39 protein-coding genes and 1 pseudogene (1 of these 40 cut by a window edge) are annotated in these 42,708 nt (G+C 69.5%); 25 read left to right on the plus strand and 15 right to left on the minus strand.

The genetic code is table 11. The annotated features are described in order from the left end of the window. From D7X74_RS00500 to aroF, 6 genes are all read right to left on the minus strand, one after another. Positions 1-840 carry the 5' portion of a 3-dehydroquinate synthase family protein gene (locus D7X74_RS00500; protein ID WP_120530906.1) on the minus strand. 231 nt of this gene lie to the left of the window's left edge, so the window shows 840 of its 1,071 coding nt (coding positions 1-840); its start codon is at positions 838-840; the stop codon falls past the left edge of the window. After that, positions 837-1,856, minus strand: coding sequence for a chorismate synthase (aroC, locus tag D7X74_RS00505; RefSeq protein ID WP_120530907.1), 1,020 nt, complete (start codon positions 1,854-1,856; stop codon positions 837-839). Before aroC ends, D7X74_RS00500 begins: the two co-directional genes overlap by 4 nt. Next, positions 1,853-3,103, minus strand: a complete 1,251-nt coding sequence (locus tag D7X74_RS00510) for a shikimate dehydrogenase (protein ID WP_120530908.1) — start codon at positions 3,101-3,103, stop codon at positions 1,853-1,855. Before D7X74_RS00510 ends, aroC begins: the two co-directional genes overlap by 4 nt. Continuing rightward, entirely contained in the window at positions 3,100-3,561 is a 462-nt protein-coding gene (locus D7X74_RS00515) for a shikimate kinase (RefSeq protein WP_233601909.1), read from the minus strand. Before D7X74_RS00515 ends, D7X74_RS00510 begins: the two co-directional genes overlap by 4 nt. Before the next feature lie 118 nt (positions 3,562-3,679). Next, positions 3,680-4,369 (minus strand): bifunctional demethylmenaquinone methyltransferase/2-methoxy-6-polyprenyl-1,4-benzoquinol methylase UbiE, encoded by a 690-nt coding sequence (gene ubiE, locus D7X74_RS00520; RefSeq protein WP_120530910.1) that lies wholly within the window; start codon positions 4,367-4,369, stop codon positions 3,680-3,682. Then, positions 4,366-5,262, minus strand: a complete 897-nt coding sequence (gene aroF / locus D7X74_RS00525) for a 3-deoxy-7-phosphoheptulonate synthase (protein WP_120530911.1) — start codon at positions 5,260-5,262, stop codon at positions 4,366-4,368. The genes ubiE and aroF overlap by 4 nt, the downstream gene beginning before the upstream one ends. Before the next feature lie 119 nt (positions 5,263-5,381). Here aroF and D7X74_RS00530 point away from each other — a divergent pair, with 119 nt between their 5' ends. From D7X74_RS00530 to D7X74_RS00560, 7 genes are all read left to right on the plus strand, one after another. Further along, positions 5,382-6,692, plus strand: coding sequence for an isochorismate synthase MenF (locus tag D7X74_RS00530; protein WP_120530912.1), 1,311 nt, complete (start codon positions 5,382-5,384; stop codon positions 6,690-6,692). Continuing rightward, positions 6,676-8,445, plus strand: coding sequence for a 2-succinyl-5-enolpyruvyl-6-hydroxy-3-cyclohexene-1-carboxylic-acid synthase (menD, locus tag D7X74_RS00535; protein WP_120530913.1), 1,770 nt, complete (start codon positions 6,676-6,678; stop codon positions 8,443-8,445). The genes D7X74_RS00530 and menD overlap by 17 nt, the downstream gene beginning before the upstream one ends. After that, positions 8,436-9,296: a 2-succinyl-6-hydroxy-2,4-cyclohexadiene-1-carboxylate synthase gene (gene menH / locus D7X74_RS00540; protein WP_120530914.1), complete on the plus strand. Its 861-nt coding sequence runs from the start codon at positions 8,436-8,438 to the stop codon at positions 9,294-9,296. The genes menD and menH overlap by 10 nt, the downstream gene beginning before the upstream one ends. After that, positions 9,293-10,213 (plus strand): 1,4-dihydroxy-2-naphthoate polyprenyltransferase, encoded by a 921-nt coding sequence (locus tag D7X74_RS00545; protein ID WP_120530915.1) that lies wholly within the window; start codon positions 9,293-9,295, stop codon positions 10,211-10,213. Before menH ends, D7X74_RS00545 begins: the two co-directional genes overlap by 4 nt. A 9-nt stretch (positions 10,214-10,222) precedes the next feature. Continuing rightward, positions 10,223-11,377 (plus strand): o-succinylbenzoate synthase, encoded by a 1,155-nt coding sequence (gene menC / locus D7X74_RS00550; protein WP_120530916.1) that lies wholly within the window; start codon positions 10,223-10,225, stop codon positions 11,375-11,377. A 178-nt stretch (positions 11,378-11,555) separates the two neighbouring features. After that, a complete protein-coding gene (gene menE, locus D7X74_RS00555; protein ID WP_120530917.1) occupies positions 11,556-13,031 on the plus strand; it encodes an o-succinylbenzoate--CoA ligase in 1,476 nt (491 codons plus the stop codon). Positions 13,032-13,226: 195 nt separating this feature from the next. After that, positions 13,227-14,465 (plus strand): cytochrome P450, encoded by a 1,239-nt coding sequence (locus D7X74_RS00560; protein ID WP_120530918.1) that lies wholly within the window; start codon positions 13,227-13,229, stop codon positions 14,463-14,465. Between the two features lie 60 nt (positions 14,466-14,525). On the opposite strand, the gene D7X74_RS00565 is transcribed toward D7X74_RS00560, so the two are convergent. Together D7X74_RS00565 and D7X74_RS00570 are read right to left on the minus strand one after the other, a co-directional pair. Further along, positions 14,526-14,726 carry a hypothetical protein gene (locus D7X74_RS00565; protein WP_120530919.1) on the minus strand — a complete coding sequence of 67 codons (201 nt, stop codon included), beginning with the start codon at positions 14,724-14,726 and terminating at the stop codon, positions 14,526-14,528. 107 nt (positions 14,727-14,833) lie between these two features. After that, on the minus strand, positions 14,834-15,628 hold the full coding sequence (locus D7X74_RS00570; protein WP_147444123.1) for a class I SAM-dependent methyltransferase: 795 nt from the start codon (positions 15,626-15,628) through the stop codon (positions 14,834-14,836). 463 nt (positions 15,629-16,091) lie between these two features. Here D7X74_RS00570 and D7X74_RS00575 point away from each other — a divergent pair, with 463 nt between their 5' ends. Then, positions 16,092-17,732 (plus strand): bifunctional 3-(3-hydroxy-phenyl)propionate/3-hydroxycinnamic acid hydroxylase, encoded by a 1,641-nt coding sequence (locus D7X74_RS00575; protein WP_120530921.1) that lies wholly within the window; start codon positions 16,092-16,094, stop codon positions 17,730-17,732. Between the two features lie 93 nt (positions 17,733-17,825). Here the strand turns inward: D7X74_RS00575 and D7X74_RS00580 are convergent, their stop codons facing one another. Together D7X74_RS00580 and D7X74_RS00585 are read right to left on the minus strand one after the other, a co-directional pair. Next, positions 17,826-18,572 carry an iron-containing redox enzyme family protein gene (locus tag D7X74_RS00580; protein ID WP_120530922.1) on the minus strand — a complete coding sequence of 249 codons (747 nt, stop codon included), beginning with the start codon at positions 18,570-18,572 and terminating at the stop codon, positions 17,826-17,828. Between the two features lie 14 nt (positions 18,573-18,586). Further along, positions 18,587-20,737, minus strand: a complete 2,151-nt coding sequence (locus tag D7X74_RS00585; protein ID WP_199732627.1) for a hypothetical protein — start codon at positions 20,735-20,737, stop codon at positions 18,587-18,589. A gap of 425 nt (positions 20,738-21,162) precedes the next feature. On the opposite strand from D7X74_RS00585, the gene D7X74_RS00590 reads away from it, so the two are divergent. The 17 genes from D7X74_RS00590 to rsmI all read left to right on the plus strand — a co-directional run bounded on the left by D7X74_RS00590 (position 21,163) and on the right by rsmI (position 37,621). Then, complete coding sequence (locus D7X74_RS00590) at positions 21,163-21,708, plus strand: ATP-binding protein (protein WP_120530924.1); 546 nt, start codon at positions 21,163-21,165, stop codon at positions 21,706-21,708. Positions 21,709-21,886: 178 nt separating this feature from the next. Continuing rightward, positions 21,887-23,182 carry an NADP-dependent isocitrate dehydrogenase gene (gene icd / locus D7X74_RS00595; RefSeq protein WP_120530925.1) on the plus strand — a complete coding sequence of 432 codons (1,296 nt, stop codon included), beginning with the start codon at positions 21,887-21,889 and terminating at the stop codon, positions 23,180-23,182. Positions 23,183-23,212: 30 nt separating this feature from the next. After that, positions 23,213-24,154 carry a malate dehydrogenase gene (gene mdh / locus D7X74_RS00600; protein WP_120530926.1) on the plus strand — a complete coding sequence of 314 codons (942 nt, stop codon included), beginning with the start codon at positions 23,213-23,215 and terminating at the stop codon, positions 24,152-24,154. 233 nt (positions 24,155-24,387) lie between these two features. After that, positions 24,388-26,265 (plus strand): succinate dehydrogenase flavoprotein subunit, encoded by a 1,878-nt coding sequence (gene sdhA / locus D7X74_RS00605; protein WP_120530927.1) that lies wholly within the window; start codon positions 24,388-24,390, stop codon positions 26,263-26,265. Between the two features lie 90 nt (positions 26,266-26,355). Beyond that, on the plus strand, positions 26,356-27,162 hold the full coding sequence (gene sdhB / locus D7X74_RS00610; RefSeq protein ID WP_120530928.1) for a succinate dehydrogenase iron-sulfur subunit: 807 nt from the start codon (positions 26,356-26,358) through the stop codon (positions 27,160-27,162). Positions 27,163-27,493: 331 nt separating this feature from the next. Further along, positions 27,494-28,654 carry an ADP-forming succinate--CoA ligase subunit beta gene (gene sucC / locus D7X74_RS00615; protein ID WP_120530929.1) on the plus strand — a complete coding sequence of 387 codons (1,161 nt, stop codon included), beginning with the start codon at positions 27,494-27,496 and terminating at the stop codon, positions 28,652-28,654. Between the two features lie 32 nt (positions 28,655-28,686). Continuing rightward, the gene (gene sucD, locus D7X74_RS00620; protein ID WP_120530930.1) at positions 28,687-29,586 is read left to right on the plus strand and encodes a succinate--CoA ligase subunit alpha; all 900 of its coding nucleotides are present in this window, start codon (positions 28,687-28,689) and stop codon (positions 29,584-29,586) included. Positions 29,587-29,624: 38 nt separating this feature from the next. Continuing rightward, complete coding sequence (ndk, locus tag D7X74_RS00625; protein ID WP_120530931.1) at positions 29,625-30,050, plus strand: nucleoside-diphosphate kinase; 426 nt, start codon at positions 29,625-29,627, stop codon at positions 30,048-30,050. 202 nt (positions 30,051-30,252) lie between these two features. Further along, entirely contained in the window at positions 30,253-31,068 is an 816-nt protein-coding gene (locus D7X74_RS00630; protein WP_120530932.1) for a siderophore-interacting protein, read from the plus strand. A gap of 89 nt (positions 31,069-31,157) precedes the next feature. Then, positions 31,158-32,288 carry a 23S rRNA (adenine(2503)-C(2))-methyltransferase RlmN gene (gene rlmN / locus D7X74_RS00635; RefSeq protein WP_120530933.1) on the plus strand — a complete coding sequence of 377 codons (1,131 nt, stop codon included), beginning with the start codon at positions 31,158-31,160 and terminating at the stop codon, positions 32,286-32,288. A 100-nt stretch (positions 32,289-32,388) separates the two neighbouring features. After that, positions 32,389-32,649 (plus strand): 30S ribosomal protein S16, encoded by a 261-nt coding sequence (gene rpsP, locus D7X74_RS00640; RefSeq protein WP_120530934.1) that lies wholly within the window; start codon positions 32,389-32,391, stop codon positions 32,647-32,649. 23 nt (positions 32,650-32,672) lie between these two features. Beyond that, the gene (locus D7X74_RS00645; RefSeq protein ID WP_120530935.1) at positions 32,673-32,957 is read left to right on the plus strand and encodes a KH domain-containing protein; all 285 of its coding nucleotides are present in this window, start codon (positions 32,673-32,675) and stop codon (positions 32,955-32,957) included. Beyond that, the gene (gene rimM / locus D7X74_RS00650; RefSeq protein ID WP_120530936.1) at positions 32,954-33,499 is read left to right on the plus strand and encodes a ribosome maturation factor RimM; all 546 of its coding nucleotides are present in this window, start codon (positions 32,954-32,956) and stop codon (positions 33,497-33,499) included. Before D7X74_RS00645 ends, rimM begins: the two co-directional genes overlap by 4 nt. After that, positions 33,496-34,233, plus strand: coding sequence for a tRNA (guanosine(37)-N1)-methyltransferase TrmD (gene trmD / locus D7X74_RS00655; protein ID WP_120530937.1), 738 nt, complete (start codon positions 33,496-33,498; stop codon positions 34,231-34,233). Before rimM ends, trmD begins: the two co-directional genes overlap by 4 nt. A 117-nt stretch (positions 34,234-34,350) precedes the next feature. Beyond that, entirely contained in the window at positions 34,351-34,755 is a 405-nt protein-coding gene (gene rplS, locus D7X74_RS00660; protein ID WP_120530938.1) for a 50S ribosomal protein L19, read from the plus strand. 1,700 nt (positions 34,756-36,455) lie between these two features. Then, positions 36,456-36,776, plus strand: a complete 321-nt coding sequence (locus D7X74_RS45165) for a YraN family protein (RefSeq protein ID WP_370450697.1) — start codon at positions 36,456-36,458, stop codon at positions 36,774-36,776. A gap of 11 nt (positions 36,777-36,787) precedes the next feature. Beyond that, complete coding sequence (rsmI, locus tag D7X74_RS00670; protein WP_120530939.1) at positions 36,788-37,621, plus strand: 16S rRNA (cytidine(1402)-2'-O)-methyltransferase; 834 nt, start codon at positions 36,788-36,790, stop codon at positions 37,619-37,621. A 34-nt stretch (positions 37,622-37,655) separates the two neighbouring features. Here the strand turns inward: rsmI and D7X74_RS00675 are convergent, their stop codons facing one another. The 5 genes and pseudogenes from D7X74_RS00675 to D7X74_RS00695 form a co-directional block, all read right to left on the minus strand. Then, positions 37,656-38,942 carry a hypothetical protein gene (locus D7X74_RS00675; RefSeq protein ID WP_120530940.1) on the minus strand — a complete coding sequence of 429 codons (1,287 nt, stop codon included), beginning with the start codon at positions 38,940-38,942 and terminating at the stop codon, positions 37,656-37,658. 80 nt (positions 38,943-39,022) lie between these two features. Next, positions 39,023-40,060, minus strand: coding sequence for a peptidoglycan DD-metalloendopeptidase family protein (locus D7X74_RS00680; protein ID WP_120530941.1), 1,038 nt, complete (start codon positions 40,058-40,060; stop codon positions 39,023-39,025). Positions 40,061-40,138: 78 nt separating this feature from the next. Continuing rightward, positions 40,139-41,563: a sigma-54 dependent transcriptional regulator gene (locus D7X74_RS00685; RefSeq protein WP_120530942.1), complete on the minus strand. Its 1,425-nt coding sequence runs from the start codon at positions 41,561-41,563 to the stop codon at positions 40,139-40,141. A gap of 20 nt (positions 41,564-41,583) precedes the next feature. Continuing rightward, complete coding sequence (gene encA, locus D7X74_RS00690) at positions 41,584-42,456, minus strand: encapsulin nanocompartment shell protein EncA (protein WP_120530943.1); 873 nt, start codon at positions 42,454-42,456, stop codon at positions 41,584-41,586. 58 nt (positions 42,457-42,514) lie between these two features. Next, positions 42,515-42,708: pseudogene (locus D7X74_RS00695) on the minus strand (ferritin); the annotation flags it as partial.

The following is a 42,708-nucleotide window of genomic DNA, read 5'->3' on the forward strand; positions in this document are numbered from 1 at the left end:
GCGTTCCACTTCGTGCGCCACCGGCTCCGGGGTGATGCCCAGGTGCCGGCCCACATCCAGCGCCCAGAGGATGCCCAGGCCCACCGCGTCGCCGTGCGACAGCTTGAAGCGCGACAGGCTCTCCAGCACGTGGCCGAAGGTGTGGCCGAAGTTGAGCACGCGGCGCAGGCCCTGGTGCTCGTAGGGGTCCTTCGCGCAGATGCCTTCCTTCAGGCCGCGCGCGTCCTTCACCAGCTTCTCCAGCGCGGGCGGCGTGCGCACGTAGCGCTTGAAGAGGCCCGCATCCAGCGAGGCAACCATCTTCCACGCCTCGATGGAGCCCTCGCGCACCTGTGCGTCGGACAGCGTGGCGTACAGCTCCGGGCACAGCCACGTCTCATCCGCGTAGTGGAAGACGCCAGCGGGGTTCTTCACCACGCGGCCGCGCACGGTGAGGTCCACCGCGCCCTTGCCACCCAGGCTGCTGTCCACCGCCGCGAGCAGCGTGGTGGGCACCTGCACCAGCCGCACGCCGCGCTTGAGCAGGTGCGCGGCCACCGTGGCCACGTCGCCCACGGTGCCACCGCCCACGGCGACGAGCGTGCCGGAGCGCGGCAGGTTCAGCCCGCCCGCGAGCACCTTCTCCAGGGAGGCCATGCTCTTGGCGCGCTCACCGCCGACCAGTTGGATGATGGCGCGCGGCGAGCGGGCCTCCAGCGTGGGGATGAGCGTGGGATGCAAGCGCGCGACCGTGCGGTCCACCACGGCCACGCTGCCCTCGGGCAGGCGGGAGGCGAGCTTCGTGAAGGAACCCCAGCGGTCAGCCGGGGGGCGATAGGCACCGGGAGGAAGGGAGCTCATGCGGAGTGGGGCCGGGCGTTGAGTTGCAGGACGAGGTCGGCGATGACGAGCGACACCATGGCTTCCAGCACCGGGACGGCGCGGGGCATGATGCACGGGTCGTGTCGGCCGCCCTTGGCGTGATCCGCGAGCGTCGCGGGGGGCTTGAAGAAGGCGCGCACCTGCATGGGCTCGCCGTTGGCGAGGCCACCCTGGATGCCGCCGTACGCGTCCTTCACGGAGTGGAACTGGCTGCCGGGCTGCCCGATGCGCTGGAGCAGATCCGGCGGGCCCCAGACGACGCCGGTGACAGCGCCGATGCTGCCCAGCGCTTGCGCGATGAGCGCCTTCAGCTTGCCGAAGATGGGCTCGCCCAGACCGACGGGCAGGCCCTCCACGCGCACGTCGATGGCGCCGCCCAGGCTGTCCCCGGCCTCCTTCGCGGCGAGGATCTGTCGTGACATCTCGTCGCGCAGGGTGACGTCCGGGCAGCGCGTGGGGTGCGCGTCCACGAGCGCGCGCGTGAGGCCCGGCGCCGGGACGGAGGCGACCAGCTCACCCACCTGCGACACGTAGGCGACGGTGCTCAGCGTGGGCAGGTCGCGGGCGAGGTACGCCTCCGCGATGGTGCCGCCGATGACGCGGCAGAGCGTCTCGCGCCCGCTGGTGCGGCCGCCGCCCCGGTGGTCGCGGTGCTTGTAGCGCTCGCGCCAGACGGCGTCCGCGTGGCCGGGCCGGTCCACGGCCGCCAGCTGGTTGTAGTCCTGCGAGCGCTGGTTCGTGTTGCGCACGATGGCCGCGATGGGCGTGCCCAGCGTCTTGTCCTCGAAGACGCCGGAGAGGATCTCCACGCTGTCCGGCTCGTTGCGCGCGGTGACGAGCGCGGACTGCCCGGGACGCCGGCGGTCCAGCGCCGCCTGGAGCAGGTCGCGCGTGAGCGGGACGCCCGCGGGACAGCCGTCCAGGACGGAGCCCAGCGCGGGGCCGTGGCTTTCGCCAAAGGTCGTCAGCCGGAAGAGGGTGCCAAAAGTATTCATGTCGCCGTTTCCCAGAGTTGTCGCTGCCGCCGGGCCTGGGCGACGAACCACGCCGCACCGAGCAGGAGAGGGGTGCCCCCGCGGCTAACAATCTCCGCGGCGACGCGCCGGCCGGGCGCACCGTATGCGATCACCGCCACTCGCGCCCCCTCGAATCGCAGGGTTTCGGGCGGGGCCACCCGGTCTGGCCACGTCCACACCCAGTCCCCGGTCAGCGGGGCCAGGACCTCGGCGCGGCGCACGACCCGCAGGGCAAGACCCTGTTCTGTCGCCACCAGTCGCAGGGCCTGCGTGGACCCACCGTCGCCCAGCACCGACACCGACGTCGAACCCAGGCGCTCGAGCACCGCGCGGGCGCCCTCGGTGTCGGTGTTGAAGGACTCCCACCGCGAGCCCCGGCGCACCAGGGTGTTGATGGCCTCCAGCGACGAACCGGTGTGCCGCGCGAGCCGCATCTTGAAGGGGCTGGTGACGGCGAAGCCCGCGTAGTGCGGCAGCAGCGAATCCACCACCGCCTCCACCGGCGCGCCCTCCGCCAGGTCGATGCGATCAAACGGCTGACGGTGGATCCGGGGCGAGCGCGAGTGGGGAATCGCGGTGCCCAGGATGCCCAGGCGCGGCGTGTCCGTCCCCTTCGCCTTGCGGTGCTCGCGCACCACGTCGTCCAGCAGGCGCTGGCCCGGCGCGGCCGTCCACGCCCCGCCCATCGCCACGTACTCCAGCCCGTTGCACGAAGAGAGCACCGCGCGCGCCGGCAGCGCCACCGGCCCCATGCCCAGCACGGTGACGCGCTCCGCGCCGAACCGGGCCGAAAGCTGGCGCTGCGTCTCCAGCAGCACCTCCAGGTCCGAGGGCACGTCCATGGGCTCCACGTGCTTCACCAGCGCATCCGCCGGAAGCGGACGGGACCAGCGCCGCAGCGCCTCCGCCGTCGTCAGCGGCCCCTCCGCGTGGTGCGACGCGAGCAGGCGGCCCGGAGGCGCATCCAGATCATTGGCGCGCTCCACGTCCCGGTCCACGCGCCACGCGGCCTTCACCCAGTCCGCGGGGAGCGGCTTGCCGCGCTCGGAGACCAGCAGCGGCATCACGCCGGCCAGGGCCTCCGGGTCGATGGCGTCGGGGGCGTGTAGGTCGGTCCGCGCCTCCACCACGTCCGCGCCCCGGCGCAGACCGTCGCGCGCGAAGGCCACGGCTTCCGCGCCAGTGAGGGTGGGGGGCAGGGTGATGACGCGCCGGGTGGCCCTCACGTGGACTCCTGGGCAAGGCAGCCCCGGAGGAAGTCCGCCAGGGAGATGGTGGGAACGCGGGCGTGGAGGGCTTCGCGCTCGTGGAACATCGAGTGCAGCTCCTCCTCCAGCGAAACATCCGCGCGCAGGCGAGGCCGGGTGGTGTCCGCCGTCAGCCGCTCGCGGTAGGTGTCGAAGGTGACCGGGACGACGAGCGTGAAGTGGCCCTGAAGTGCGTCCGGATGGTGCGACAGGAAGCCTCCGCCCACCGACACCACGCTGCCACCGGGCAGGAGGCCCAGGGTCTCGCGTTCGGCGGCGCGGAAGGTAGAGGGGGATTCCGCGACCCAGGTCCGCAGCGCGCGCCCGTGACGGCGTTCCAACTCCGAGTCCAGATCCAACCCGGTGCGCCCGAGCAGCTTCGAGACGAGCGGCAGGAGGCGTGTCTTGCCGGCGGCGCGATGCCCGGCGATGACCACGGTCTGGGTGTCCCGTGGTCGGGGGCAGGGCCCCGGGGACGAAAGGGCCCCCTGGAGCGCCTGCTGGAGTTTGGGGTCTACCGACGCGACGACCTGGGCGACGAGGTGGCGTCGGTTTTCAGCGGACGGTTCCGACATAGACGTAGGCGGTTCCAAACAGCAGGGGGTGGGCGGCGCGCTCAGAATAGGCGCCGGCCTGGTCCATCAGGGAGAGGAAGCGCTCGCCCGCGGGGAAGGCCGCGGCGGTGCGAGGCAGGTACGCATACGCGGCGCGGTTGCCCGTCAGCAGACCGCCGACCGTCGGCATGATGGTCTTGCTGTAGAAGCGGAACAGCGCGCCGTAGGCGCCGGTGGGCTGGCCGAACTCCAGCACCACCACGCGGCCACCCGGGCGCACCACGCGCGCCATCTCCTGCAGGCACTTCACCGGATCATCCACGTTGCGGATGCCGAAGGAGATGGACGCCACGTCGAAGGTGTTGTCCGGCAGGGTGAGCGCCATCGCGTCCTGCACCTGGAACTCCACCTCCAGGCCAGCCTTGGCCGCCTTGGCGGGCGCGCTCTCCAGCATCTCCGGGCAGAAGTCCGTGCCCACCACGCGGCCGGTGGGGCCCACCTTGCGCTTGAACGCCAGCGCGAGGTCACCCGTGCCGGTGGCGCAGTCGAGCACCTGGCTGCCTTCCTTCGCCTGGCTCAGCTTCACCGCCGTGCGCCGCCACAGCCGGTGCACGCCGAAGGAGAGGACTTCGTTCGTCACGTCGTAGCGCGTGGCGATGGAGGAGAACATCTGACGGACTTCGGTGCTCATCGCGCCCCTGCAATCTGTGCCGGACCTTCCGGCGTCCAAAGGTGACGGTCCACCGCGGCGAGCACGCCGGGCAGCCGTCGCATCAACGAAGCGAAATCCTCGGGCGACATCGCCTGCTGCCCGTCACATAACGCCTGCTCCGGCTTCGCGTGGACTTCAATCAACAGTCCATCCGCGCCCGCCGCCGCCGCCGCCAGCGACATGGGCGTGATGAGCGACGGCAGGCCCGTCGCATGCGACGGATCCACGATGACGGGCAGGTGCGACTTCTCCTTCGCCCACGCCACCGCGGCCAGGTCCAGCGTGTTGCGCATCGCGGTCTCGAAGGTGCGGATGCCGCGCTCGCACAGGATGACCTGCTCGTTGCCGCCCGCGAGGATGTACTCGGCGGCGTTGAGCCACTCCTGCACCGTGGCGGACAGCCCGCGCTTGAGCAGCACCGGCTTGCGCAGCCGGCCCAGCGCGCGCAGGAGCCCGAAGTTCTGCATGTTGCGCGCGCCCACCTGCAGGATGTCCGTGTGCTCCGCCATCAGCGGCAGCTGCTCGGTCTCCATCACCTCGCTGATGATGGGCAGCCCGTGACGGCGGCCTGCGTCAACCAGCAGCTTGAGCCCCGGCTCGCCCATGCCCTGGAACGCGTAGGGGCTGGTGCGGGGCTTGAACACGCCGCCGCGCAGCAGGTGGGCGCCCGCGTGGGCCACCGCTCTGGCCGTCAGCTCCAGTTGCTCCGTGCCTTCCACCGCGCACGGCCCCGCCATCACCACGAAGCCCGGGCCGCCCACCTCCACGCCGCCCACCTGGACCCGGCTGCCCTCGGGACGCGCTGCGCGAAGGACGCGGTGTGCGCCCGGCTCACGCCGCGCGGCTGGGTCGTCTGGTTGCTGGCCTCCCACGGCGGCTCCTCCGGTCGGCGGAGTTCAAGCGGTTTTGAACTCCTTGGTGCATGTATAGCCGAGATCGCTTAGAAGACAATCGAAGGTGATGGCTCGCGGAGCCACTAGGAGAACTGCTGATGACGCCGCTCAGTCCCGCTGAGGGCCCGCATTGGGTCGCCGGGATGATGCTCCTGGCGGGAGTGGATCCGCTCGCGGGGGCTGGAAGCCTGGGCGTTCCCTCCCTCTACTGGGAGCGGCCGGTGGATCGCGAGGCGGCGGCGGGCTGGGGCGAGGCAGGAGTGCGCGAGGCGCACGTGGCGACGGAGCTTCCCTCGGTGCTGGGCGCGTTGGGGCACGACAGCGTGCGGTGGCTGGGGCCCGTGCCCACCCGCATGCCGGGGCCCTGGTTCGGCGGCATGCGCTTCAGCCCCACGGGGCAGGTGGACGGCGCCTGGCGCTCGCACGGGCTCGCGCGCTGGACGCTGCCGGAGGTGCTGGTGTGGCGCGAGGACAACGCGCTGTACGTCGCGGCCTTCGCCACCGAAGCGCAGGGCGGTGAGGACACGGTGCGCTCGCGGCTGGAGCGCGTGCGGGCGTCCTTCCCGGAAGGCTATCGCCACGCGCAGGGCGCGCCGGTGGCGCTGCGCACGTCGTCGTCGCGGCGGGACTTCGAGGCGCTGGTGGACCGGGCGGTGGAGGCCATCAGCACGGGCCCCCTGCACAAGGTCGTGCTGGCGCGGGCGATGGATGCGGAAGGGCCGGAGCCGTTCGACGTGGTGGACGTGCTGGCGCGCCTGCGTGAGCAGAATCCGCGCTGCGCCACGTTCCTCTTCCGCGCGCCGGACGGGACGGGCTTCCTGGGCGCGACGCCGGAGACGCTGTGCCGGGTGGACGGGCGCGTGCTGGAGACGGAGGCGCTCGCGGGTTCGGCGGCACCGGGTGCGGAGGTGGCGCTGGATGCCAGCGACAAGGACCAGCGAGAGCACGCGGCGGTGGTGCGCTACATCCTCCAGGCGCTCCAGCCGGTGGCGGCGAGCGTGTCAGCGGACGCGCAGCCGTCGGTGCTCGCGCTGAAGAACGTAATGCACCTGCGCACGGGCATCCGCGCGAGGCTGGGCGAGGGCGTGGACACCGCGCAGGTCGTCACCGCGCTGCATCCCACACCGGCGGTGGGTGGCGCGCCGAGGGAACTCGCGCTGTCCTTCCTGGTGGAGCACGAGGCGCTGGACAGGGGTTGGTACGCGGGGCCGGTAGGCTGGGTGGGACCGGGGCGTGCGCATCTGGTGGTGGCGTTGCGCTCGGCGCTGGTCCGCGGCGCGCATGCCCGGCTCTTCGTGGGCGCGGGCGTCGTCGCGGGCTCCAGCGCGGAGTCCGAGTGGCGGGAGACCGAGATGAAGAGTCTGGCCATGCTGCGCGCGCTCGGGGGCGGCGATGTCGTCCGACGCTAACCTCAACGTGCTGTGGGCGCGCGCCCTGTTGGAAGAGCTGGTGCGTGGCGGGGTCCGGCACGCGGTGGTGTGTCCGGGGTCGCGCTCGTCGGCGCTGGCGCTCGCGTGCGCGCACACGCCGGGCCTGCGCACCTGGTCGGTCATCGACGAGCGCAGCGCGGGGTTCTTCGCGCTGGGCATGGCGAAGCACTCGCGGCAGCCGGTGGTGGTGGTGGCGACGAGCGGTTCGGCGGGCGCGCACCTCTATCCGGCCGTCATCGAGGCGGCCATGGCCCAGGTGCCGCTGGTGGTGCTGACCGCGGACCGGCCGCTGGAGCTGCAGGGCTGGGGCGCGCCGCAGACGGTGCCGCAGGCGCGGTTCTACGGCGAGTTCGCGCGGATGTTCGCGGACGTGGGCCTGCCCGAGTCGCACAGCGGCGCCATCGCGCACCTGCGCGCCACGGCCGCCCGCGCGGTGAACACCGCCTGCCGCGCGCCCCGGGGCGCCGTGCAGCTCAACGTCCCGTTCCGCGAGCCCCTGGCGCCCGTCGCCCAGGACTTCGGCGCGGAGCACCTGACGGCGCTCGCGAGGCAGGGGCGTCCGGACGCGCCGCTCACCCGCATCCTGCCGCCGTCGCGGATGCCGGAGGCTTCGGGGCTGGACGCCGTGCGCGCGCGCATCGCCGCCACCGAGCGGGGGGTGATCATCTGCGGCCCGCGCGACGAGGACGACGGCTTCGCGGAGGCCATCACCGCGCTGAGCCTCGCGACCGGCTACCCGGTGCTGGCGGAGGCGGCGTCCCAGGCGCGCTATGGCGGCGGCCCCCTGACGGTGTCGCTCTACGACGCGCTCCTGCGGCACGAGCCCTTCACGCGGGCGCATGCCCCGGAGCTGATCCTCCGCTTCGGCGGCGGGCTGACGCCCAAGTCCCCGCAGCAGTGGATGGATGGCTCCAGCGCGGAGCTTATCGTCTTCAGTGACGAGGGCGCGCTGTATGATCCGCCGCACCGGGCCTCGGTGGTGGTGGAGGGCTCCGCGGTGCTCGCGTGTCGCGCGCTGACGGAAGGCCTGTCGCGGGGCGCCGGCCGTTGGGCCCAGGGCTTCATGGCCGCCGAACACGTGGCCCGTCACGCGCTGGAGAGCGCGCTCGCGGAGCGCCCCGACGTGCTGACCGAGCCCCGGCTGGCGCGCGAGGTGGTGGCGGCGCTGCCGGCCGGAGCGCTCTTCTTCGTGTCCAGCAGCATGCCCATCCGCGCGGTGGACGCCTTCGCGCAAGGGGGCGGGGTGCCGCTGCGCGTGCTGGCGAACCGCGGCGCCAATGGCATCGACGGCATCGTGTCCAGCGCGGCGGGCGTGGCCGCGGCGGCGGGACGGCCCGCGGTGTTGTTGTCCGGCGACCTGGCGCTGCTGCACGACGTGGGCGGGCTGGTGACGGCGGCGCGGGCGCGGGTGCCGCTGACCATCGTCGTGGTGAACAATGACGGGGGCGGCATCTTCTCGTTCCTGCCGCTGGCGCGGACGGCGAAGCCGGACGAATTCGAGGCGCTCTTCGGAACGCCGCACGGCGTGGACCTGTCGCACGCGGCGGCGCTCGCCGGGGCCCGGTTCCATCGCCCCACGACGCCCTCGGCCCTGCGCACGGCGGTGCGCACGGGGCTGGAGGGGGGCTTCCACCTGGTGGAGGTCCAGGTCGACCGGGCCACCAACGTGGACGAGCATCGAAACCTCTTCGCGCGGATGGCCACCGCACTGGGAGAAGGACCATGGGTGTGAAGCTTGCGTATGACACCTGGGGCGAAGGTCCCCACACGCTGCTGGCGCTGCACGGCTTCACCGGCAGCGGCGCCTCGTTCGATCACCTGCGCCCGCTCATCGGTCGCTCCGTGCGCGTGGTGACGGTGGATCTGCCCGGCCACGGACGCACGCCGCTGCCCGAAAAGACGGGGCGCGACGGCTTCCTGGAGACGGTGGACGCGGTGGTCCAACTGGCGCGCGAATTGGGCGGAGCCGCGGAGTCGGTGGACCTGCTCGGTTATTCGCAGGGCGCGCGGCTGGCGCTGGCCGCGTCGGTGCAGGCGCCGGAGCGCTTCGGTCGGTTGATCATGGAGAGCGGCTCGCCGGGCCTGCACCGCCGTCAGGAGCGGTCGGAGCGGCGTGAAGCGGACGCGAAGCTCGCGGGCTTCATCCGGACCAAGGGCGTGGACGCCTTCGTGGAGCGGTGGGAAGCGCTGCCGCTCTTCGACGGGCTGCGCCGCCTGCCCGCGCCGCAGCAGGACGCGCTGCGGGAGCGCCGCAAGGCGTGCACGACGGAAGGCCTGGCCGGGGCGCTGGAGTGCCTGGGTCTGGGCGTGCAGCCGGACTACTGGCCGTCGCTGCACCGTCAGCGGCTGCCCACGCTGCTGCTCACCGGAGATCAGGACGCGAAGTTCACGAACCTGGCGCGGCGCATGGCGGCGGAGCTGCCGGTGGTGTGGCGCCATGCCTTCGCGGGCAGCGCGCATGCGCCCCACCTGGAGGCCCCGGAGGAGTACGTGCGGGAAGTGCTCTCGTTCCTCCAGACGCCCTGGTACGAAGCCCCCCAGTTCGAACCCGCCATCCTGGCGCGTGAGGCGGCCCACTCGTGAGCACCCTGGCTTCCAGTCCTTCCGACATCGTTCCTCCCCGGCCCACGCTGAAGACGTGGCTGATGGCCGTGCGCCCGAAGACGCTGACGGCGGGCGCGGTGCCGGTGCTGGTGGCCACGGCGCTGGCGTACGGTGAAGGCGTGGGGCGCTGGCTGCCCGCGCTCGCGGCGCTCGTGGGCGCGGTGCTGATCCAGATCGGCACCAACTTCATCAACGACTACTACGACTTCAAGAAGGGCGCGGACACGGAAGAGCGCCTGGGGCCCAAGCGCGTCACGCAGAGCGGGCTCATCGCGCCCGCCACGGTGCTGCTGGGCGGCCTCACGTGCTTCGCGCTGGCGACGCTGGTGGGCGTGTACCTGGTCTGGGTGGGGGGCTGGCCCATCGTGGCCATCGGCATGATGTCGCTCCTGTGCGGCTACGCGTACACGGGCGGCCCGTATCCGCTCGGCTACCACGGGCTGGGCGACCTGTTCGTGCTGATCTTCTTCGGCATCGTCGCGGTGACGGGCACGTACTACGTGCAGGCCGGAGTGGTGGGCCCCGCGGCGTGGTGGGCGTCGCTGCCGGTGGGCGCCATTGGCACGTGCCTCATCGTGGTGAACAACCAGCGCGACGCGAGCACGGACGTGAAGGCCGGCAAGCGCACGGTGGTGGTCCGCTTCGGCGCGGGCTTCGGCCGGGCGGAGTACGTGTTGCTGCTGGTGGCCTCCTACGCCACGCCGTTCGTGTTGTTCGCCAAGGGCCTGGCGAGCGCCTGGGTGTTCCTGCCGCTCTTGAGCCTGCCGCTGGTGGTGACGCCCTTGAAGCTGATGTTGAAGTCGGAAGGGGCGGCGCTCAACCCCGCGCTGGGGGCCACGGCGAAGTTGCAACTCGTGTTTGGACTGCTGTTCGCGCTGGGCCTTTTCCTGCGCTGAAGGAGCGTCATGCGCATCACCGAGGCGACGCTCACCCCCCTGCGGCTCACGCTGGCCCGCCCGTTGAAGACGGCGAGGGGAACCTACGCCACGCGCGACGGCTTCATCGTGCGCCTGAGGGACGAGGAAGGCCGCGTGGGGCAGGGCGAGGCGATGCCCCTGCCGGAGTTCGGCACGGAGTCCCTGGCCACCACGCATCAGGTGCTGCGCGGATGGCTGGACGCCCTCCAGGGCCAGTCGCTGGATGACAGCATCGAAGGCATCGAGGCGACCCTCGTGCCCTCGCCGAGCGACATGTTGCGGCCCCTGGGCGCGAAGATCCGTTCGGGGGATCCGGAGGAGCACGCCCCCGCGGCGCAGCACGGCCTGGAGCTGGCGCTGTTGGACCTGCTGGCGCAGCGCAAGGGCGTGCCCTTGTGCTGGCTCCTCGCGGAGGAGGCGCGGCCGGAGGTGTTGGTGAACGCGCTCCTGGGCGCGGAGGATCCGAAGGCGCTGGCCCAGGAGGCGCGGGATGCGGTGGCGGAGGGCTTCCAGACGCTGAAGGTGAAGGTGTCCGGCCGCCCGCTGGACGCCGACGAAGCGCGGGTCAAGGCGGTCCGCGACGCGGTGGGTCCCAGGGTGCGACTGCGGCTGGACGCGAACGGCGGGTGGACCGAGCCCGAGGCCAACCGCGCCCTGGATCGCCTGGGTTGGTACGAACTGGAGCTGGTGGAACAGCCCACGCCGCCCGAAGACCTCCAGGCGTTGTGGCGGGTCCCGCGCCGGGCTCCGTGCATCATCGCCGCGGATGAAACGCTGGCCAACCCCGCGGCAGTGCGCGCGCTCCTCACGATGGACCTGGGGGGCGGGCCGGTGGTGGGCGCGGTGGTGATCAAGCCGATGGTGCTCGGAGGGCTGCTGCCTTCGATGGTCGTGGCGCTGCGCGCGGCCCGGCTGGGCATGCACGCCTACGTGACCAGCTCCATCGACGGGGTGGTGGCCCGGGCCGGTGCGACGCACCTGGCCTCCGCGCTGCCGTCGGGCGAGCTTGCCTCCGGGCTCGCGGTGGGGCGGCTCTTCGCGGACGAACCCCTCGACCATCCCTATCGACCGGAGCACGGCCTCCTGCGTCTGCGTGATGTGCCGGGCCTGGGGCTGACGCCGGAGCTGCTCGGAGTGCCGTGAAGCTGCGCTGCCGCTGCCTGCTCCACGACGGCGCGCAGCGGCACCGGGCCATCGGAGCGTTTCGGAGCCAACCGACGATGCGCTTCGATCATGCACTCGAAGCGGCAATGCCCCGGCACGAGGAAGCAGGGCCCCGGCGATTCGCACGCGGTGCCTGGACCTTCGGAGTCACCTGACGATGCAAGTCACCTGTCCCATTCGCGAAGGCGCGCAGCGGCACCCCGAAGCGGAAGCCCTGCGCTTCATGGGCCAGTCCTGGACGTACCGCACGCTGGACGCGGAGGTGGCGCGCTGGACCGCGGCGCTGGAGGCGCGAGGGGTAGGGCAGGGCGATCGCGTGGCGCTGCTGTCGACAAGCCACCCCATGGTGACGTTCCTCTTCTGGGCGCTGGGCCGGGTGGGCGCGGTGTTCGCGCCGCTCAACGCAAGGCTCACGAGCGCGGAGCTGCAACCCCTGGTGGACGCCGTCGCGCCCCGTCTCACGTTGGCGCTCGATTCCCTGGGGGATCGCCTCTCCGGCTCGCTGTCGCTGGAGTCCTTTCCGGAAGCCGCCACCGCATCTCCCACGCCCCTCCGGGCCTGGGAGGAGGACACGCCCCGGGTCATCCTCTTCACCAGCGGGACGACGGGCCGTCCAAAGGGCGCCGTGCTCACGGAGGGCGCCTTCCGCGCGTCCTGCCGGGCCTCCGCGGCGAACCTGGGAGCGCATCCCTCACCCCGCTGGCTGGGCACGCTGCCCCTGTTCCATGTCGGTGGCCTCGCCATGCTCACGCGCACCGCCTACGAAGGCGGCTGCCTGCTCCTGCACGAGCGCTTCGACGCGGAGGCCGTCAACCGCGCCATCGACACCGAAGGCGCCTCGTACGCGAGCTTCGTCGCCACCACGCTGGAGCGGGTGCTGGACGCGCGCGCGGACCGCAGGCTGCCGGACACCTTCCGGTTCGCGTTGATTGGAGGCGGTCCCGTCCCCACGGCCCTCCTCACCCGGGCCCGGGCCGCCGGACTGCGAGCCCTCCAGACCTACGGCCTCACCGAAGCCTGCTCCCAGGTCACCACGGAGCGGCCCGACGAAGCCGATGGCCGCACCGCGGGCCCGCCGCTGCCGGGCCTGGAGGTGCGCATCGTCGGGACCGACGGCGCACTGCTCGACGTGGGCCAGGAGGGGGACGTGGAGGTGCGTGGCCCCACGCGGATGGCCGGATACTGGAACCAGGCCGAAGCCACGAACGAGGCCCTCCACGACGGCTGGCTGCGAACCCGGGACGTGGGCGTCCTTGATGCGCGCGGGCGCCTCACGCTGCTGTCGCGCCGCACGGACCTCATCGTGCGCGGCGGAGAGAACCTCTACCCGGCGGAGATCGAGGCCGTGCTCGCCAACCACCCGGCCATCGCGGAGTCCGCGGTCGTCGGAGTGCCCGACCCCCACTGGGGCGAGGTCCCCGTGGCCTTCGTCGTCCCGCGCCCCGGCCACCCGCTCCCCGAGGACCTGGACGCGTGGTGCCGTCAGTCGCTCGCGCGCTTCAAGGTGCCCACCCGCTTTGTCGCCCTTGAAACACTGCCGCGCAATGCCATGAGCAAGGTGGAGCGCACCGTCCTCCGCCGCCAGGCGATGTCTCAGCCCGTGTCTCAGCCCGTGTCTCAACAAGGGTCTTGAAACACCCGCACAACCAGTCAAGTGGGTTGGACATGACTCGCTGAGTGAACCTGTGAGGTCGGGATAGAGTCGTCCGCCGTGGGGGGCACTCCTGGGAGGGAGCTCACGGTGAGCAACACGGCGGAAGCAGTGAAGTCAGAAGCGCAGTCTGGAGTCGTTGGACCTGAAGCGCACGGCAACAGGGCGCCGAGCGCGATGAAGTGCCCCCATCTGGGCGCCCAGTACAATCCGTTCTCGGGGCCTCACGTCGAGGATCCCCACCCGTTCTACGCGGAGCTCAGACGGGACGCGCCCGTCAGCTTCAACCCCATGCTGGGGATGTGGCTGGTCAGTCGCTACGACGACATCTGTCACGTGCTGAAGGACCCAGCACGTTTCTCGTCGGCGGACATGGGCAACGTGGGCTCGGTGCTGGCGCCGGAGACCCTGGCGGTGCTCGCCGAGGGCTACCCGCTGGCCGACAGCCTGCTGAACTCGGATCCTCCCACGCACAACCGTCTGCGCAAGCTGATGGGACGGGGCTTCTCCGCGCAGCGCATCGCCGCGCAGGAAGGGCCCATCCGCGCCGTCGCGCAGGAACTCGTCGACGCGTTCGTGCACCAGGGCAAGGCGGACCTGGTGACGCAACTGGCGTACCCGCTGCCCGTGCGGGTCATCCTGGGCATGGTGGGCGTGCCCAAGGAGGACATGGCCAACATCAAGCACTGGTGCGACGACTTCTTCCGGATGATCTTCACGCGCGTCCCGGCGGAGGAGCAGCCGCCGCTCGCGCGTAGCTGGGTCACCTTCCAGCACTACGTCGCCCGCCTCATCGCCGCCCGTCGCTACGAGCCGAGCGACGACCTGGCCAGCTACCTCGTCACCACCGACACGGACGGCGAGGCCCTCACGCTGCCGGAGCTCATCATCGCCATCGCCGGCAGCCTGCTGGCGGCGGGCCATGAGACGACCACCGCGCTGCTCGCCCAGTGCTGGAAGCAGGCCCTGCTGCAGCCCGGCCTCTGGCAGCGGCTGCGCGAGGACCGCTCGCTGGTGCCACACCTCATCGAGGAGACGCTGCGCTTCGACTCCGTGTCGCACGGGATGATCCGCACCACCACGGAGGAGGTGCAGCTCGCCGGCGTCACGCTGCCCGCGGGCTCGCGGCTGCTGCTGCTCTACGCGTCGGGGAGCCGGGATCCCGCACTGCTGGCGGACGGGGATCGCTTCGACATCTCCCGCCACCACCCCTCGCACCTGGGCTTCGGCCGGGGCATCCACTTCTGCATCGGCGCACCCCTGGCCCGGCAGGAGGCGCTCATCGCGACCAACCTCCTGTTGGATCAGCTGCCCGACATGCGGCTCGCGCCGAACCCGGACTTCGGGACGATGCAGAACCTCACCATCCGCGCCATCCAGCACCTGCCGGTGGAGTGGACCCCCAGGAACGGTTGAGACGCCCGGTGCTCCGGCCCCGCCCGTGGATGACACGGACGGGCCGGGGCCTCCCGGTGCTCAGCACTCCGAGGCGGGGTGGCCCCAGGGGTTGGTGCGCGGGTACTGGCGCAGCAGCGTGCAGAGGCGGTGCGCGGCGAGCATCGCGGCGGACTGCCGCGGCGGCTCGGTGTGCATCGCCGTCTGTCCCAACCGGGCCGCCTGCAGCGCCAGCGCGTGCTGCACTTCCGGAGACCAGCGCTTGAATTCGAGCCATTCCATGGGCCTGCTCCTCCTTGAAGGAGCCGCCATTGAACGCCCTTCAAACCCGGAAATCACGACGCCACGCGTTGGCCCGGGGCGTTACTGACCTCCTGCCGACAGCCTGCTCAGGCCTGCGACGGATTGGCTGGTCGGCCGATGAGCATCATCAGGCCGAAGGGGTTCCCCTCGTTGGTGAGCCGGTCGATGTCCCAGATGTAGTCGTCGCTCAGGCCCTGGGTGAGTTCGCGCATCTCCTCGATGGAGTAGGTCCGCAGACAGGACACCACGCCGTCGAACGCCGCGGCGATGGGGATGAGGGGCATCAGATAGGTGAGGGCCAGCCGGTCCATGCGCACGGGCCGGATGAAGGGCGTTGTCAGCGGCACGTTGATCAGGGCCGCCGCCGTCATCGCGATGGCCGGCCCGCGCCGCTCCACCAGCTCCATGATGGCGATGCCGCGGCGCTGGGCCACGGCATCCGCCAGCACCTTGCGCGCGGCCTCCGGCGGCAGGTGGTGGAACGAGTTGCACATGATGCGGAAGCCCTTGTACGTGGCCGGCACCGCCGTCGCGTCCACCGACGTCGACACATAGTCCACGCGCCCCGGGTGCGCCGCCTTCACCTTCTCGAACGCGGACACCTCCGGATACAGGTCCGTGAGAAGCGCTGTCGCAGTGTATTTTTCTTGCGACTCCAGCATCTCCAGCAGCTTCGGCACGGGCCCCGCGCTGCCCGACGCCATGTCCAGCAGCTGCGTCTCACCCATCGCCGCCATCGCGCCCTTGAGCCGCCGCACGAACTCCACGTAGCGGTCGTCCGAAAGGCTCCACACGTACGCCAGGAAGTCCGTCACCCCACGGCGCAGGACCTTCGGGAACCAGGGCTGATCCTCTAGCTCGAAAAGTTGCAGTCTGGGCATAATCGCTGGGCGCTCCAAGGGGCTCAGGGGGAGGACGGCCCCGCAACTGTCGCCCAGTCCGGCGCGACGCACAAGAGGCGCCTTCCGGGTGTATCAGCGCACATTCACCTGCCTCGAAATCAAAACAAGACACTGAATCCATACGGCCACCGCGAAACTTTGAATCCTCGCAGGAAAACGCGACGCGAAAAGTCCGTGCGGAGGCGCGCCCGCCAGGAGAATGGCGGAGATGCATGGGCAGACATGCAAGGTTTTTGGAGGGGTGCGTTTTAAGAACAGGTGGATGTTCGAAGGACCCGGCGCTGGGGCGACCGGGAGGTGGATCACCGGAGGGCGCGTTGAAACAACGTGTTCCGGTGGGGTTGCAAGGGTTTGGCGGTATCCTTAACTACGACCGAGGGGGGCTTCGGTCGCTAGGCCGCACGGTTGAACGGATCAGCTCGCACACAACGGGAGGGGAGTAATGGCTCCGGAATCTGTTGATGTGATCGTCGTCGGAAGCGGCCCGGTGGGTGCCATGGCGGCGAACCTGCTGGGACAGTACGGGCTGCGCACCGTGGTCATCGAGAAGGAGACGGTCCCGCACACGCAGTCGCGGGCGATCAACGCGGACGACGAAGCGCAGCGCATCTTCCAGGCCGCCGGCCTCACGGGCGAACTGGGGCCGAGCTTCCACCCGTGCTTGAAGATGACGTACGTCGACGACGAGATGCGGGTGCTGGCGGAGGTGGACTTCACCAAGGTGGAGCGTCCCAACGGGCACGCCATCGGCTCGCTGTTCAGCCAGCCGCGCCTGGAGGCGTCCCTCACGCGCGGCATGGAGCGCTTCCCGAACGTGGCGCTGTGGCGCGGCCACGAAGTCGAATCCTTCATGCAGGACGAGGACGGCGTGTCGGTGCGCGTGAAGGAGAACGCCACCGGCCGCACCCTGACGGTGCGGGCGCGCTACCTGCTGGCCTGCGACGGCGCGAAGAGCGGCATCCGCCGGCGGCTGGGCCTCAAGCTGGAGGGCACCACGGCGCTCGCGCACGCACTGGCCATCACCGTGGAGACGCCGTCGTCGGCGCCCGACTTCACCTACTACCCCTGCGGCCCGAAGCGCGTGGGCATCGTGACGCGCACCGCGCACGACGAGATGCGCTTCGACACGGTGGTGCGGCCCGGGCAGGACCTGGAGCACGTGCGCAGCGCGGAGTACGTGCGCGGCATCATCTCCCCGTACATCGATCCGGACTCGGTGCGGATCAAGAGCGTCAACCTGTACGCCTACCACAGCCGCATGGCGGAGAAGTGGCGGGTGGGCCGGGTGTTCCTGCTCGGGGACGCGGCGCACCTCATGCCGCCCTTCCTGGGCCAGGGCGTGTGCTCCGGCCTGCGCGACGCGGCGAACCTCTCCTGGAAGATCGCCCACGTGCTCAACGGCGCCGCGGACGCGGCGCTGCTGGACACCTACGAGGTGGAGCGCCGGCCGCACGCGGCGGAGATGATGCGGATGTCGGACGCGCTCGGGTCGATGTTGTCCTCGGGCGGCCCGCTCATGGCCCGCGCCCGCAACGTGTTCATCAACCTGCTGTACCGGATGCCCGTCACCGGCCCCTTCATCCGCGAATACAAGATGAAGCCGAACCTCTTCCACGCGGAAGGGTTCCTCTTCGGCGGCAAGCGCGGCAAGGCCAAGACGGCCGGGGAGGGTGCCTACTTCCCGCAGCCCCGCGTGGAGCACGGTGAGGAAGGGGAGCGTCCGCTCGACGACGTCATCGGGCAGCGCTTCGCGGTGCTGACGCGGCCGGGTGCGCCCGCCGACGTGCAGCAGGCCGCCAAGGCCCTGGCGGAGGACATCGGCGGCGTCTGGCTGTCGGTGGCGCCCGCGGCGCGCTCCGGCGCGGGGCGCGCGGGAGAGGTGGTGGACCTGGAAGGCAAGCTGGGCGAGTGGTTCGCCCAGCACGCGTCCGACCTGGTCGTCCTGCGGCCGGACCGGTACGTCTACGCGGCCACGAACCGCGCGGGCGTCGAGCAGGTCCACGCCGCGCTGAAGAAGGACGTCCGGCCCTTCAACCGCCGGGGCAGCCGCATCCCGCGTCGCATCGCGTCCATCGGCGCGTGAGCCTGGAGTCCCGGTCCATACCGGACACGGAGCACCTGTCGGGCGTCGGTGGCCTTCCTGGCCCCGGCGCCCGTGGTGTTTTCAGCGGGGACTTCAGGCCGTGGCGACCTGGAGCATCCGCTTCGCCTTCTCCATGCAGTCGCCGTAGAAGCGCAGGTAGATGTCCAGCGCGCGGGCGCCCGTCTTGCCGATCGTCACGGCGTGCTCGGGCTTCTGGCTGAGCAGCTTGTTGAGCATGACCTCGTTGAGGGCGGTGTGGCCCACGTCCAGCTCCACGTGCTCCTTGATGAACGTCAGCGAGTTCATCACGTCCGGCCCGAGCACGCGCTTGCACTGCTCGATGAGGCGGGGCGCGAACACCACCGACAGGTTCTCGATCTCGTACTCGATGGCGACCTGCGCGCCCGGCATGGCGCCGTTGATGGTGTCCTCGTGGATCTGCCGGTACTCCTGCATGGCCGGCGTCGGGGCCTGCGCGAGCAGCTGCTCCGCGTCCAGCTTGGGCATGCGGCGCTGGTTCCACCCGGCCACCAGGCTCTTGGTGTCCTCCACCATCATCAGGTGGTGACCGGCCTCGTGCTTGGCGTGGGAGATGAGCTGCCGGCCCACCTCTTCCAGGCCTTCGACCTTCGTACAGGCCTCACCGGCGCGGCGGATCCACCCGTCCACGGGCTCCGTCATGTACACGCCCAGGGCGCACAGCTGGATGAGGAACCCCTCCAGCAGGGCGGGATCGACGTTCTCATCCAGCAGCGTGGTGACGTGGGGGCCGGCCGCCAGGACGTGGCGGACATCGGAGACGTGGGGGAGGTACTGGGTATCGACGAGGGGCTTGCTCATGGGGGGGTCAGTCCTCAACGGGAGTGGGCACCGCGGCGCCCGATGGTGAGTTCGCTGATGTGCTCCAGGAAGTCCGGAACGAGCTTCGAGGAGATGATCCACATGTAGGGATCCGGCCCGTCGTGCAGGCCGCACTCCTGCACGTAGCTGCCGCCTTCGTCCTCGCGCAGGTAGAGGAAGGAGGGGCGGCGGCGCGCCAGGTACCAGTTCCGGGCCGCGTCCATCAGGGCCGAATAGGCGCGCGTCCCGTCCTCGACGAGCGAGAACATGCGCGTGTTGTCGAGCAGGCGGAAGAGGTTCGCGCCCAGCTGACCCAGCTCCATCACGGCGGCGGCGTAGGGGATGCCGTGGCGGCGGGCCACGAGGATGGAGCGCTCGCGCTCCATGCCGAAGCTCTTCCACTTCTGCGTGACGGGCGTCATGTCCAGCCGGTCCCGCGTCAGGTCCAGCGATTCCACGTAGCAGGTGGGGAACTTGCGGGCGATGGTCGCGGCCAGCAGGCTCAGCTCACCGGCGGTGGCGGGGCCCACCTCGAACTCGCGGTGGTCGCGGCCGCTCAGCTCGTGGCTGAAGGCCTTCATCTTCTGGATCTTCCGCGTGAAGGCCAGGCCCGCGCCGCTCTCCATCTGGCGCTCGGCGTAGCGCACGTGCGCCTTGGCGATCCACGGGTTGAGGGCCTCCACGTAGGCAATCACCCAGTGGAAGTCCGGGTCGCTCTGCGGGTGCTCGAACGTGCGCAGGTAGATGTCGCGCATGATCTGCCCCGCCTCCTGCACCCCCGGAGGCGGCTTGCCCGGCCGCTTCGCCACCTGGTGGCCCAGCCACGCGTGGCGGTACGGCTTGGTGAAGGACAGCGTCGCCTCGATGCCGCGCTCGGACGGCCACACCGCCTGGCAGAACAGCTGCGGCACTTCCGCGGCGCGCTTGGCGAGCGACGCGAAGTTGAGCTTCAGCTCCTCGAACTCCTCCGGGGAGCTGCCACCCAGGCTGAAGAAGCCGGAGCGGTTGAACAGATCCCAGAGCTGATCCACCAGGCCTTCGCTGGTGCGCGTGGCGGGGGACATCGTCTGCGACACGAAGCGCACCCAGCGCGCCTCGTCGGACGAATAGGGCAGCACGCTCAGGCCACACAGCACGGTGCCGTCGGCGCGCACGCCGCTGACGTAGCGGATCTCCCCGCGCACGCTGACCATCAGCCCATCGCCCAGCTCCAGCTCGATGAGGGGCGGCAGCAGGCCGGGGAACATCAGGTCCTGCGGCAGGCAGCGCACGCACAGGCCGGAGAAGGACAGGTCCAGCACCTCGCGGCGCAGCAGGCCCTGCTCGCGCCACAGCGGGTGGTGGAAGCGGGCGCGGATGCCCTCGGGGGCGGGAACGCGGCGGTGCCAGCGGTGACGGATGCGGAACAGCTGGGCGGGCAGGGTGGTGAAGAGGCGGTCGCCCTCGCCACGGCCCGTCTCCGCGCGCATGCGGTACGCGGAGTTGTAGCCGATGACGTCGATGTCGTACGCCGGGTCACCCCAGTCCGGGGTGGACTCCTCGGTGCGCCACTCCAGCTGACCGGTGGAGGCGTGGAAGCGCTCCAGCACCATGCGCACCACGCGGCCCTGGCGGCGCAGCACGCCCTTGTTCCCGGACGCGCAGATGGCGGAGAAGATGGAGCGGATCCGCTCCGGGTCCACGATGATGTCCTGCACGGGCAGCGCGGAAGCGGCCGGCTCCGCGATGCCCCGGCGCAGCGCGTCCGCCAGGAACCCCAGGATCTCCCGACCCTGCTCCACCGACACGCCCACCAGCTGCAGCCCCACCGGCGCGTGCGGCATGTCCGCGTCCGTGCGGATGAAGGCGGCGTTGAGCGGCCCGATGGTGACGCCATTGAAGGACAGGTACACGGGGAAGGTCCGGGCCTCCGACGTGTCGACCTGCGGCTCCCGGGGCGCCACCCACACCACCGTGGGGCTCAGTCGGGTCACTTCACCCAGCACCGCGTCGGGGCTGCCGAGCGCGCAGGTGATGGCCGTGGGGCCGGTGCCGTGCAGCGAATAGCCCGAGTCATCCAGGGCTGCTTCCGCGGGGGGAAGGGGAATCACGTTGCGCAGTGCATCTCCACTGCCGAATTCGATCGCGTGCTGGAACTTCGCGGACGCCGGAATCCCTCCATCCATCGTCAGGACACCCCTTCTCCGGGCAGCGTCACCAGTCATGGTCGGCGATGTTGCGAGCACAACACTTCCTCCCTGATTCAGTGAAGACGCTGACGGCTCTGGATTCTGTGACCGCATCATGGGGAGTTCGTCCGTAACAGTCAAATCGAATTTATGCACCTGGGCTGTTTTTCCGTCCCCTTGGGTGACTCACCCTGGGTCAAGATTGACCAGAGCAGGGGATGGGAAGTTCCAGGGCGGGATACGGGGTTTCCGAGGAGTATTACGTACCCGGCAAGCGCATCTTCACCGGCAAGATGGCGCATAACTGTAATCCCCCCAATACAGAAACCGAGAAACGAACACAGTCAGACGGCCGTGCAATGGACGCCTGTCAGAAGCGGCCGGTATGGTCGGCGCTCCAGGTCCAGGGTGGGGAGACGCGTATGAGCGCAGCGCTCGAGACGAACGGAAGGCCGGGGGACGGGGCGGCTGCGTCTGGCGGTCTGGAGTCGGTGGATCTGCCGGACGTCTTCCAGGTGGACGTGGCGGCTTCCGCGCGCGACGCCCTCAAGCTCCTGGGCGCGACGCGGCGGCTGCACGGCGTGGAGGTGGCGCTGGAGCTGCCCGAATATCCGGTGATGGCCCGGGTCAGCCGGCGCCGCCTGGAGCAGGTCTTCCTGTTGCTGATCGCCCACGCGGCGGACACAGCGACCCCCGAAGCCAGCACGGTGCGGGTGGTGGTGGATCCCCCGGACGACTTCGGGGAGGTGGGCCCGCGCTTCCAGGTGGTGATGCCGGGCGTGGCCCTGTCCGAGCGGGAGCTGCGCTCGGTGGTGCTGTCCCCGCTGCGGGTGGGCACCACCCAGCGGCGGCTGGCGCGCGCGCGCGAACTGGTGGACGCCATGGGCGGCGAGCTGTCGGTGGAGCGGCTGGAGACGGGAACCGGCGTGGGCATCCAGCTGCCCGCGCCCGGCCTCGCGAGCTTCTAGCCCGCGAAACCTGGGAAAAGCGGCCCAGCCTTTTTTCGACCATTGGCTGCGATAAGCGCGGCGCACCACCGGTGCGTCCAAACCCGGTGCCGCGCGGCCAAACTCCTTGACGACCGGGGGCGGGTTCCAGAGTATCCGCCGCCTCTCAATACCCGGTCCTACTCAGGAGTTTGCGTTCATGGCGCCTCCCTCTGGCGAGAAGATCACCCTTCAGAACGGCAAGTTGAACGTGCCGTCCAACCCGATCATCCCCTACATCGAGGGCGACGGTACCGGCCGCGACATCTGGAAGGCCTCGCAGGCCGTGTTCGATGCGGCGGTGGAGAAGGCCTACGGCGGCAAGAGGAAGATCTCCTGGTACGAGGTGCTGGCCGGCGAGAAGTCCTTCAAGCAGGTCAACAACTGGCTGCCGGACGAGACGGTCGAGGCCTTCCGCAGCTACCTGGTGGGCATCAAGGGCCCGCTGACGACGCCGGTGGGCGGCGGCATCCGTTCGCTGAACGTGGCGCTGCGCCAGATGCTGGACCTGTACGTCTGCCTGCGGCCGGTGCGCTACTTCAAGGGCGTGCCCAGCCCGGTGAAGCAGCCGGAGAAGGTGGACATGGTCATCTTCCGTGAGAACACGGAAGACATCTACGCGGGCATCGAGTTCGAGGCCGGCACGGACGCGGCCAAGAAGTTCCTGGGCTGGCTCAAGCAGGAGTTCCCCAAGGAAGCGAAGAAGATCCGCTTCGAGCAGAACGTGGGCGTCGGCATCAAGCCCGTGTCCCAGGAAGGCACCGAGCGCCTCGTGCGCGCCGCCATCCAGTACGCGGTGGACTTGAAGCGCAAGAGCGTGACGATCGTCCACAAGGGCAACATCATGAAGTTCACCGAAGGCGCGTTCCGCAAGTGGGCCTACGACCTGGCCACGCGCGAGTTCGGTGACAAGGTCTACACCTGGGATCAGTGGGAGGCGACCAAGGCCGCCAAGGGCGAGGACGCCGCCAACGCCGAGCAGAAGGCGGCGCTGGGCGCGGGGAAGATCCTGGTCAAGGACTCCATCGCGGACATCACCCTGCAGCAGGTGCTGACCCGTCCGGACGAGTTCGACGTCATCGCCACGCTGAACCTCAACGGCGACTACCTGTCGGACGCGCTCGCGGCGCAGGTGGGCGGCATCGGCATCGCGCCGGGCGGCAACATCAACTACGTCAGCGGCCACGCCGTCTTCGAGGCCACGCACGGCACGGCCCCGAAGTACGCGGACCTGGACAAGGTGAACCCGGGCTCGGTCATCCTCTCCGGCGAGATGATGCTGCGCCACCTGGGCTGGCACGAGGCTGCGGACCTGATCATCAAGGGCATGGACCGCGCCATCACCGCGCGCACCGTGACGTACGACTTCGCGCGTCTGATGAAGCTGGAGTCGCAGGGCGCCGTGACCGAGGTGAAGTGCTCGGAGTTCGGTCAGGCCATCATCAAGAACATGTAGTCCCCACCCGGCAAGCAAGAGGGCGAAACCATGGCGCACAAGAAGAAGAAGATCGGCCTCATCGGCGGCGGTCAGATTGGCGGCAACCTGGCCCTGCTGGCGGTCCAGAAGCAGCTCGGCGACGTCGTGCTCTACGACATCCCGGTGGCTGAAGGTCTGGTCAAGGGCAAGGCGCTGGACATCAACCAGCTGTCCGCGGTGGACGGCCTGGATTGTCGCGTCACCGGCTCCACGGACTGGAAGGACGTGGCGGGCTCGGACGTGATCATCATCACGGCCGGCGTGCCTCGCAAGCCGGGCATGACGCGCGAGGACCTGCTCGACGTCAACCTGAAGATCATGCGGGACGTGGCGGCCAACATCAAGCAGCACGCCCCCGGCGCCTTCGTGATCAACGTCGCGAACCCGCTGGACGCGATGGTGTACGCGCTCCACAAGATCGCCGGCCTGCCGGACAACATGGTCGTGGGCATGGCGGGCGTGCTGGACACCAGCCGCTTCAAGTGCTTCGTGGCGGAGGCCCTGGGCTCCTCCATCCGTGACGTGGAGGCGCTGGTGCTCGGCGGCCACGGCGACGACATGGTGCCGCTCGTGCGCCACAGCACCGTGGGCGGCGTGCCGCTCACCCAGCTCATCGCCAAGGACAAGCTGGACGCCATCATCGACCGCACCCGCAAGGGCGGCGCGGAGCTGGTGGGCCTGTACAAGACGGGCAGCGCCTACTTCGGGCCGGCCGCCTCCTCCATCGCCATGGCGGAGAGCTTCCTGTTCGACCGCAAGCGCGTCCTGCCGGCCGCGGCCATGCTCAAGGGCCAGTACGGCATCAGCGACTTCTTCTTCGGCGTCCCGGTGCAGATCGGCGCGGGCGGCGTGGAGAAGGTCATCACCGTGGAGCTGAACGACGCGGAGAAGGCCGAGCTGAAGAAGTCCTACGAGTCCGTGAAGCAGACGGTCGAACTCGTCAAGCTGTAGCCGTTTTCCGCATCGGTCGGTCAGGCCCGCCGGAATGCTGCCGGCGGGCCGCCGCCTGATGCCGTGAATGATCCGGGCTTATCGTCCGGCCCACCGTCGTTGCGGCGGTATTTTTCCAAGTTAACTAGCGTGTAGGACTCGCACTGGATGCTCGGGCGCGGGGAGGTGTCGCGAAGTGCTTTGGAGCGACCCACCGCAGGCAGGCCCGGCGTCTGGCAGTCAAGGAGACGATGATGGCGGCAGCAGCGCGATTCACGGTGGTGGGCGGCGGTCTCGCCGGGCTGATGACGACGATCAAGCTGGCGGAGGCGGGTCACCAGGTGGACGTGCTCTCGCTCGTCCCGGTCAAACGCTCGCACTCCGTCTGTGCCCAGGGCGGCATCAACGGCGCGGTCAACACGAAGGGTGAGGGTGACCACCCGGACATCCACGTGATGGACACGCTGCGCGGCGGCGACTTCCTCGCGGAGCAGACCTCCGTGAAGGGCATGTGCTACGCGGCGCCCGGCATCATCTACCTGCTGGATCGCATGGGCGTGACGTTCAACCGCACGCCGGAAGGTCTGCTCGACTTCCGCCGCTTCGGCGGCACCCTGCACAACCGCACCGCGTTCGCGGGCGCCACCACCGGCCAGCAGCTCTTGTACGCGCTGGATGAACAGGTGCGCCGCTACGAGGCGGAGGGCAAGGTCACCAAGTACGAGTACTGGGAGTGGCTGGGTACGGTGAAGGACGGCAATGGCCGCTGCATCGGCAGTGTGGCCATGGACCTTCGCACCATGGAGATCCGCACCTTCCCGGCGGAGGCGGTGTGCCTCGCGACGGGCGGTCCGGGCATCGTCTTCGGACGCTCCACCAACTCCATCATCAACACCGGCACCGCCGCGGGCCGCGCGTACATGGAAGGCGCGCTGTACGCCAACGGCGAGTTCATCCAGGTGCACCCGACCTCCATCCCGGGCGAGGACAAGCTGCGCCTGATGAGCGAGTCGGTGCGCGGCGAGGGCGGCCGCGTCTGGGTGCCGCGCAAGAAGGGCGACGTGCGCGCCCCCCGGGACATCCCGGAGTCGGAGCGCTGGTACTTCCTGGAAGAGAAGTACCCCAAGTACAAGAACCTGGTGCCGCGCGATGTCGCGACGCGCGAGATCTTCATGGTCTGCCGCGACCTGGGCCTGGGCATCGGCGGGCGCGACGGCGTGTACCTGGACGTGACGCACATCCCGGCCAAGACGCTGGATGCGAAGATCAAGGGCGTCATGGAGATTTACGAGAAGTTCGTCGGAGATGATCCGCGCCACACGCCCATGGTCATCTTCCCGGGCATGCACTACTCGATGGGCGGCCTGCACGTGTCCTTCGAGTCGGATCCGAAGACGCAGACCCCGAAGGACGGCAGCCCGGTCAACCAGACCACGCGCATCCCGGGCCTGTACGCGGCGGGCGAGGCGGACTACGCCTTCCACGGCGCGAACCGCCTGGGCGCCAACTCGCTCCTGTCGTGCATCTACTCGGGCATGATCGGCGGCCCGGCGATGGCGTCCTTCGCCAAGTCGCAGGAAGTCAGCGCGGCGGCGAGCCCGGAGAAGTACTTCAACGACGCGAAGAGCTACTGGGTGGACCGCTTCGCGACCATCAAGGCCATGAACGGCGCGGAGAACCCGTATCAGATCGCCAAGGAGCTGGGCGACGTGATGACGGAGAACTGCACCGTGGTGCGCTACAACGACCGCCTGAAGAAGACGGTGGAGCGCATCCGCGACCTGAAGGACCGCTGGAACCGCGTCAACGTGCTGGACACGGGCGTCGTCGCCAACCGCGCGCTGTCGTACACCAACCAGGTCTGGAACATGCTGGAGCTGGGCGAGGTCATCGCCACCAGCGCGCTCCTGCGCGATGAGAGCCGCGGCGCCCACTACAAGCCGGACTTCTCCCTCCCGGAGCCCGCGACGAAGGACCCGCGCCAGGATCCGAACTGGATGGAGCTGTGGAAGAAGCGCCACGAGAAGTGGGCGAAGACGACGATCGCCAGCTACGCCGCCCAGGGCCCGGAGATCACCTACCGGGACCTGCCGACGCCGGTGCTGGATCCCGAGCCGCGCTGGTACGCATAGGCGGGGCGGCAGTTTTTCCGGACCCGCGCGTGCACTCCAGCGCGGGACTCCGCTACCTGATTGGGCAGTGAAGGGAAGGGCTCGAGCACCATGGACACCGCACAGGCCAGCGCCGTCAGCACCCAGACCATCACCTTCCGCATCTGGCGGCAGGATGATCCGAACCAGCCGGGCCACTTCGACGAGTTCAAGGTCCCCTATCGCAAGGGCGCCAACGTCATCTCCTGTCTGATGGAGATCCAGCGCAACCCCGTCACCTCCGACGGCAAGAAGGTCGCCCCGGTCATCTGGGACGCCGCCTGCCTCGAAGAGGTGTGTGGCAGCTGCGCGATGAACATCAACGGCCGGGTGCGCATGGCGTGCTCCGCGCTGGTGGACAAGCTGGAGCAGCCCATCACCCTGGAGCCGATGAAGAAGTTCCCGGTGGTGCGCGACCTCACCGTGGACCGCGAGCGCATGTTCGAGGCGCTCAAGCGCGTGAAGGGGTGGATCCCCGTCGACGGCACGTACAACCTGGGCCCCGGCCCGCGCCAGTCACAGAAGGACCACTCCGTGATGTACGTGCTGTCCACGTGCATCACCTGTGGCAGCTGCCTGGAGGCGTGCCCGCAGGTGACGGTGGACAACGACTTCATCGGCGCCGCCGCCATCAGCCAGGCCCGCCTGTTCAACATGAACCCCACGGGCAAGCTCAACTCCGAGGAGCGCACGCGCGCCCTCATGGGCCCTGGCGGCATCCAGGACTGCGGCAAGGCGCAGAACTGCGTGAAGGTCTGCCCGAAGGAGATTCCGCTGACGACCTCCATCGCGGTGATGAACCGCGAGGTGAGCAAGCTGATGATCAAGGACATCTTCTTCAAGGAAGAGGAGCAGAAGGCGTCGAGCGGTCCGGGGTAGTCCTTCCCGCACGCTTGCTGGTGCTTCGCTCGCGGCCCCGTGTCAGCGTCCCCTTCGTGGGGCGCTGGGCGGGGCCGCCGTCGTTCCCGCCGCTGCGGCGCCCATGCCTGCCGGAGGGGCCCTCCACCCGGCGTGCGCCCGTGGGGCAGGGTGCTGAAGGCCGCCTCATCCACCCGGACACCGGGGGTTATGTCGGGGACGGGGCGTGTGTCCCGCGACGACGCTGGGGGCCAAACGGCCTTGCCAAGCGTCGCTTTCTGCGCAATGAGGGCCGGCGTTGACAGCCCCGATGGGGCCGTCCCCGTCTCCCCTCGTCCCACCCGGAGATTCGATGAAGATCCACGAGTACCAGGGCAAGGAACTCTTCCGGAAGTATGGCGTGCCCACGCCGCGCGGCATCCTCGCGCTCTCCCCCAACGAAGCGGAGGCCGCGGCGAAGACGCTGGCCACGCCGGTCGTCGTGGTGAAGTCGCAGATCCACGCGGGCGGCCGCGGCAAGGGCGGCGGCGTGAAGCTGGCCAAGAGCCCCGCGGAGGCCAAGGAGCTCGCCAAGCAGATGCTGGGCATGAAGCTCAAGACCATCCAGACCGGCCCGGAAGGGCAGACGGTCCACAAGGTCTACATCGAGGAAGGGCTCGCCATCGGCCAGGAGCTGTACCTGGGCGTGACGCTCGACCGCGCCTCCAGCCGCATCACCTTCATGGCGTCCCGCGAGGGCGGCGTGGAGATCGAGGAAGTGGCCGAGCACCACCCGGAGAAGATCCTCCGCGAGTCGGTGGATCCGGCGGTGGGCTTCCTGGACTTCCAGGGCCGCAAGCTGGCCTTCGGGCTGGGCCTGACGGGCCCCACGGTGAACAAGTTCGTGCAGTTCTGCTCCGCGCTCTACCGGATGTTCATCGAGACGGACGCGGCGCTCGTGGAGGTCAACCCGCTGGTCATCCTGAAGGATGGCGGCGTGGTGGCGCTCGACGCGAAGGTCACCTTCGACGAGAACGCGCTCTACCGGCACAAGGACCTGCTGGAGTACCGCGACGTCGCCGAAGAGGAGCCCCGCGAGACGCAGGCCAAGGAGTTCGACCTGGCCTACATCGCGCTGGACGGCAACATCGGCTGCATGGTGAACGGCGCGGGTCTGGCCATGGCCACCATGGACACCATCAAGCTGGTGGGCGGTGCTCCGGCCAACTTCCTGGACGTGGGCGGTGGCGCGAACAAGGAGAAGGTGACGGCGGCCTTCAAGCTCATCCTCGCGGACCCCCAGGTCAAGGCGGTGCTCGTCAACATCTTCGGCGGCATCATGAAGTGCGACGTCATCGCCGAGGGCATCATCGCGGCGGCCAAGGAAGTGCAGCTCAAGATCCCGCTCGTCGTGCGGCTTGAGGGCACCAACGTGGAGAAGGGCAAGGACCTCCTCCGCAACTCCGGGCTCGCCATCACTCCCGCGGACAACCTGCGCCAGGCGGCTGAGAAGGCCGTGGCGGCGATCCAGTAGTTCGTCGCGCACTCTTTTCCTGAAAGAACGCCATGAGCATCCTCGTCAACGAGAACACGAAGGTCCTCGTCCAGGGCATCACCGGCTCGGCGGGCTCGTTCCACGCCAAGCAGATGTTGGAGTACGGGACGAAGCTGGTGGGCGGTGTCACGCCGGGCAAGGGCGGCACCGACTTCGAGGGCAAGGTCCCCGTGTTCAACTCGGTGGCCGACGCCGTGAAGCAGTCGGGCGCGAACACGTCCGTCATCTTCGTGCCGCCGCCCTTCGCCGCCGACTCCATCATGGAGGCCGCGGACGCGGGCATCTCCCTCATCATCACCATCACCGAGGGCATCCCCGTCAACGACATGATCCGCGCCAAGCGGTACCTGCAGGGCAAGTCGGTGCGCCTCATCGGCCCGAACTGCCCGGGTGTCATCACCCCCGGCGCGAAGTGCAAGATCGGCATCATGCCGGGCCACATCCACAAGCCGGGCCGCATCGGCGTGGTGTCGCGCTCCGGCACGCTGACCTATGAGGCCGTGCACCAGCTGACGCAGCTGGGCCTGGGCCAGTCCACGGCGGTGGGCATTGGCGGCGACCCCGTCAACGGCACAGACTTCGTGGACGTGCTGAAGCTCTTCAACGCGGATCCGGAGACGGACGCGGTGATCATGATCGGTGAGATCGGCGGCAGCGCCGAAGAGGCGGGCGCGGAGTACGTGGCCCGTGAGTTCACCAAGCCGATCGCCGGCTTCATCGCCGGTCAGTCCGCGCCCCCGGGCAAGCGCATGGGCCACGCGGGCGCCATCATCTCCGGCGGCAAGGGTACGGCCGGCGAGAAGATCAAGGCGATGGAGGCCGCGGGCATCCTGATGGCCGCGAGCCCCGCCGAGCTGGGCACCACGCTGCAGGAAGTCGTCAAGCGCGGCGCCCCCAAGAAGAACCGCTAAGCAGTCATCCCCGCGAACACACACGAGGACTCAACGCCATGGCCATCGAGCGCACGCTTTCCATCATCAAGCCGGACGGGCTCAAGAAGCACGTGATCGGGAAGATCATCTCCCGCTTCGAGGAGAAGGGCCTGACGCCCGTCGCCATCCGCCTGCAGCAGCTGTCCCAGAAGGAAGCGGAAGGCTTCTACGCGGTCCACAGCGCCCGGGGTTTCTTCAAGGACCTGGTCGCCTTCATGATCTCCGGTCCGGTGGTCCTGATGGTGCTGGAGGGTGAGAACGCCGTCCTCGCCAACCGCGACCTCATGGGCGCCACGGATCCGAAGAAGGCCGAGAAGGGCACCATCCGCGCGGACTTCGCGGACAGCATCGACGCGAACACGGTGCATGGCTCGGACAGCCTGGAGAACGCGAAGAACGAGATCGCGTACTTCTTCCGCGAGACCGAGACCCAGAAGTACTAGTCGTCACGCTTCGTCCAGCCACCGCGCTGGACAGGACTTGCGGCCCGGAGCCCGCGCCCCTCACGAGGCGCAGGTCCGGGCCGTCGTCTTTTCCCGAGCCTGGACGCTCGCCCGGACAACGCTTCCATGGGCGGTATCCGGTTGCCCTCTCGGACGGTCCTTGCTACCGATAATGCAAGTCACTATCGGCAAGGAAGAACGCATGAGCGGTGGATCAGAGCGCGTGAATCGTCGGGGGCCGTTCCCGGTCAAGTTGCGGCTGCTGGAAGTGCTGCGGGTGACGCAGCTGACGCCGCACATGCTGCGGGTGACGTTGGGTGGCCCGGAGCTGGAGGGCTTCACCTCGCCCGGCGCGGACGACCATGTGAAGGTCTTCTTCGCGGAGCCCGGGGTGAAGAAGCCGAACATGCCGGTGGTGGGCCCCCATGGCCTCAGCATGCCGGAGGGGCTCGCGAAGCCCGCGTCGCGCGACTACACGCCGCGCCGGTTTGATCCGAAGGCGGGCGAGCTGGACATCGACTTCGTGCTGCATGGTGAAGGCCCCGCGTGCCAGTGGGCCGCCAACACGAAGCCCGGTGACTTCCTGGGTATTGGCGGTCCTCGCAGCACGCACGACGTGGCGGACGACTTCGACTGGTACCTGCTCGCGGGTGACCAGAGCGCGCTGCCGGCCATTGCCCGCCGCCTGGAGGAACTGCCGGCGGGGAAGCGCGCGTTCGCCTTCATCGAGGTGGCGGACGCGTCGGAGGAGCAGCGCATCGACAGCCAGGCGGACGTACAGCTCACCTGGCTGCACCGGGGAAGCGCGGACGCGGGCACGACGAAGCACCTGGAGGACGCGCTGCGGGCGTGGACCCAGCCCCCCGGGGAGGGGTTCGTGTTCGTGGCGGGCGAGGCGACGTCGCTCAAGCCCATCCGGGAACACCTGGTGGCCGAGCGCGGTCTCAACAAGGACTGGATGCGCGTGACGGGCTACTGGAAGCGCGGCGCCGCCGAGCATCACGATTCCAAGGGGTAGGCAGGGAAGGGGGCGTGCCCCTCCTTTGACTTGCCGTGCCTTGTTGTGGGAAGCACGCCCTGCTGCCTTCCGTTAGGCCTGACTGAACGATGTCTGAGTCCACCGCCACAGTCCTTCCCGTCACCGAGCCCCTGCCCGCGCCCACGCCGGCGAAGCTGGTCGACGTGGCCAGCTTGTCCAAGGAGAAGCTCGCCCTGTTCCTGAGCGAGCAGCTGGGCGAGCGCCCGTTCCGCGCCGCGCAGCTCTACCGCTGGCTGCACCAGCGGGGGGCCACGACGTTCGACGAGATGACGGACCTGTCCAAGGGCCTGCGCGAGAAGCTCAAGGTCCAGGCGGAGATCGTCCCGCTGGTGAAGGACCTGGAGCAGCGCAGCGTCGACGGGACCATCAAGTACCGCTTCAAGACGCGCGACGGGCGCTTCATCGAGTCCGTCTACATGCCGTCGGAGGACCGCAAGACGCTCTGCGTGTCCACCCAGGTGGGCTGCGCGATGGCGTGCACCTTCTGCATGACGGGCACGCTGGGCCTCAAGCGCAACCTCACGCCCGGGGAGATTGTCGCCCAGGTGCACGCGGTGAACCGCGAGGTGCGGCGCAACGAGTCCCTGGAGACGCTCCGCCCGCTCACGAACCTGGTGTTCATGGGCATGGGCGAGCCGCTGCACAACTTCGAGAACCTCAAGACGGCGCTCGCCATCCTCCAGTCGCAGGATGGGCCCAACTTCAGCCACCGTCACATCACCGTCTCCACCGTGGGCCTGGTGCCCATGATCGAACGCTTCGGTCAGGAGACGGACGTCAAGCTGGCCATCTCGCTCAACGCGAGCACGGACGAGCAGCGCAGCAAGACGATGCCCGTCAACCGCAAGTGGAACATCGCGGCGTTGCTGGACGCGTGCCGCAAGTTCCCGCTTCGCCAGGGCCGGCGCATCACCTTCGAGTACGTGCTTCTCAAGGGCTTCAACGACACCGACGAGGACGCGCACCGGCTCCGGGAGCTGCTGCGGGACATCCCGGCGAAGGTGAACCTGATCCCGTACAACGAGAACCCCGGCCTGGGGTTCCAGACCACCGGGGAGGCTCGCGCGGAGGAGTTTCGCGCCATCCTCTCCGAGGCCCACGTCGCTGCCTACATCCGCAGGAACCGGGGCCGGGACATCGCCGGCGCCTGCGGCCAGCTCGCCAACCGGGGCGAAGCGGCCGCGGAAGCCCCGACGTGACATAAGCACCCGAGCTTCCTTGACAATCCCGATGTAGGGGCGCTAAGAGCGCCCCCCTCCGCCTGTTACTGTTGAAGTCACCTGTTCGCTGGAGCGTTCCATGGCCGTTGTCCTCCGTCTTGCCCGCGCGGGCGCCAAGAAGATGCCGTACTACCACGTGGTTGCCACCGACTCGCGCAGCCCGCGCGACGGCAAGTTCCTGGAGCAGGTCGGCTCCTACGACCCCAACCACAGCCCCGCGAAGGTGCAGTTCAACGAGGAGCGCCTGGCCTACTGGATCAAGAGCGGCGCGGTGCCCTCGGAGACGGTCGCGGACCTGATCAAGACGGCGAAGAAGCAGGCCCCGGCGACCACCGCCTGAGCTCGCACCCGTCTGGACAAGACGTGGAGCCGCTGCTCACGTATCTGGCGAAGGCCCTGGTCGATCAACCGGACCAGGTCGCCCTGCGCATCTCCGAGGCGGATGGCGGCCGGCTCTATGAGCTGAAGGTCGCCCCCGAGGACGTCGGCAAGGTCATCGGTCGTGATGGGCGCACGGTGAACGCCCTCCGGACGCTGCTCACTGCCGCCGCCCAGAAGCAGGGCCAGAAGGTCCGCCTGGAGATTCTCGACGATCGGCGTGCCCCGGGTGCTCCCGTGGTGCCGCCCGCTCCGGACGACGCGCGGTGAGCGCGTCCACGTGTCTGGAGCTGGGCTACGTCGCGCGTGCGCACGGCCTGAAGGGCGAGGTGGCGGTCCGCAGCTTCGACCCCGCCTCGGAGACCCTGGGCACCGTCGATCGCGTCCGCCTGCGTCTGCGCTCCGGTGAGGAGCGCGAGATGGTGGTGGAGACCTTCCGCGGTGCGAACAAGGAAGACCTGCTGGGCTTCGAGGGCGTGGAGACGCGCGTCGCCGCCGAGGCCCTGGTGGGTGCGAAGGTGCTCGTCTACCGCGAGGACCTGGAGCCGCCCGAGGAGGGCGAGTTCTTCCAGGGCGACCTCGTGGGGCTCGCCGCCGTGGACGAGCAGGGCACCGCGCTGGGCACGGTGGAAGAGGTCTGGGCCACGGGTGAAGTTCCCAACTTGGTGATCCGCGCCAAGGGCCGTCCGGAGCTGGTGGTGCCCTTCGCGGACGAGTTCGTTCCGTCGGTGGACATCGCCGCGGGGCGCATCGTGATCCGTCCTCCCGAATACCTGGAGGTCGAAGGGCGCGACGACGGAGACGCGGGGTGAGCTACCCCGTGGAGATCCTCACGCTGTTTCCGGGGATGCTGTCCGGCTATCTGGGCGCGAGCATCCTCGGGAAGGCGCAGGAGAAGGGGCTCTTCTCCGTCACGCTCACCGACGTGCGGGACTTCGCCGTGGGCAAGCACCACGTCACCGACGACTCGCCCTACGGCGGGGGCGCCGGCATGGTGATGAAGCCCGAGCCGCTGGTGGCCGCCATCGAGGCCGCGCGCGCCCGTCTGCCCGGGGCGAAGGCGCTGCTCATGAGCCCCCGGGGCCCCGTCTTCACCCAGGCCACCGCTCGCGAGCTGGTGCGGCACGAGGCCGGGCTGATCCTCGTCTGCGGCCGGTACGAGGGCGTGGACGAGCGGGTGATGCCGTACCTGGATGGCGAGCTGTCCCTGGGCGACTTCGTCCTCACGGGCGGGGAGATCGCGGCGATGGCGGTGGTGGACGCCGTGACGCGGCTGGTGCCGGGCGTGCTGGGCAACGAGGCGTCCTCGGTGGCGGAGAGCTTCGAGGAGGGTCTGCTGGAGTACCCGCACTACACCCGGCCGCCCGTCTTCCGGGGGGTCGAGGTCCCGGCCGTCCTCCAGTCCGGCGATCACGCCAGGATCGCACGCTGGCGGCGCTGGAAGGCCATCAAGCTCACCCAGCAGCGGCGTCCCGATCTGTATTCGCGGCTGGAGTTCGGCAAGGCGGATCAGAAACTGCTCGCCAGGGGCGAGGAAGAGTTGTAACCCTGCGCGTCCTCGCGGAACCCTTCGAAGCGGGCTTGTCCGACACGGCAGTCTCTGCTAGTACGGCCCGCTCTTTCCACGCGTCCTACGCGTCAAGTTCCGCTTTTTGGAGTCGTCATGCGCCGCAGCCTCATTCAGCACGTCGAAAACAAGTTCCTGCGCCAGGACCTCACCCAGTTCCGTACGGGTGATTCCGTTCGCGTCCACTGGAAGGTCAAGGAAGGCGAGAAGGAGCGCGTGCAGGCCTTCGAGGGCGTGGTCATCCGCAAGACCAAGGGCACCAACCGCGCCACGTTCACCGTGCGCAAGATGTCCTTCGGCGTTGGCGTGGAGCGCATCTTCCCCATCCACAGCCCCCGCTACGAGAAGATCGAAGTCCTCACCCGCGGCGACGTGAACCGCAAGCGTCTCTTCTACCTCCGCGACCTGAAGGGCAAGGCCTCTCGCGTCGACGTGCAGGTGGATCCGGAGCGCGCCGCGAAGAAGGCCGCCAAGGCCGCTGCCGCCGCCCAGGGCTCGTAGGTCCAGAGAAACCCTCTCGCGGCCTTCGCGGCCGCGTGCGAGAAGGAGCGTCCGTCACTGGACGCTCCTTTTTTCGTTCGGGCTAGACTGCGCACGCCATGCACTTCGTCGAGGTCGCCATCCAGAACGTCCGCGGGTTTTCTCCCGCCGGCCGTTTCCCGTTGAAGACCGGGTACCTCATCCTCAAGCCGCCCACGGCGGACGTGTTGCCGCTGGCGGGCCTGTCGCTGTCGCTGCTGTTCTCGGACGGCCGGGGCGGTGACTCCAGCTTCGTGGGCTCGGGGGGGCGCTCCGGCAAGGCCGCGCTGACGTTCGTGGGGCAGGACGGGATGACGTACCGGGTGCTGCGTGAGCTGGGCGGTTCCGGGTCGCTGCATCGGCTCAATCCCACCACCAGCCAGCCGGAGCTGATGTCGTCGGACACGGCGGAGATCAACCAGTACCTGCGCGGCCAGGCGGGCCTGCCGCCGCGCACCACGTTCGAGCAGGTGTACTGCCTCCAGCTGGTGATGCTGCCGTCGCGTCGGCCTCGCAAGGCGTCCGCCCAGGTGGCCGCGGCGAAGGCCTCCGGCAGCACGCCGTCCCTGGCGACGGCCAGCGCGGTGCGGCCCGCGGAGGATCTCCAGGCCGCCGAGGCGAAGGTGAAGGCGCTGGAGAAGGAGATCGTCGTCTCCCGCGAGGTGGATCAGCTCCAGTTCAAGGTGGACGAGCTGTCGTCGCTCATCTTCGAGGCGGACTCGAAGCTCCGGGGTGGCGAGGGCCTCAAGGAAGCCATCGTGGAGGCGGAGAAGGCCTGGCGCGCGGCGCCCTCGCCGGAGTCGCTGGGCCTGCCCCAGGACATCCTCACGCGCGTGAAGCGGCACCCGAAGGCGGTGGCGCGGCGGGACGAGGCGCTGGCGCGGCTGGAGACGGACCGCGACCCGGAGCTGGAGGACGCGGCGCTGAAGGTGCCGCCGCTCACCCAGAACCGCTACTTCTGGGGCGGCCTGGGTTCAGGCGCGTTGTTCCTGGCGCTCAGCGTGGGCCTGGGCTTCTCCAGCGTGGGCGCGCCCATGTGGCGCTACCTGGCGCTGCTCAACATCCCGGCCTTCGGCACGGCCGCCCTGATGGCGCTGCGCTACGTGGATGACCTGCAGAAGGCCACCCGCCGGGGCACCAAGGACAACCGCAAGGGCGTGCGGGAGAAGAAGATCCTCGACGAGTTCGAAGTCGATGACGCGCCGGTGCGCATGGCCATCAAGGCCCTGGACGTGGAGACGCTCGACGAGATCGCTCCCGCGCTGGAGAAGAAGGACCTGCTGGGCATCCGCCTGGGCGAGCTGCAGACGCAGCTGGAGGAGTTCGAGGCGTCCGCCGAGTACCAGGACGCCCTGCGCCAGGGGCAGGAGATGCGCGCGCAGCAGGAGGAGCTCAACGCGGAGCTGACCGCCAAGGGCACCTACGTGCGCGACCTGCGCGAGGTCGAGCGCGAGCTGGGCCGCCTGAAGGAGTCCATCGCCCTGGCCAAGGCGCCGCCGGTGCCGGTCGCGACGGCTCCAGGGCAGGCCCCTGCGCCGGTGGATCCGTTGGAGGATCCGTCCCCGGTGGTGCTGTCGCAGGCCGCGGACGTGCTCACGTCCGACCTGCTGTCGGTGCAGGCGCTGCTGAAGGATCGCTGCGTGCAGTACCTCACCGCGCTCACGGACCGTCGCTACCAGGGCGTGGAGTGGGACCGCGACGGCAACGCCTTCGCGCTCACCCAGAACAGCCGCATCCCGGTGGGCGAGCTGGACATCGTGGCGGAGCGCGAGGAGGTCATCTGCTTCGTGGAGGTGCGCATGCGCTCCTCGGCGGTGTGGGGGGACCCGGCGCACACGGTGTCCTTCGCCAAGCAGCGTCGGGTGGTGAAGGCCGCGCTGCACTATCTCTTCCAGAATGGCATCGACGGGCGCATGGTGCGCTTCGACGTCATCTCCGTCGTGGGCCAGGGCGAAACCGCCCGGGTGGAACACATCCCCGCCGCCTTCGACGCCGGCATGTGAGGACCTGTCCTTTGGCTGCAACGCTCTACCTCGTGGCCACGCCCATCGGGAACCTGGGGGATGTCACCGCCCGGGCCCTGGAGACGCTGCGCACGGCGGGCTTCCTCGCGTGCGAGGACACCCGGCACTCACGCATCCTGTTGGACCACTTCGGCATCACCGGGAAGGACCTGGTGAGCCTGCCCGCCTTCGCGGAAGGGCAGCGCGCCGGGCGCATCCTGGACCGCATCGAAGCAGGGGAGGACTGCGCGCTCATCACCGACGCCGGCAGCCCTGGCATCAGCGACCCGGGAGAGAAGCTGGTGGCCGAAGCGCTGGAGCGCGGCCTGAAGGTGGAGCCGGTGCCCGGGGCGACGGCCCTGGTGGCGGCGCTGAGCGCGTCGGGGTTGCCCACGGGCCGCTTCCACTTCCTGGGCTTCCTGCCGCGCAAGGGACCGGAGCGCCGGGCCATGCTGGACGAGGTGGCGCCCCTGTCCGCCACCTGCGTGCTCTACGAGTCCCCACGCCGCCTGGGAGAGACGCTGGCCGACCTCCAGGAGGCCTGGGGTGACCGGCGCGCGTGCGTGGCGCGGGAGCTGACCAAGCTGCACGAGGAGTTCGTCCGGGGCCCGCTGTCCGCCCTGGTGGCCCGCTACGCCGCCGAGGAGACCCGGGGCGAGGTGGTCATCCTTGTGGAGGGCCGCACCGGCGAGCAGCGCTGGAGCGAGGACGAGGTGCGCCGCGCCCTGGAGTCCGGCCTGGAGCGCGGTGAGAAGCTCAAGCCCCTGAGCACCGAGCTGGCCCGCCGCGCGGGGTGGCCCGGCCAGGAGGTGTACCGCATGGGCCTGGGCCTGAAGCAGCGGTAGCGACCACCCGCTGCCTCAGGGGAACAAACGGCGCCTAGAACGCGAAGCTGGCGCCCAGGTCGAAGCGGAACGTGGTGCTCTGGATGGCCCGGAAGCGGCGGGACGCCAGGTCGTAGCGCCAGTCGAACGTCGGGTTCAGCTCCGGCGAGCCCGGGTTCGTGTCCACGGTGCCGTTGCCGTCCAGGTCCTGACCGATGGTCTCCGACGTGAGCAGGTGGTCCGTGTTGTAGAGGAAGTTGCCGGAGGCGCGGATGGTGAAGGCCTCCGCGGCGCGGGCGGTGACGCCAAACTGGCCACCCACCTGCAGGTAGTCATCCGAGGTGAGCAGCTTGCGCAGCGCGGAGCTCAGCTCGTTGTAGTACCGGCCGCGACCCACGTAGTTGCCGATCAGTCGCGCGTCCACGGTGAACTTCTGGGCCTTGGCCGCGCTCTCGAACGGGACCAGCTCCACGCCGAAGAGGATGCCCGTCTGCGACGGCGCCTGGATGCCCGTCTCCTTGCGATTCCACGGGCCGGTGAAGCAGTTGCCCGGAGCGCCCAGATTGGACGGGTTCGTGCCGGCCTGATCGCAGTTGGAATAGGCCTTGGGACCGCGCACCGGGATGGTGTGGTACGCCTTGAAGTACGGGTCCGCCGCGCCCATGCGCCGCGAGAAGGACGTGTAGAGCTGGTACTTGTGGACGCGGTCGCCCACGTTGCCGCGCTCCCCGTCCGGGTCCGTGGTGTCCACGCTCGGGTCGCGCAGCTTGGCGGTGGGCGCCTCGTAGTCGATGCCGACGATCCACGTGGGCTTGGTGCTGTCCTTCTCCTGGTTGAAGAAGGCGTACGCCAGCCCGAAGTGGATGTTGCCCAGCCCGCCCCGGTAGCTCTCCTGCGGCATGCTGAAGAGCCGGCCTACGCAGCCTTCCGACGAGTACGGCGAGCCGTCCGCGTTGAAGCAGCTGTTGACGATGGTGGAGTTGCTCTGGCCCACCCCCGACACGAACTCCCAGCTCTCGTTCTGCTGGAAGACGATGGGGAGCTTGAAGGAGAACTCCAGGTCCTTCCAAAGGCCGAACGCGAGCGCCAGGTTCAGCCGCGCGTCCACGCCCTTGTACCAGAGCTCGTTGACCTCCTTGAGTTCGCCCCCGGAGCCCCCGGACGGGAGCTGCTCACGGACGATCTTCGCGCGCGTCTGCGTGCGCTCGAACCCGACGTCGAGGAAGAGATCGAACGGATCGTCATCCTCGAACGACGAGGCGATCCGGGTGATGTCCGCAGCACTGGCGGCGAGCGGCGCGCCCAGCGTCAGCGCGGCGATGACGGTACGAAACCTGTGCATCCACAACCTCCGACGACCCACGGCCCAGGAGCCTGCCAGCTAGCCGTGCCGTCGGAGGAGTGTCAAGAAATGGGTGGGCGTTACTTGCCCGCCACGGACGTCCCGAGCAGTCCGTCCAGCCGCTGGACCTCGGCCTCGAAGGCGCCCTTCTGGGTGGCCGTGAGGGCCGCTCGGAAGGTCTTGTGCTGGTCGAAGGGGTCCAGGACCCGGTTTTCCCCCAGCATCAGCTGGTAGTGCAGGTGGGGGGCGAAGGAGTGGCCCGTGTTGCCGCTCTGCGCCAGGACCTGGCCCGCCGACACGCGCATCCCGGCCTGGACCGACCGGGGCAGCTCCGCCAGGTGCAGGAAGAGGGCGCGGCGGCCCTTGCCCCCGGACTCGATGAGCTCGATGCAGTTGCCGTTGCTGCCGAAGTTCCAGTTCTTGCGCTTGACGACGCCCGCGAAGGGCGCCCGGACGGTGGTGCCCACCGGCGCGCGGAAGTCCACGCCCTTGTGGCCCCGGCCGTCTCGCAGCAGGGACGTAATCTGCTCGTAGCTGTCGATGGGCGAGTGCTCCATCCGCAGCTCCAGCTCGTCGCCGTTGGGCACGTAGTAGCGGGCGTTCGTCTCACCGCCGGGCTGGAAGCGGTAGGCGCGGTGCGTCTGGCCCGTCTTGCCGGAGATGAAGCGCACCGCGTACACCAGCGGCTCCTCGTTGGGCCGGCGCTGGTAGAGCACGTCCAGCGTGTCGCCCCGGAGGATCTCCCCGGGTACACGCACCCACCACACCAGCGTGCGCGTCACGACCTGGGCCAGGGCGGGGCCCACCTCCGGGCCGGCGGCCTGGACCAGCGCCGTCTCCAGCGGGCCTTCAATGCGGATGGACGCGCGCTCCAGGCCCGCGGCCTTCACCGGATCGGTGGGGGCGGGGGGCGTCGCCGAAGGGGCCTGCGCGACCGTGCCCGCATCCACGGGCGTCGCGGCCTGGGAGGAGGCGCCGTCCATGGGGACGTCCGGCATGCGCTGTTTCCACCACCACACGCCACCCGCGGCCGCGCCGAGGATGACGGAGACGGCAACCACCGGTCCGAAGGGATTGCGCTTCGGTGGTCCACCGAGGGTGGGAAGATTCGGCCGCATTCAAGCTCCCTGAGGGTGAGAAGGTACGCGGGCCCGAAACCGCCGACGGAACGGCGATATTTCGGCGCCCCGGGGCTGCTACTCGTCCGGACCGTCGTCCTGCCCGTCCGGAGTGGTGTCGCGCAGGCCGAACTCCTTCATCTTCGTCTGGAGCGACTTGCGGCTGATCTGCAGGAGGCGCGCGGCGCGGGTGACGTTGCCGCCCGTCTCATCCAGCTTCTTCACGATGAGGTCCCGCTCCAGCTCTGCGGCCTTCATGCGCACGATGTCCTTGAGGCCCACCTCGCCCACCGGGACGTCCAGCGTGCCCAGCGAGCCGCCCATCGTGGCCCCCGCCTGCACGCCCGCTCCGCCGCGCACCGGCTCCGGCAGGTCCTTCGCCGTGATGGAGGGGCCGTCCGCGAAGAGCAGCACGCGTTCGATGAGGTTCTCCAACTCGCGGATGTTGCCCGGCCACGCGTACGCCTGGAGCAGCGCCAGCGCGTCGTCGGCGATGCCTTCGATCTTCTTGTTGAGGCGCCGGTTGTACTTGTCCACGAAGTGCTGGGCGAGCATCGGGATGTCGCTGCGCCGCTCGCGCAGCGCGGGCAGCACGATGGGCACCACGGCCAGCCGGTAGTACAGGTCCTTGCGGAAGCGGCCCGCTTCGATCTCCGCCTGGAGGTCGCGGTTGGTGGCCGCCACGAGCCGCACGTTCACGCGCGTCGTCTTGATGCCGCCCACGCGCTCGAACTCGCCCTCCTGGAGCGCGCGCAGCAGCTTCACCTGCATCTCGACGGGGATCTCGCCAATCTCGTCCAGGAAGAGGGTGCCTTCGTCGGCCAGCTCGAAGCGGCCCGGCTTGGACGTGACGGCGCCGGTGAAGGCGCCCTTCTCGTAGCCGAACAGCTCGCTCTCCAGGAGCGTGGCGGGGATGGCGGCGCAGTTGATCTTGATGAACGGCTTGTCGCGGCGGCTGGAGGCCCCGTGCAGCGCGGTGGCGATCAGCTCCTTGCCCGTGCCGCTCTCGCCGGTGATGAGCACCGTGGAGGGCGTGTCCGCCACCTTGTCGATGATCTTGTAGACGTCCTGGATGGGAGGCGACTCACCGATGATGGCGGAGCGGGCCTTGTGATCCGCCCGCACGGAGCGCTTGGCGCTCTCGTTCGTCTTGGCGGCCTTGGCCACGACGGAGGACAGCTCCGCTTGGTCGAAGGGCTTGGTGATGTAGTCGAACGCGCCCGCCTTGATGGCCTCCACCGCGGAGTCCACGGTGCCGTGCGCGGTGATGATGATCACCGGCACGTCGGGGTTGGCGGCGCGCACGGCGGCGAGCACCTCCATGCCGCCCAGCTTGGGCATCACCAGGTCGGTGACGACGATGTCCGCGCCGTTCTTGTTGAACTCGGCGAGGCCCTGCTCCCCGTTCTCCGCGACGGTGACGTCGAACCCGTCGCGGCGCAGCAGGGCGGCCAGCACCTTGCGCAGGTTCGTCTCGTCATCGATGACCAGGACCTTCGCCATGGGGACCCGCGTTGGAAGGGCTATCGGCGCGCCGGGGGGGCAGCGGGGAGGGCGCCTTCGAGCGTGCAGATGGCGTCCGGGTGCTTGATGCGCAGCAGCAGCGACTCCAGCACGCGGAAGGGGTGGTTCATCTTGCTGGCGCCCAGGTAGGCGGCGACCATGTCCATGGCCACGGCCAGGTCCATGTTCTCGCGGCCGGTGGACACCACCACGCCCGACTCACCGCGCAGGCGGTTGGACTGGTAGACGCCGTCGGAGGCGAGCTGCTTGATGGTTTCAATCTCCAGCACGCCCGTCTTCTCGTAGATGCGGTGCAGCTGCGAGTACAGCCGGGGCGACAGCACCACGGCGTAGGGCCCGAAGTGGCCGGCCTCGTTGAGCTTGCGCGTGGCCTCCACGATGGTCTGGAACCCGCCGCCCGGCGCCGTCCAGTCGCCCAGCGTGGCGGTGAGGCGGCCATTGGCCGTCATCAGGCCTTCGTAGCCCAGGCGCTGATCGCCGTAGAAGATGAGCTCGTCTTCCTGCTGCGCGCACAGGGCGGCGGCCCCGGCGGCGGCGGACACGTCCAGCGGCATGTTGTGCGTGCGCGCCGCCTCGATGTCCCGCCAGTGCAGCAGGAAGTCCTTGTAGATGATCGGGATCGTCTTGAACTTGCGCACGTCGGTGAAGACCATCGCGGTCTCCTGCTCACCGACGATGTCCACCGCGCCCGGGGACACGCCCTGGAACTCGTCGTAGGCCACCGTCTGCACGCCGGCGCCCAGCGGGCCGTAGATGTCCAGGATGCGACGGCCCACCAGCGACCGACGCGCCACCTGGATCACCGTCTCGTTGAGGCGCGCCCACTCCTCTTCGCGCAGTGGGTTCTCGGCATGTCCAAGGAAGTCAGGCATCGGTGTCTCCGTGACGGGAGCGGGAGAGGAGGGGGGAAGACGAAAGGAGCAAGGTGCTTCAGCGACCGCCACCGGAACCGCCACCGCCACCACCGCGGCGCAGGGTGCCCACGGTGAGGGGATGGCTGTTGGCGGACGGCGGCGGCGCGGGAACGCCGTAGATGAGGCGCTGGGGCGGCAGGGACGTGAGCGGCTCGGCCGTCAGGCGTCCCACGGCGGGCGGGGCCCGGGTCCTGGCTCTTATACACATCT

The sequence above is a fragment of the Corallococcus sp. CA047B genome (genome assembly GCF_003612065.1).
Classification (GTDB): Bacteria; Myxococcota; Myxococcia; order Myxococcales; family Myxococcaceae; genus Corallococcus; species Corallococcus praedator.

Bases quoted from the DNA above. Each gene is read 5' to 3' on its own strand.
- rpsP (WP_120530934.1), top strand. From the start codon at position 32,389: ATGGCCGTTGTCCTCCGTCTTGCCCGCGCGGGCGCCAAGAAGATGCCG.
- menD (WP_120530913.1), top strand. From the start codon at position 6,676: ATGTCGTCCGACGCTAACCTCAACGTGCTGTGGGCGCGCGCCCTGTTG.
- menH (WP_120530914.1), top strand. From the start codon at position 8,436: ATGGGTGTGAAGCTTGCGTATGACACCTGGGGCGAAGGTCCCCACACG.
- D7X74_RS00585 (WP_199732627.1), bottom strand. From the start codon at position 20,737: ATGGATGGAGGGATTCCGGCGTCCGCGAAGTTCCAGCACGCGATCGAA.
- D7X74_RS00565 (WP_120530919.1), bottom strand. From the start codon at position 14,726: ATGGAATGGCTCGAATTCAAGCGCTGGTCTCCGGAAGTGCAGCACGCG.
- ubiE (WP_120530910.1), bottom strand. From the start codon at position 4,369: ATGAGCACCGAAGTCCGTCAGATGTTCTCCTCCATCGCCACGCGCTAC.
- sdhB (WP_120530928.1), top strand. From the start codon at position 26,356: ATGGACACCGCACAGGCCAGCGCCGTCAGCACCCAGACCATCACCTTC.
- D7X74_RS00580 (WP_120530922.1), bottom strand. From the start codon at position 18,572: ATGAGCAAGCCCCTCGTCGATACCCAGTACCTCCCCCACGTCTCCGAT.
- mdh (WP_120530926.1), top strand. From the start codon at position 23,213: ATGGCGCACAAGAAGAAGAAGATCGGCCTCATCGGCGGCGGTCAGATT.
- menC (WP_120530916.1), top strand. From the start codon at position 10,223: ATGCGCATCACCGAGGCGACGCTCACCCCCCTGCGGCTCACGCTGGCC.
- D7X74_RS00560 (WP_120530918.1), top strand. From the start codon at position 13,227: ATGAAGTGCCCCCATCTGGGCGCCCAGTACAATCCGTTCTCGGGGCCT.
- encA (WP_120530943.1), bottom strand. From the start codon at position 42,456: ATGCCTGACTTCCTTGGACATGCCGAGAACCCACTGCGCGAAGAGGAG.
- sdhA (WP_120530927.1), top strand. From the start codon at position 24,388: ATGGCGGCAGCAGCGCGATTCACGGTGGTGGGCGGCGGTCTCGCCGGG.
- sucC (WP_120530929.1), top strand. From the start codon at position 27,494: ATGAAGATCCACGAGTACCAGGGCAAGGAACTCTTCCGGAAGTATGGC.
- ndk (WP_120530931.1), top strand. From the start codon at position 29,625: ATGGCCATCGAGCGCACGCTTTCCATCATCAAGCCGGACGGGCTCAAG.
- D7X74_RS00530 (WP_120530912.1), top strand. From the start codon at position 5,382: ATGACGCCGCTCAGTCCCGCTGAGGGCCCGCATTGGGTCGCCGGGATG.
- D7X74_RS00575 (WP_120530921.1), top strand. From the start codon at position 16,092: ATGGCTCCGGAATCTGTTGATGTGATCGTCGTCGGAAGCGGCCCGGTG.
- D7X74_RS00630 (WP_120530932.1), top strand. From the start codon at position 30,253: ATGAGCGGTGGATCAGAGCGCGTGAATCGTCGGGGGCCGTTCCCGGTC.
- menE (WP_120530917.1), top strand. From the start codon at position 11,556: ATGCAAGTCACCTGTCCCATTCGCGAAGGCGCGCAGCGGCACCCCGAA.
- D7X74_RS00675 (WP_120530940.1), bottom strand. From the start codon at position 38,942: ATGCACAGGTTTCGTACCGTCATCGCCGCGCTGACGCTGGGCGCGCCG.
- icd (WP_120530925.1), top strand. From the start codon at position 21,887: ATGGCGCCTCCCTCTGGCGAGAAGATCACCCTTCAGAACGGCAAGTTG.
- sucD (WP_120530930.1), top strand. From the start codon at position 28,687: ATGAGCATCCTCGTCAACGAGAACACGAAGGTCCTCGTCCAGGGCATC.
- rlmN (WP_120530933.1), top strand. From the start codon at position 31,158: ATGTCTGAGTCCACCGCCACAGTCCTTCCCGTCACCGAGCCCCTGCCC.
- D7X74_RS00685 (WP_120530942.1), bottom strand. From the start codon at position 41,563: ATGGCGAAGGTCCTGGTCATCGATGACGAGACGAACCTGCGCAAGGTG.
- D7X74_RS00680 (WP_120530941.1), bottom strand. From the start codon at position 40,060: ATGCGGCCGAATCTTCCCACCCTCGGTGGACCACCGAAGCGCAATCCC.
- rplS (WP_120530938.1), top strand. From the start codon at position 34,351: ATGCGCCGCAGCCTCATTCAGCACGTCGAAAACAAGTTCCTGCGCCAG.
- D7X74_RS00590 (WP_120530924.1), top strand. From the start codon at position 21,163: ATGAGCGCAGCGCTCGAGACGAACGGAAGGCCGGGGGACGGGGCGGCT.
- aroC (WP_120530907.1), bottom strand. From the start codon at position 1,856: ATGAATACTTTTGGCACCCTCTTCCGGCTGACGACCTTTGGCGAAAGC.
- D7X74_RS00570 (WP_147444123.1), bottom strand. From the start codon at position 15,628: ATGCCCAGACTGCAACTTTTCGAGCTAGAGGATCAGCCCTGGTTCCCG.